A 57,199-nucleotide genomic window follows, 5' to 3' on the forward strand; every position below is an offset into this window, starting at 1 on the left:
ATCAATCGAATTATCGACAATTTCCCATACCAAGTGATGCAATCCTTCTTTCGACGTTGAACCAATATACATCCCCGGACGCATCCGAACTGCTTCCAGTCCCTCTAGAACTTGGATTTGACTGGCATCATACTCCTGCGCCTTATCCTGTAAATTTTTAATTTCTTCTGTCATAGCATTCCCTTTAATATCGTAGTTTAATCCTATAAATAGTACCCTTCATTATACCACAATTTTCCCTAATAAACTAGAAAAAGGGAGTCTTTCATCCCCATTTCTAATCATTAACCATAAACCATCATTGCTGATAATTCTTTTCCGTCTCCACCTAGTAAATCTACCAATGTATATGCAAAGTCTAAGCTAGTTCCTGCCCCTCGACTCGTCACAATGTGACCATCTACCACAACTTTGCTTTCTACATGATGTCCAGAAATGATATCCTTTTCCTTACCCGGAAAACAAGTGAATTTCCGACCTTCCAATACCCCTGCCGCATCCAAAACAATAGGTGCGGCGCAGATAGCACCTATATACGCTCCTTCTTGCGATTGACTTTGAAGCGCCTGAATTAATCTTTTATCATCTCGAAGATTGACCGATCCAGGCATACCTCCAGGCAGAACAATCATATCATATGTGGATAAATCCCCAGTAAAGACTTTATCTGTAATAACAGTAATTCCGTGAGAACCTACTACTTGATTATTTGTCAATCCTACAATATCTACTTCAAACTGTGCACGCCGTAGAACATCTACCGGTGTTAGTGCTTCTATTTCTTCAAAACCATTCGCCAATATTACTGCAATTTTTTTCATAGTTAATCCTCAATTCGTTTAATGGTTATTTTTTTATAGGCCCGTGAACGGTTGCGGCGATTTTCATCTGTCAATGTATATTGATAGCTCATCGATAAAACAAGGCCTACACCAAGTAGATTCGAAATCATTGACGAGCCTCCTTGTGAAATAAATGGGAGCGGAATCCCTGTCAATGGAAGAACACCAATTGCTGCTCCAATATTTTCAAATACATGAAAGAGAAGCATCATAATAAAACCAGTTGAAATATAGGTATAATAGCGATTGTTAGACTGAATAGTGATACGGAGCATTCGATAAATTAGCATTGTATATAGTCCAATCACAACAAGTCCACCCACAAAACCAAAATCTTCACCAATAACTGTAAAGATCATATCACTCTCTCTTACTGGGATTAAGAGATTAGTCCTATTAAAGCCAATTCCCGTCAAACCTCCACTACCAATGGCAATTAATCCCTGTGCTTGCTGATAAGTAGTTGTCTTAGCATTTTCAAAGGGATCTAACCAGGCAGAGATTCGATTAAGCTGATAAGTACTTATGCCGATATTTTTTAACAAAACTTTCCCTCCAGGAGCTAAAAAGATCAACATAAATCCTGCAATAAAAATCGTTGCCCCCAATACAATTGGTAACAAGATTTTCCAAGAAATACCTGATAAAAGAATCATCCCGGAAAAAATGGCTAAGAAAACTAATGATGTGCCTAAATCACTTTGAAAATAGAGCAGGATAAGAACTGGGAGGGTACAAAGACTTAGATAAGCAATCAATTGAAAATCTTCTTTTATGTTCCTAATAGGATGGTTTTTATGGAAACTTACAATGATTCTAGCCATCATAATAATGTAAGAAATTTTCATGAATTCAGAAGGTTGAAAGAGAGTGGTGCCACCAATTGTTACCCAGTTTTTAGCACCTGTAGAAGCTACCAAACTTGGACTATAAAAGAACAAGGGAAGTACCATCAGACCTAACCCAAATAGATAAAGAATAGGGGTCATTTTCCAAAGAAATTTAGTGCTAAAAAACATGACCATGAAAGCTAAACTAATACCAACCGCAATCCAAGCAATCTGTTGCCCTACTATGGCTCCCACATTGCTAGGATAGTCCTGATTGACTGCAATATAAACTGAGATAATTCCTATTATGAGCAAAAAGAACACCGGTAAAATCAAGGCATAATCAATTCGACTCTCAACAGAGCCTCGTTTTATTTCCATCAAAAATCCTCGTACTTTCTAAACTCCTTCAATTATAGCAAAATTCGACAAGTATTAAAACTAGAAATACACGATGAAAAAGCTTTCACAGACTGAAATATGAAACCCTCTCTAATTAACAAGAATATCTACAGTATCTGAACCAATGCAATCATTTTGGCAATCACGCGCAAAAAAAAAGCCCTCCCAATTCTTGAAAAAGGCTTTGTATCAACATTTCTGTAATGTAAAGACTTTTTGCCTCTCTTATCGCTAGAGACAAAGAAAAAACGGTCCACTGGACCATAACTCGCTCTTTTGTTTTCAAGCTCGTGAAAAAACAGTCCGTTAAGGACTGTTTTTTTATTTGAGACCGTACTTTTTGTTGAACTTGTCCACACGTCCATCTGCTTGAGTGAACTTTTGACGTCCAGTGTAGAATGGGTGTGAGTCTGATGAAATTTCCACACGAATCAATGGGTAAGTTTCACCTTCAAATTCAACAGTTTCTTTAGAGCTCTTTGTAGAACCGCTAAGGAACTTGTAACCAGTAGTTGTGTCCATGAAGACAACAGTGCGATATTCTGGATGGATATCTTTTTTCATTATAAAAATTCCTTTCTGCCATGGACTCTTTCCGAGCCATAGATTAATAACTCAGTTAGTTTATCAAATATTTCCTTCACTGTCAAGTGTTTTCTTTGATTTTTATTGCACAGATGGACCTGAGTTGGCATCCGTCCAAACACGCGCACCAAAGCCTCCTTCAGAAGCTCCCGAATCAGTATCTGTCTTGAACTGCTCTGCCTTTTCCAAAGGAATGGCTACAAATTCAAATTCTTCTTGTTGTACTAGTTCTTTCATCGCTCAATCCTATCTCGCAAGCCTGGCGTGACCACCATCTGATCATCTTGAGTCATGATGATAGCTTCCAGTCCCTCCTGCTGACAGACCTGATGAAAAATCTCCTGAATGGAAGCACCGAACAGACGGGTCGTCCAAATCTCCCCATCAACCGACTGCTTGGACACAATGGTCAAACTGGCAATTTCCGCCTGCAAGGGATAGCCTGTCTGACTGTCAAAGATATGGTGATAGGTCTTACCTTCAAACTGAAAGATTCTTTCGTAAATACCAGAGGTGACCACCGACTCTTCCCCTACTTTGAGGACTAGGGCATTATTGCCACGTGGGAGCCTCGGATGCTGGATGCCAATCCGCCACAGACCATCTGCCTGATGAGGTGGTTTGCCAAAGGTCAAAACATTTCCACCTAGGTTAATCAGACCAGCCTGAGCCCCCATCCCCTTCAAAAAGGCGACAATCTTATCCGCAATATAGCCTTTTGCCAGGGCTCCCAAGTCAATCGCCATGCCTTCTTTTTTGAGAAAGACTTGCTGATATTCTGAGTCTAGCTCAATGTCAGCAGGGTTGATCATCGCCAGCCGCTCATCAATACTGGCTTGGTCTGGTAACTTGGCATCATGAAATCCAATTCGCCAAAGCTGGGTTAAGGGACCAATTGTGATATTAAGAAAGCTATTCTCTGCCAGACTGTGCTTCTTACCAAGATCAATCAACTCATAGAGATCTGGTGCGACAGGTACCGCCTGCACTCCTGCATTTAGATTGACCTCCATCAATTCGGAAGTCAAATCATTTGCTGAAAAACGATCCTTGTAAAGATAGAGGAGCTGTTCTACCTGATCCAAGATAGGCTCTGGATTCTCATGCCAAATGGTCGTATCAATCACGGTCCCCATGAGGCGAATTTGTCTGCTACTTGCTTGCATCTTTGACTACCTGCTGAATTTCTTTGTAAATGGCTTCGTTTTCTTCTAAAGAATAGGAATTTGCCCCACTAGCTAGCGGATGACCGCCACCGCCATGTCTTTTGGCGATTTCGTTGATTACAGCAAACTTACTCCGCAAACGGACACGGTAGGAGCCATCTAGCTGCTCAACAAAAATTCCCCAAGACTGTACAACATCAATTCGACCAGGTGCTGAAACGATTGCCGCTGTTTCAGCATCCGTTACATTATAGGATTTTAAAGTGGCTTGAGTCAAAACAACTCGTGCCGCTCCATTTTCATCTACTTCTAGGTTATCGTAGACATAGCCCATAAGCTTAGCAACTTTGTAATCCATAGAATCCATTTGACGAGAGAGACCTGAAAAATCAAAATCAAACTGGTGTAAGTAGGCAGCCACTTCAAAGGTACGAGCAGTCGTGGATGGATAGAGAAAACGTCCTGTATCCCCCACTATTCCTGCGTAGAGAAGACGAGCGATTTCGCCATCGACTGCCATGCCCAATTCCTTTGCAAAGAGAGAAATCATCTCACTGGTCGAACTACTGCTGGTATCTACCCAAAGCAAATCTCCATAGGCATCATCGTTTGGATGGTGGTCAATTTTTATAAGAAAATCTCCATTAGCATAACGGTTATCATCAATTCGTTCGGTGTTAGCTGTGTCAGTTACAATGACCAAACTAGTTGGATAGTCACTGTCAGCTACAGCATCCATCTGTCCAAGCCAAGATAGCGTAGGCTCTTCAATCCCAGTTGCTAAAATTCGTTTTTCAGGAAAATTTAACTGTAAGAGTTTTTTTAGCCCCAACTGGCTACCAATCGCATCCGGATCTGGTCGCTGATGGCGGTGAATAATCACGCAATCTGCCTCTTTAATCTTAGCTACAATTTCTTGAATAATACTCATAATACACTCCTTTTCAGTATTTTATCACAAACTTAGTCCTTTTCGCACCTCTTTAGTCTTTAACAAAGAAAGGAAATGTGCTATACTAGTCCTATCATAATTTTTGGAGGAAGCTATGGCACTAGCAAAAATTGTTTACGCTAGTATGACTGGTAATACTGAGGAAATTGCCGATATTGTGGCAAATAAGTTGGAGGAACTTGGTTTAGAGGTACAGAACAATGAATGTACCACCATTGAAACTGAGGAAATTCTAGACGCAGATATCATCGTGGTAGCAAGTTACACCTACTCTTATGGTGGTGATGGAGAATTGCCAGATGAGATTATCGATTTCTATGCTGATTTGGCAGATTTAGATTTGACAGGTAAAATCTACGGAGTTTGTGGCTCTGGCGATACCTTCTACGATGATTTTTGTAGTGCAGTAGATGATTTCGATGTTATGTTGGCTTCACGCGGTGCAATTAAAGGTGCTGAAAATGTTAAAGTCGATTTAGCAGCAGAGGATGATGATATTATCAACTTAGAACAATTTGCAACAGACTTGGTGGCAAAACTATCAGAAAGTTAAAAACAGCAACCTAGGTTGCTGTTTTGCCATAAATAAGAGGTGTAAGCTATTGAAATTAAATCGTATAGAATATCGTCAAGTCCATACTTTCCTGACTGGACTTGGAATTGTTTCCTTATTATTGGCAATCATCTATCTCATGAACCGATATGGCACGTCTATTCTCGCTTTTGGGCAGAAACACCTGTCATTAGCAGAGTTAGAAACGATATTCTCAAAACCTAGCCTACTAGATTTTTGTTATTTTACTCTTGCTGACCTCTCTGACTGCTGCTATTCCCTTTCTGTCTTCTTCTCTTTTGGCAATTTGTAACGGAGTCGTATTTGGTCCTTGGTTAGGTTTTATTATGAATTTAGCTGCCAATTGCCTCGGAAACTTCTTGATGATTCAAGTGATCCAAAGTTTGGATAGCCATCGTAAACCCCGCACAAATTCTTATCTAGAGCGCCTCAAACAATTAAAAAATCAAAATGTTGCTCTTATTTTGGCTTACATGATTCCACTTTTTCCGACTCTAGTAGTCAATTACTGGGTTGCTAGCCAAAAACTTTCTTGGAAAAAGTGGGTGGTGATTGTTCTCGGTGGAACAGCTCCAACCAGCCTATTATATACCTTTGGTGGACAAGCAATCTTAGATGAGAACCCTACTTTCCTATTGGGGTTAGCTGTCCTTATTCTTATCGCTCTCTTTGCCTACTTGATTTGGCACCATACTCATAAGGAGAAAAACTAATGAATTTACAAGATATTCGACAAGATATTAATCACATTGACACCCAGCTCGTAGAGCTATTAGAGCGTCGCATGACCTTGGTAGACAAAGTCACAAGCTTCAAACGTAAAACTGGAAAAGCTGTCCTAGATAGCAAGCGTGAGGAAGAAGTCCTCAATCGTGTGGAGAGTTTAGTGGTAAATCCTGCCTATCGAATGACGATCCGATCTACTTTTGCAGATATTATGAGTCAGTCACGCGCTTACCAGTCCGAACATTTACAAACCGATGAGCAGTAAATTTAAAACGATTATCACCTACATAGGTATAGCACTCCTCTTAGGATTTCTAGCAGGAATAGTTACTAGTCTTTTTGGTCGTATTCTTCTCTGGATTGGAGAAATTCGTTCCATTGTCTTTTATTTTGTTCTGCCAGCACTAGCACTAGCAGGATTAAGCATTGTCTTTTCTTATCAGAAATGGGGCGCGGAAGTTCGTTCTGGAATGGGATTGGTGTTTGAAGTAGCACAGGGACAAGATAAACGAATTCCATTCGTTCTACTTCCACTCATTGCAATGACAACTTGGGTCAGCCATCTTTTTGGTGCGTCAGTAGGACGTGAAGGCGTTGCTGTTCAATTAGGGGCAGTCATTGCTCAAACTTTGGAAAAATGGGCTGGTACAACTATCCTACGTTCCCTACTGATTAAAATGGGAATGGCAGCAGGATTTGCTGGACTCTTTCAGACACCGCTCGCTGCTAGTCTATTTGCTATTGAAGTTTTGTATGTTGGTCATTATGCATGGAGAGAATTGCCCCCTATCCTTTTAGCAGCTCTTACTGCTAGTCTGACATCGCATTGGTTAGGATTGGAAAAATTCCAGTATAGCCTGTCTGTAACAGATCATTTGGGATTTCTTCCCTTAATTGTACTTGGTTTATCATTTGGCTGCATTGGTAACCTATTCGCTCTTGGTTTATCAATCGCTAAAAAACAGGCTGAAAAATGGCTAAAAAATCCCTATCTGCGCATGACCATCATGGGAATTAGCTTATCTGTCCTACTATTTTTCCACCAAGGCCGCTATTCTGGACTGGGAACCAATCTAATCGAAGCCAGCTTGACAGGGGAGGTGATTTATCCTTATGATTGGTTACTGAAATTGCTACTAACCATCCTTTGTCTAACTGCCGGTTTTCAAGGCGGAGAGGTTACGCCACTATTTGCGATTGGGGCAAGCAGTGGAGCCATTTTAGCGGGGGCTATCGGACTACCTACTGAACTTGTTGTTGCCCTTGGATACTGTGCCGTATTTGGAGCTGCAACTAATACCTTACTCACTCCTTGCCTCATAGGATATGAGGTATTTGGAACAGCTATCCTGCCCTATGCTGTCCCTGTACTTGTCATATCCTATTTCATCAATCGCAAACAGACTATCTATGGACAACAACTGAGATGAGATTGTAAATAGTGAGCAATTATTCCAAATTATTTGGACAAATTTTGGACAAGAAATCATGACCACCCGTCAAAACGGGTGGTTTGTACACCGGCTATAAGCCGTTTCCCTCCAGCGACGTCTAAAGATAAAGACGTTCGCTGAACTTCGTTCAGGTTAGTGCTATGTTTACTTGACTAATGCCCGTAACAACGGGCTTTTATCTTGTTCTAAAGCTACCATCTGAAAATGGATCTTCGTACTCTTTCACACTCAACTTATCAAGTGCAATGTCATTTTTCTCCTGCTCGCGAATATATTTCGCAACTGTCTTTTCGTTCAGTCCAACGGTACTAACGTAGTAGCCTCTTGCCCAAAACTTTCGATTTCCATACTTATATTTCAAATTTGCGTGTTTATCAAATATCATGAGAGCACTTTTACTTTTCAGATATCCCATGAAATCGGAAATCGAAAGTTTTGGGGGTATCAAGACAAGCATATGAACATGATCTGGCATCATGTGTCCCTCAATAATTTCCACACCTTTGTATCGGTATAGGTGACGGAAAATATCAATTAAATCCTGTCTAATTTTGTAGTAAATGGACTTTCTGCGGTACTTTGGTGTGAAAACTATATGATAGAGCACCTCCATTTGGTATGTGATAAACTGTAACTGGTTTTAGCCACTTCTTTTTCCTCCTTTATCTAACCTGAACAATTAGATTATATCAGGAAAAAGAAATGGAAGCTCACAGCCTTGTCAGCCACCAGCATAGCGGGTGGTTTATTTGTCACGCACCTTACGGAGCGTGACGGACTGAAAGTCACATAACGAAAAAGCCTGTTAAATCAGGCTTTTTAGAGTAGTTTCTATCTCCCCTGCTGGAAGACTTCCATGATTTGACAAAAATACTTGATAAACGAAAAAGCTTGTTAAATCAACGCTTGATTGCCATAATAGCCTCTTTGGTCAGAGTCGATGTAGTCGCTCCCTTTTTCATGACAGGAGCTTTCAGACGCGCCGTGATACCATCTTCCACCGCTTGCTTGTAAGACGTTGCGAAAGCCTCGACATTTGATTTGGTAGCATCTGCATCCTCAGTGACCAGAGTTTTTAATAAAACATCGTCCACTGCGATGTCAGCCTCTTTCAGCATGTTCCGTGCAGTGGTTGCCATCTCTGACAATGTCTTCTCACGCTTCAATTCAGCGATTTCAGCCTTGAGCTTGTCCTGCTCGTGCTTCGCTTTCTCCTCAGCGTTCATCTTAGCAAGGCGCTTCGCTTCATCAGCTTCCCTCTCTTGCTTTTCCTTCCACTGGGCAAACTTGCGACCGATGATCGCATCCAGTTCTGCGTCTGTATATTTTTTTTCGTCTTTCGGGTCTTCTGTGACTTGTTCGGGTTCAGCTGCTACCTTCTTGTCATCTTCGACCGCTTCGACTGTTTGTGTTTCTTCGTTCATTGCGAACCTCCTATTTTTAAAGTCGTCCCCGACTGTCTATCCCATAGCTTTTAACGTCATCAATGCTTGGACCTAAAAAAACCGCATGGGATTCCATACGGTTAGATTATACGATTAGTTGCAGTCTTTCCTGCTGTCAAGATGTCGGACCACCTCCTGCTTTTTCTGCAACAAAAAAGCACTTAGATTTCTCTAGGTGCTATTATCTATCCTGGTCTTTGATAAGTCAACAATGCATACTCTTCAAACAAATCCAACTCTTCCAGAGTTAGCACAGAAAGTGGATTCTCTTCGTTGTCATCTTCTGTAACAACTACGGTTTGATTTTCTCGCCATTTTTTTATATAAGCAACCAAATCCATACCTAATTTTTTTGATACGCTATTGTATAAATTCATTAGATGATCTCCAAATCTACTCCGATAAGAGACAATTTTCTTGAAAACTCTTCCAAGCTATCTTTATTATACCCTTTCGTATCTAATTTTGCAAGAAATGTTCTGTATAATCCCTCGTCTACCGAATTATTAACAGAATATTTAAAAATCGTTCCATCATGACATGCTACAAGCCCATACTTGTATTCTCGTTTAAAGGCAATCTCTAAATCTGAATAACTAGGTACAGAACTCCCTGGATGGTTATGGATTGCAATCACAGTTCCGGGTTCAGTATTTTTTAACATATTCAACATTGCTCTGGTCGGAGAAACCTCTCTAATTTTGTTTTCATGATTTGAAACCATAGCTTTCCCGGTTATACTGTCAATAAACACTAAGTCTTCGAACTCAGTACCGTTTCTATGTTCCAATATCGACCGCATCTCCTGCCACATTGCTTTTGTGATTTTTTTATCTTCACCAAGGGTATCAATTTTTCTTCTGTACATATTAGAATCAATAACAGCTCTATTGATCTGCTTGTTTCTATCGATTCCTTTATGGCTACTTTCTTGTTCGTTTACCATTGTGTCTTGACCATCCCTCTCCTCCGCGTCATCCGGCATCACAATCAAAAAAGTAGACCGACAACGTGGATGCATAGGTGGAAAGTTGACGCCCGGCACTTTGTTTGCTCTCACATATTTTCAGCAACAAAAAAGCACTCGATTACTCGAATGCTTATTTTACATAGTCAAAAATTTTTTAGCTTCCTTTTCAGTCAACGGCCGTCCAAGTCGCTCCGCTTCTATCATAACAGCTCTGATATTATATTTAGGCATATTTTCTGAAGGAGTTGTATAACGACCATCCGCAATTCTATCAACAGCTTCATCTAACCTTGCAAAAGATTTCATTTCTTCTCTAGTCATTTTTATCCTCCTCAATAAGTTCATATGTACTTAATAAATTATATGCAGCTTGTTCATCAATAGCCATAACCCGACCTGCTACGACTTTAGCCCCCAATTCTTTTTGATAATGCTTAACCAAATCTGTTTTAGCAGTGAAATAGGTAAAACCTTCAAAACCCTCTGTATAGCTAACTTTTGTAGCAATAGCAAATAAGTGACCACCTACCCCATAATATTCTTTATCACCGCCTCTATTTTTAGGAGAATTTTCAACAATATCAATATGGACAGCGCTGTTGCTATGGTCAACTTTTAAAGCAATCATCCCTTCAATTCTCTTAGAATTTTGACGATATAACTTATAAACGTCATAACCATTCGTTTGGGGAATCGACCAATCAAACAACCAACCTTGTTTTTGTAATTTCATCGATTCTGACTTGGTAATCAATTGACTCTTTAAATAATTTGTCTTAATAATTTTACCAGTCTTAACTTCTTCTAAACAAGGGGTAAATTTATCAATCTCAATATGATTTTCCATACCTTGATTATACAACTTTTGTATATCATTTTCAACAAATTTAGAGTTTTTCTCTTCCTCCACATCCTCCGGTATCACAATCAAAAAAGTAGACCGACAACGTGGATGCATGGGCGGAAAATTGACGCCTGGCACTTTGTTTGCTCTCACATATTTTCAGCAACAAAAAAGCACTTAGATTTCTCTAGGTGCTATTCTTCTACAATTTCAAATTCCTCTGCAGGGTATAAATAATCTTCTCCAGATTTATCTACTACACGGTACCACCCACGCTCAACCGAAAGAATTTCATAAATTTTCCCGTTATCCAAAGTATGAGATTCGGATTCGCCAATATACTTAGCTTTCATTACAACCACCTCTTGACCTTAAATTCCACCTTACCTACGTTTTTTGCTTGATACCAATGAGCTTCTATTTTACTGCCGTCTGATAACGTAGCAATGCCTTTTACTTTTTGCCAGTCTTTAGCATTCCCACCGTGTTCCCTTACTAATCGACGGATATCATCAATCTGTCTTCTAACATCCTTTCCAGCAATCACTTCAACATTTGTGATTTTACTACCACGTTTGATTAGATAGTCTCCTCTAACTGGATAATCTGCCTTAACGTAGATATCTCTAGCCATCGCGCTCAATGACTGCGGAATCAAGATATCAGCTTCACGTTTTGTATCTAGCTTTATTTTACCACTTTTCATAGCGTTTTCAAGTGTTTTAGTGCTATTTTGGTTACTTGGACTTAACGATTCTGTATTTATTTTAATCTGTTTACGGCCAACATCCTCCGGCATCACAATCAAAAAAGTAGACCGACAACGTGGATGCATGGGCGGAAAATTGACGCCTGGCACTTTGTTTGCTCTCACATATTTTCAGCAACAAAAAAGCACTTAGATTTCTCTAGGTGCTTATGCATAAATTCCTTTTTTTCTTAATTCCATTTCTTTCTGGTAAATTTCAAACGACGCCCTTGCTTCTTTAGGAGCTAACTCCGTTAATTCAATAGTGTAATCGTCATGAATTATATACCAACTTTTATCTTTTTGCCAAAAGAACATGGGATGATTAGGTCCGCGCATAACTTATACACCTCCACTGTAACTTGTCACCTATATTTTAGATTTCTCTAGGTGCCTCGATTTCATTCTTAGCTTTTTCTAGCCAAGATTCAATCATTTCTTCAGGCGACATGACTGGTTCACCATCCAACGGAATGATAACATCAGACATTTTTTATACCGCTCCAAGTTCTAATAATAACAATTCATAAAAACGAGTTTGTTCCTCTGTTGTAAATTCATCATCCCCATCAAGACGTAAATTTCGTTCCTTAAACTTTTGTAACTCTTGTCTCTCCAGTTCTGTCACAAAGACCACCTCATTTCAACTTATATCTTACACCATGATTATACATTTTTTTGAAAACTCTTTCAATATCGCTGTCTATTATTTTATCAATTTCTTTCAATGTTTTCACTGCTCCTACAAAATCAAAAGAATCTGTTTTAGTTACATACATTACCCGACCAGTGTTAGAAACAATCGTGAGAGTCCTTACCGATGGTGTACCCATAAAAAAGTTGAAATCGTTCAACGAAAAAGTCGACCCTCCCGGATGGTTATGCAGAACTGTCAGAGTTCTTTGCTTAGAGCTGTTAAGTACAAATCTAGCATCAGCGTGACTATTTATTTCAACGCCAAACTGGTCGCCAAAAACTTTTATTGGCTTTTCACCTAACAAGATGTACATTAGCTCATCAGAGTTATTTTTATCTCTCGTCTCTACCAACAGTTGTTTGTGTGCTAATTGGATATTTGAATTTTCTACATCTGAATATCCCGGTATGTTTATTAGAGGCACTTTCTGGATTGATTGATCAGTTATAAATACTTTATCGCCCGATTTTCTTGCTTGAGATAGCACTTTATCTTTCAACTCTTTTTCCCTCTCCTCCACATCCTCCGGCATCACAATCAAAAAAGTAGACCGACAACGCGGATGCATGGGTGGAAAATTGACGCCTGGCATCTTGTCTGCAATCTTATATTTCTGACCGTCCAAACCACGGCAAACATCGCTGGTTGAACCATCAATAACTGCTACATATTCGTACTCATCATATAGCCCACTCTCTTCAAACGGTGCCATCATTGCCATATTGGCTACATAAGTCCCTTCCGTATAGACCAGCCTACGAATGTCTGCTTTTGAGACCTTGGAAAAACGCTCTTCCATCGCTTTCGCTATCTTAGCATAGTTATCGCCACGGATGAACGCATTACGGACATCATTAGCCAAATACTTAGCCAATTTATCACGATTAGACCAGATATTGCTTGAGTAGTTCCCTGCACCTGTCCAGTCCGCATTGATGAACAACTGAGCCGTTTGTTTGTCCACCACGCCTAAGCCTAACTCCTTGGCAAAGCGACCGTAAGTGCCTGTGTAGGTATCGAGTAAGTGTTTTTGCAAAGCCGTCTGCTCGCTAGCACCAACCTCTAATTGGGCCAAACGGATATTGTACTGCAGACCCTCAAGTCTATCCAAACGATAGATAGACTCACGAATCGGTAGCAGATAAGCATATTGAGGATACTTAGTAGCAAACGCATCGAACCGCTCAAACAACAGCTTTTTGTCTGCCGCATCCAACGATTGCAGCAGATCACGATAAGCAAAGGCAAGGCTATGCAGAATCAACTAATCAAAGCAGCAATTTGTGGTTTCAACGGCGAAGCATATGCCCTCTTGGTCAAAGTAACCGTCTCAAACGTCGATAAGAAGGTCCAGGTTCTCCGCAAAGCTTTTGAGCAAATCAATAAAATGTATCAACGCAATATGATTCGGTTAACTTTGTCTTACTTAGATTCTAAAATCGAGGAACTACGTCTTGCTGCAGAATACGAAATGCAGAAACAAGAAGAAAAAGAACTCTTGAGAGAGCAGCGGGCAAAGGAAAAAGAAGATAAAAAGCTACAAGCTGAAATTGCGAACAGACGTAAACAGTTAGAAAAAGACCGCAAACACTTTACGTCAAACATTTAATGTCCATGGCTTACGTCATACCTACGTTAGTTGGCTAATCTATCATGATGTGGACGTTGTGACCATTGCCAAGTTAGTAGGTCACAAGGATGCAACCGAAACATTAAAAACATATTCTCCCTTATTCAAAGCAAAACAAGAGCAATCATTCGACAAAGTCAGAAATTTAATGGAAAAATTTGGGGCAAGAAAGTTAAAAACCCTTGTGTATCAAGGGTTTTTGTTGTATTTCTATCTCCCCTGCTGGAATCGAACCAGCAACTAATTCTTAGGAGGAATTTGTTATATCCATTTAACTAAGGGAAGTCCCTTTTTCTATTTTACCCCATAAAATAGAAGATTGCAAGAACTGGTTACTCCTTAGCATATTTTCTATTGTAGCGTTACAATTGATGTGAGACTTCTAGAAGTCAAAAAGAAGATTCCTTGATATGATAAGAGTACCACCACTCACCAAAAAAGGAATCTTCTCATGACTAGTATACCACAAAATCTTCGTTATTTGCCACACACCTTGGAAACACGCTACCACGCTGTTAAAACTTACCGAAATGGAGCCTCTGTCGCCTTCATCTGTCGACGTTACAAAGTTTCAAAAGCTTCTCTCATGCGCTGGAACAAGCGTTTTGATGGCACAAAAGAGTCGCTGAAAGACCGTTCTCATCGCCCTCTAACACCGCATCCAAAGGCGCATACCGAGCAAGAGCTGACCTGGATTAAAAACTGCATCAAAAGAAATCCAAACGCAACCCTCATAGAAATTTTTTACAAACTCAAAACGAATAAGGGATATCATAGACATCCTTGCTCACTCTTTCGAATCTTGAGAAAGCTGAACTTCTTCAAATCCCCTAAAACAAAGAAAAAACCTTATGTACCAAAACCATATGACACTCCGACTAAACTCGGTATCAAGTGGCAGATGGATGTCAAATATGTCCCGACTCACTGCTACACAGGAAAACTACCTGACAAGTTCTACCAGTATACCGTCATTGATGAGGCCAGTCGAGAACGTTTTATATTCCCTTTCAAAGAACAGTCGTCCTACTCAACGGTTCAATTTCTCAAAATGGCTATCAAACACTTTGGATACAAACCAAAAATCATTCAAACGGATAATGGCTTCGAGTTCACTCATTTCAAAGAAACCAAACAAGTTCACCCACTAGACTTATTGTGTCAGGAACTTGGCATTGAGCACAAGCTGATTCGTCCTCGAACACCCAGACATAATGGCAAGGTTGAACGCAGTCATCGAAATGACAATCGACGTTTCTACCAGCACTTGACCTTCTACTCCTATGACGATCTGATCAAGCAGATGAAAACCTATCTTTATCGTTCTAATCGACTCCCTATGCAAACTTTAGGATGGAAATCTCCTATCGATATCAGAAAAGCTTTACTAGGAGCTAGCTCCTAGTAAAGCTTAACAAATAGTTATCTTCAAAATAACATTTTGGGTCTCACATCATTGACAAAGGTACATGGTTACTCCTTAGCATATTTTCTATACTTTTCCATTTTTTCTTTGAATAATTCAGCATTACTTGGAGCAGTGTAAGAAACTGCATTAGCACCGACTTCAATGACCTGACGAATGGACTCATCCGTCGAACCACCCGTTGCAATGATTGGAAAATCCGGCAGTTGTTTCCTAATCTCTCTGACAACATTCGCCGTTTTAACTCCACAAGACACATTGAGTATGTCGACTCCAGCCTCAATTCGTGACACAAGGTCTGTCTGTTCTGAGACAACTGTATAGATGATTGGAATATCTGCAACCTGATTGATTTCTTTTATGGTCGCAACATCTGTTGGACCGTTAACTACAACGGCGTAAGCTCCCTCAGATTCTGACAATAAACTCATATTAGCTGATCGCATTCCAGTCGTTAGCCCACCTCCAACACCTGCAAAAACAGGAACCGAAGCCACCATCATGATGCTCTTAATAATAGCTGGGCTAGGGGTGAAGGGATAAACAGCCAAAATAGCATCTGCATTATGATTTGCAATAATGGAGACGTCTGTTGTAAATAAAACTGAACGAATCCGTCGACCATAGATACGAATACCGCTACACTCCTTGATAATTTCAGGGACTTGAACGATATCTTGCCGTAAATCGGACATAATAATTGGAATAGTTGTCTGGCTCATAGCAACCTCCTATATAAATCTTATAGACTTATTTTAAAATATTTATATGAGTATAGTATAACACAAATAAGCAACTTCACTCTCTTTTTTCCAAACTATTAATTACTTAACTTAAAAAGCAATTCGTTTCTTATGAATGATAAAGCATACCCATAATTCCCAAATTCGATAATTCAACTATTCTCTATAACATAAATAAAATCTAGAACCTTAAAACAGACAAATATTGCTAATAATTCTATTAGTCTAGTACTCTTACTCTACCCGTTCTAGGCTAGATTATTTTATTCCTACATAGAAAATACCATATACTTTAAAAGGAAAAGCAACTATATGACTTATTATACACTAAAAAATATAGGATGAATTTGCCTTCAAAAAGGAACGAAGAAGTTCCGTATATGTAGTTTTGACTCACAAAATATTATTATGAACAGTTGAAAAAAGAACGATTGGACAATCGTTCTTTTATAAGCTACGGAAGACATGGGATTCGAACCCACGCACGCTGTTACACGCCTACCGCGTTTCCAACACGGCCTCTTAAGCCTCTTGAGTAATCTTCCATATATGGAGCTGGTGGGAGTCGAACCCACGTCCAAACATCTGCTAACTTATTCGTCTACAACCATAGGTTATGTCTTACTTTAACTTGGACTCGATACATAACTCAAACCTAGTACAAGCGAGTCAGTTCATCTCTTTTGGGACAGCCTGACTCAATCCCAACGTAGCTTGTTATTTTAAGACCAATCAACAAACACAAGCAATTCGCGACTGGTCACGCAGGCAGGTTATTAAGCTGCTAATGCGTAAGTGTTTGTATTTTTTGCAGTTATATTTAACTGGCATTTTTACATCTGCCGATGAGTTGCAGAACAAGCCTCATAATGCCTGTCGAATCCGTAACAACCCCTTAGGTTTGATACGAGAATTATTATAGCAGATTTTTTCATAAATAGCAAAGCTATTTTTACAATTTAAAAATAATTTGAAATATGGTACAATGTGATTATGTATAAATTTTGGCAACAAACAATTCGAGTATTAAGTGTATTAACGTTAATTGCAACTGGATTTTTTCTTATTTGGCTATATCGAATCGGAATTTTGAACGATCAAAATGTTCTTACTGATTTAATCAAAAGTCATGGTGCTTTTGGAAGCCTTACCTTTCTCCTTATTCAAATTGTCCAGGTGGTTTTTCCAATCATTCCTGGAGGAGTTACAACGGTCGTCGGCTTTCTTGTATTTAACTTTTGGTGGGGATTTTTCTTAAACTATATCGGAATTTCCATTGGAAGCATCATCCTTTTCTGGCTATCCCGTCGTTATGGAAAAAAATTCTGCCTACTCTTCATGAATGAAGAAACTTTTTATAAATATGAAAGTAAAATTGATAATAAACGAGGCTATGAAATTTTCTTTATCCTATGTATGCTTTCACCTATTTCCCCTGCAGATATAGTTGTCATGATTACTGGTTTAACCAGTATGAGCTATCGTAAATTTATCATCATTATCCTTCTCTGTCGTCCAATTTCTATAGTTGCCTACAGTTTCTTTTGGATATATGGAAGTCAGTGGTTACAACAATTCTTTCAGTAAAAACTTCATAAATAATTCAAAAATTTCTCCTTAATGGCTAAAATTATTAGCTCAGAAACTTCAAATCCCCCGTTAAGATAATTATCTTAACGGGGGATTTCTGCTTGTTTTTAGCACGATGCATATGAGATGGGCTTTCTACTTCTAAATTTCTACAACTTAACAGACAAATTCGCCAAATAATCTGAACCAAATTGGGACAAGCGATTGCGGCTGTCTTTGGATTCATAAAAATCAATCATGGCAAAACCAGCTCGTAATTGCCCAGCAATCTGTTCTTCTAAGGTGTGGCTAAATTCATAGCCATATTCTGGGTCAATCGTAATTTGTCCTGCTTCTTCTAATTGTCGTGCGTTGAAAGGTAGGCTGTACATTGGAACCAATGCTCTGTCTGGATGCTCCCAAACATCATCAGCATCAAAGACATAAATCCAAGGGTTCATGTAGCCAACCATGAGCAAGCCACCTTTTTTCAAGACCCGATAGGATTCCCGCCACATAGTTTCTAAATCTTCGATATAAACATTTGAAACAGGACAAAAGATGATGTCAAAAGTTCCATCCTCAAAAGGAAAGGCTTGTGTCATATCTGCCTGCACCGTTTGCAAATCCAGATTTTCTCGCTCAGCAACTAGCCTATCCTTGTCCAACTGTTCCTTGGAGAAGTCCATAATGGTCGTTTGGTAACCGTGAGCCGCAAATATCGGTCCCTGTTGACCACCACCACAGGCCAAACCCAGCAATTTCTTACCTTGAGCTTTTTCAAACCAGTCAAGCGGTACTGTCTTTCCAACCGTCAGGGAAACGGATAAGGCCTTTGCTTTTGCCTCTTCAAATTCCTCATGACTGAGCGGAACTGTATAGGCATTTCCCTGTCTAGCTGAAACCCGATTCCAACGTTCTTGGTTGTAGTTTACATAATCTGTCATTCTTATTTCCTCTGGAGAGGCCTAGCCAATATGACCTCGTTCTATTCTTTTCATATTTTTACCTCCTTTACTATGCTCATTCTATTATAGTATAAGCACAAAGAAAAAGCTACCTTTCGGCAGCTTATTTCTTATGTCAACTCATTAAAATCCCAGATGTCATCCACCCAACCTTCGTAGAAATCAGGCTCGTGGCAGACCATGAGAATGGAGCCTTTATAGGCTTGGAGGGCGCGTTTGAGTTCATCTTTAGCATCCACATCTAAGTGGTTGGTCGGCTCGTCAAGGACCAGAACATTGTTTTCACGGTTCATGAGCAGACAGAATCGAACTTTTGCCTGTTCACCACCTGAAAGAACTTGAATCTGACTTTCGATATGTTTAGATGTCAGACCACAACGTGCTAAAGCAGCGCGCACTTCTGCTTGGTTAAGAGCTGGAAAGGCATCCCAGACCGCTTCAAGTGGAGTCTGACGATTTCCACCAGCAACTTCCTGTTCAAAGTAACCTAGTTCCAGATACTCCCCACGCTCCACAGAGCCACCAAGTGGGGGAATAATCCCAAGCAAACTCTTGAGAAGGGTTGATTTACCGATACCGTTGGCACCGACAATGGCAATCTTCTGGTTGCGTTCAAAGGTCAGATTGAGAGGCTTGCGAGTCAAGACACGGTCATAGCCGATTTCCAAATCAGTTGTCTGGAAGATAAAACGACTTGGTGTGCGAGCCATTTTGAAATCAAATGATGGCTTTGGTTTCTCTGCTTGAAGCTCAATAATCTCCATCTTATCCAGCTTCTTCTGGCGGGACATGGCCATGTTTCGAGTTGCAACGCGGGCCTTGTTCCGGTTAACGAAGTCCTGCAAGTCTGCGATTTCCTTCTGCTGGCGTTCGTAAGCCGCCTCCAACTGAGCCCGCTTCATAGCATGGACTTCTTGGAACTGGTAGTAATCCCCTGTGTAACGGGTCAAGAGTTGATTTTCTACATGGTAGACAATGTTAATCACGTCATTCAAGAATGGAATATCGTGGGAAATCAAGACAAAGGCATTTTCATAGTTCTGCAAGTAACGTTTGAGCCAGTCGATGTGTTCAGCATCCAGGTAGTTGGTCGGCTCATCCAGAAGCAAGATGTCTGGTTTTTCCAAGAGTAATTTTGCCAAAAGAACCTTAGTCCGTTGACCACCAGACAACTCCGTCACATCCTTGTCCATGCCATAGTCCATGACACCAAGCGCACGCGCCACTTCGTCAATCTTGGCATCCAGCGTATAGAAATCACGGCTTTCCAGACGATCCTGCAGTTCGCCAACCTCTTCCATGAGGGCATCCATATCGGCTCCCTCTTCTGCCATGGACATGTAAATGTCATTGATTCGAGCTTCAGTTTTGAACAGTTCATCAAAGGCTGTTCGCAAGACATCACGGACTGATTGACCCTTTTCTAATTTAGCATGCTGGTCTAAATAACCTGCCGTTACATAGCGGGACCATTCTACCTTGCCCTCATCTGGTTGCAATTGTCCTGTTACGATAGACATGAAGGTTGATTTTCCCTCACCATTAGCACCAACAAGACCGATATGTTCCCCTTTCAAGAGACGGAAGGAGACATTCTCAAAAATTGCGCGGTCACCAAACCCATGACTTAAATTCTTTACTTCTAAAATACTCATATTTTCCTCATAACATCAAAGAACTGGAGCAAGCAACTCCAGTTTTTTTACTTTTATTCTCGCAGTCTTGAGTGGAACTTCTTCGCTTATCAGCTGTGAAATTCCTACTCAATCTTGTGGATCCAGACAATGAAATCAGCTTAACGAATGATTGATTTCTACTTAAATTCCGATCTCTGCACGGACCACATCAGCAATGGTGTCCACATAGTAATCGACTTCAGCATCCGTTGGTGCTTCTGCCATGACACGCAAGAGTGGCTCGGTACCACTTGGACGTACCAAGATACGACCGTTTCCAGCCATCTCTGTTTCCATCTTTTCAATGATAGCTGCGATGGCAGGCACTTCCATAGCCTTGTCCTTCATGCTATTTTCCACACGGATATTGACCAATTTTTGTGGATAAATAGTTACTTCTGCTGCCAATTCTGACAAGGTTTTACCAGTTTCTTTCATGATTTTGGTCAATTGTACAGCGGTCAACTGGCCATCACCTGTGGTGTTATAATCCATCAAGATAACGTGTCCTGACTGCTCACCTCCGACACTGTAGCCACCTTTGCGCATCTCTTCAACGACATAGCGGTCACCAACTGCGGTTACAGCTTTTTCAATGCCCTCACGGTCCAAAGCTTTATGGAAACCGAGATTGGACATAACGGTTGTCACAATGGTATTCTTGGCAAGAAGCCCCTTGTCTGCGAGGTATTTACCAACAATATACATGATACGGTCGCCGTCCACCAGGTCACCATTTTCATCAACAGCAATCAAGCGGTCGCTGTCACCGTCAAAGGCGAGACCGATTTGACTACCAGTTTCTTTGACTAATTCTTGCAATTTCTCAGGATGGGTTGAACCAACTCCTTCATTAATATTTAAACCATCTGGTTGCTCAGCCATAACTGTCAATTTAGCACCAAGATCAGCAAATACTTGACGAGCACTTGTTGCTGCGGCTCCGTTTGCTGTGTCAAGAGCAACCTTTAGGCCATCTAATTCCACTCCGGTAGAAACAAGAAATTGCTGATATTTACGCAAGCCTTCTGGATAATCTACCACGTCGCCCAAACCTTGAGCGGATGGACGAGGGAGCGTATCTTCTTCAGCATCAAGAAGCGCCTCAATTTCTGCTTCTAGTGCATCATCTAATTTGAAACCATCACCTGCAAAGAATTTGATACCATTATCTTGAGCTGGGTTGTGGCTAGCAGAAATCATAACTCCAGCACTTGCTTTTTCTGTCTTAACCAAGTGAGCCACACCTGGTGTTGCAAGTACGCCAAGCTTATAGACATGAATACCAGCTGACAAAAGTCCTGCAACCAGGGCAGCTTCCAACATTTGACCTGAAATACGTGTGTCACGTGCCACAAAGACACGAGGAACATCTGTTTCATGTTGACTTAGAACGTAGCCTCCAAAACGACCTAATTTAAATGCCAATTCCGGCGTTAATTCTACGTTTGCTTCTCCACGGACACCATCCGTACCAAAATATTTACCCATTATTAAACCTCATATCTTTTATTTTGTTTTTGTAATCGTAGCCTGTAAACTAGTGTCGACTTGTGAAAGAACTGCTGGCAAGACATTCCCCTCGGCATCTACAGCTTGTAAAGCTCCTGTCCCACTATAATTCTCTGATAAATTACTCACATCCAATAACACAGCTTCAACTCTGGCAATCTTAGACATAGTATCTTCGTCCGTTGTTACTTTAACATTCTCTAAACCAACTGTTATTTTGGAGACTGTGTAACCAGATGCTAACTGATTATCATAGATAATTCCTTGTACAGGAAACGTCTTGCTGACTTTTTTTCCAATCTTGACTGTTATTTCTGCTGGATTAAGGCTAGCTGTAATACCAGTCGGTAAGTCCATAATTTGTAGTGGCACTGTATGAGTGCCACTTCCCAGCTCTGTCAAATCGACTGAGATATGAAATGTGCGAGTCGCTTCATCTGTTTCTTTTTGTAAAATCAGTCGATTCGCTCCTGTTAATTCTACATTTGCTGTAGAAGAAAAACCAGAGATAAAGTATGTATTGCTATCATAGTTCATTGTGATAGGCACATTCGTGATTGTATGTGTGTATGTCTCTGATTCCATACTCTGGTTACCAGAAGCGGAATTTTTATAATTAGTCGTGGTAGCATAGAAGAAAAGGACTAAGGCTAACAAAATGGAAACGAATAGATGTCCAACTAATTTCATTTTATCCTGCATATTTTTTTCCTCCAAAATTCTTCCACCATGGTTTCTTTTTATCACGAGGAACAAAGAGGCGTCGGAGTTCAATCTCAAACTCTTCAATTGTTAAATCATGCTTAAAAATACCATTTTTAGCAATAGAAATTGCGCCTGTCTCTTCTGATACAATAAATACAAAAGCATCAGAAACTTCTGATAAACCTATCGCAGCACGATGGCGTGTTCCAAATTCTTTTGAAATTCCGGCACTTTCTGAAAGAGGAAAATAGGCACATGCTACAGCTAGTTTATCTTCCTTGATAATTACTGCCCCATCATGCAGAGGTGTATTGGGAATAAAAATATTGATCAACAGCTCACTCGAAATATCAGCATCCAAGGAAATACCTGTTGTACAGTATTGTTGCAAAGTCTGTGCTTGTTCTACTGCCACCAACGCACCTATTTTCCGAGGCGACATGTAAGAAACCGACTTTATAAAGGATTGAATTAATACTTCTTCTGAACTAACATTTGAACCTGCAAATAGCTGAGTGGTGCGACCTAATTTTTCTAAAACTGCCCGAAGCTCTGGAGCAAAAATGATTACTCCAGCAATGACACCATAGGTAATCACTTGGTTCATCAACCAGGATATTGTTTGTAATCCCAAAAGGCTGGCCAGCAATTGAGCAAACAAAAAGAGAAAAACTCCTCTTACTAAAGTCATAATTTTAGTACCAGCCAGGGATTTACTGATTGCATATATAAAATAAATCACTAAAGAAATATCCAACAAATGCATCATAGCTGTCCAAGGACTGCTAATCAAACTCTGCCAGTAGTTGCTATCTACTAGTTGACTAATATTCATTACTTCTCCTCATACTTTCTCTCTACTATCAGAACCCTACTATTATACCACATTTTTCAGTTATTTCCCTTAAAAAATCCTCTCTTCTCTCACATCGTCTGGCAACTCCATTCTAGAAAATCATCAGCCTTTGTGATAAAATAGTCCCATGAAAATAAATACATTATTAGGGATTGCCGCTGGTAAGACCAGCCAGTTTGTCCTCAACAAACTAGGACGTGGTACTACCCTGCCTGGCAAAATCGCCCTCAAATTTGATAAACATATTCTAGATAGTTTAGCTAAGGACTATGAAGTCGTAGTCATTACCGGTACTAATGGTAAAACGCTAACAACTGCTCTAACCGTCGGCATTCTTCAAGAAGCCTTTGGAGAAATTACGACCAACACCAGCGGCGCCAATATGATAACAGGGATTACGGCAACATTTTTATCTGCCAAGAAGAATAAAAACGGCAAGAAGATTGCCGTTTTGGAGATTGATGAAGCCAGCCTTGCTCGTGTAACAGACTTTATCAAGCCTAGTCTGATTGTCTTTACCAATATCTTCCGTGACCAGATGGATCGCTACGGTGAGATTTACACCACCTATCAGATGATCTTGGATGGGGCAGCCAAAGCTCCACAGGCCACGATTTTGGCTAATGGAGATAGTCCGCTTTTCAACTCAACAACCATCATTAATCCAGTCAAATACTATGGTTTTGCGACAGAGGAACATGAGCCTCGCTTGGCCCATTACAATACCGAAGGTGTCCTCTGCCCACATTGCCACCAGATTATCCAGTACAAACTCAATACCTATGCCAATTTAGGTAGCTACATCTGTACCAACTGTGGCTTTAGCCGACCTGACTTAGACTACAAATTGACAGAGTTAAGGGAAATCACCAATACTTCTTCCACCTTTGTCATTGACGGGCAAGACTATAAGATTAACATCGGTGGGCTCTACAATATCTACAATGCTCTTGCAGCAGTTAGTGTAGCAGAATTTTTCGGTGTGTCTCCTGAGAAAATCAAGGCAGGTTTTGACAAGTCTAAGGCTGTCTTCGGCCGCCAAGAAACTTTCAAACTGGGTGACAAGGACTGTACCCTGGTCTTGATTAAAAATCCAGTCGGTGCAACACAGGCCATTGAAATGATGAAACTCGCTCCTTATGATTTCAGCCTATCTGTCCTTCTCAATGCTAACTACGCTGACGGAATTGATACCAGCTGGATTTGGGACGCAGACTTTGAGCAAATCACTCAAATGGAGATTCCTCAAGTCTTTGCAGGTGGTGTTCGTTCATCTGAAATCGCTCGTCGCCTTCGTGTGACTGGCTATCCTGAAGACCAAATCACTGAAACACCTAAACTAGAAGATATCATGACCCTGATTGAGCAGTCCAGCAGTCAACAGGCCTATATTCTAGCAACCTATACGGCAATGTTAGAATTCCGCGATCTTTTGGCTCAACGTCAAGCAGTTGGAAAGGAGATGAAATAATGGTCTATACTTCATTAAAAAGTCCTGAAAAAGACTATACCTACGATCTCCACATTGCCCACCTCTATGGTGACTTGATGAATACCTACGGTGACAACGGCAATATCCTCATGCTCAAGTACGTGGCTGAAAAATTGGGTGCCCGTGTTCAAGTTGACATTGTTTCTCTGACAGATGATTTTGACAAGGATTTCTACGACATCACCTTTTTCGGTGGTGGACAAGACTATGAACAGTCCATCTTAGCCAAAGACCTCCCAAGCAAAAAAGAAAATCTAGCAGACTTCATCGAAAATGACGGTGTCATGTTAGCTATCTGCGGTGGCTTCCAGTTACTCGGTCAGTACTACATCGAAGCTGGCGGTCGCAAGATTGACGGTCTTGGTATCATGGGACACTACACTCTCAACCAAACCAAGAACCGCTACATCGGTGACATCAAGATCCACAATGATGAGTTCAATGAAACCTACTATGGATTTGAAAACCACCAAGGTCGCACCTTCCTAGCCGACAACCAAAAACCACTTGGCAAGGTCGTTTACGGCAATGGCAATAACAAGGAAGATGGTGGCGAAGGTATGCACTATAAAAATACCTTTGGAAGCTACTTCCACGGACCAATCCTGTCCCGTAATGCCAACCTAGCCTACCGCTTGGTGACAACCGCCCTCCGTAAAAAATATGGACAAGACATTTCCCTTGCCAGCTACGCTGACATCCTCAGCAAAGAAGTTGCCGAAGAATACGGCGACGTGAAAAGCAAGGCAGAATTTGAGAAATAAAGCAAAACCGCTTCTGGCATTCAGAGGCGGTTTCATTTTTTATATCGTTCCAACCAAAAGCACACCCTCCACCGTAATCTCGGTCAACTGGCTCAAATCCAGCTTGGACTGGTCCACTTGGAAAAAGAGAGGTGTCATGTCTGCCAAGACTTGAGCATGGGCGACAGTTATGGGCATGGTTCGACTGACCAGCACTTGCTCCACCTGTCCCAGGTAAGACTTGAAATGGTCCACGATATCCTGGTTATCATAGGATTCCTTGCGGAGTTGGTCTTTGGCTAAATGGCGGAGCTCCTTGAGATGATTTGGACCTGGGACTAATTTTAGAATTGCCCCACCAGTTTTTAACACTCTGGCAAACTCCTGATAATTGGCTGGGGAAAAGATGTCCAAGATCCCGTCGATGGTCTTGTCTTGAATGGGCAACTTGGTTAAGTCACCGACAAACCATTTGACCGACTTGGTCCTGTCAGATTTGGCTGCCAAGAGAATGGAATCCTTGGAAATATCAAAAGCAAGAATGTCCAAGTCCATTTTCTCGGCTAACTTGCGAGAATAAAAGCCCTCCCCGCAACCGATATCCAAGACAGACCGCAAGCCCAGCTCTGCTATTTTCCCCTCCAAAGCCTCATAGAGATGATCGTAATAGCCCGCCTCTAAAAAGGCCTGGCGGTTTTCAAAGCTAGACTTGTGGTAGTTGGCGGACTGCTTGACCTGGGGTGCCAGATTAACATAGCCCTGCTTGGCGATATCAAAAGTATGGCGGTTGGGACAGCGAAGACTGTTGAGGTTAAGACCAAGAGCCTGCCAACAATGTGGACAGGCGAAAAATTGGTCGCTATTAAGGAAACGTGGGTGTTTGGTCATGTTAGGTATTTTCTTTTCTAAAGCGGTGCAGGGCTAGTCCTGATAGGAGGGTGGCAATGGCTCCTGTAAAAACTAGCAAGTAGCCGACTGAGAGCAGGTAGAAGTTTTCATGTAGGATACCGTTGGCATCGACATATTCGACGGAATTGGCCTTGATGAGAAAGCAGACAAGGCCTAAAACCATGAGAAAGCTTCCGATAATGGTAATGGTCAGGTGCATCTGGGTACGACGGCCTTCGCGACCGTCCTTGACTAGTTTTTTCTGTCATGTTGTTCATGTCAGTTCCTCCTAAGATAAGTTGATCTACGGAGATTGAAAAGACAGAGGACATGAGAATCAAGAGTTCCAAGTCGGGTAGGTTTTTGTCATTTTCCCAGTTGGAAACGGCTTGCCTTGTCACATTAAGCTTGAGGGCAAACTGCTCTTGAGTCAAACCTTCCTTCTTTCGTAAATCTTTGATTTGTTGTCCAAAGTTCATTTCTTCTCCTCTCGGGATCCTGTCTGACAGGTCCTACACTCATCTTAGCTTGTCACAAGCATTTTGCCAAGAAAGGCTGACTTGCTCTGGTCGTTTTTCTAGCAAGACCTCTTTGCAACAGATTTTTTCTGTCGCAAGACCTGCTTGCAGGCTTGATAATATAGTCTTTTAGTTTACTTTTAGTACTAGGCAACGAGCTGCAGACAGTACTGGAGTACGGCAAAGCGAGTTAACGAAGTAATAAAAGAAAAACTAAATGACTATACGGTTTCGGGCAGGTTGTCAACCTAACCCATCTGTTCCGACAATTCTTCCCATTCTTCCATAAGGTTTTCTTGTTGGAAGGTCAGTTGGTCGATTTCTTTCTGGCAATCGGTCAGCTGACCGATGTCGTTTGTTTCTAGCATGGCTTGGTTAAGCTCGCTCAGGCGGTTTTCTATACTGTCGATTTCTGCCTCAATTTGCTCGATGCGGCGGACCAGTTTGCGTTGTTCTTTTTGGTTTTCCTTTTGGGCTTGATAGTCCATAGCTCCGGCTGATTGGCTGGTGCTTTCTAGCTGGTCAGGCTGGACTACTGCTTCCTGCTCTGCCTTTTTCTCCAAATAATAATCATAGTCACCCAAATAGAGCGTGGAGCCAGTTTCCGAGATTTCCAGCACCTTGGTGGCGACGCGGTTGATGAAATAGCGGTCGTGGCTGACAAAGAGCAGGGTGCCGTCAAAGTCGATCAGGGCATTTTCCAGAACCTCCTTGCTGTCGATGTCCAGGTGGTTGGTCGGCTCGTCGAGGATGAGAAAGTTGTTGTTTTCCATGGACAGCTTGGCGAGGAGCAGGCGGGCTTTTTCCCCACCAGACAGCATGGACACGGACTTTTTGACGTCGTCTCCTGAAAAGAGAAAGGCTCCCAGACGGTTGCGAATCTCCACTTCAGGTGTAGTCGGAAAGGCTGACCAGAGCTCCTCCAAGACCGTGTTGGAAGGTGTCAGGGCCGACTGAGTCTGATCGTAGTAGCCCACTTCCACATTGGCACCTAGCTTAGCTTCCCCTTTGATAAATGGCAGAGCTCCGATGATAGATTTAAGTAGGGTTGTTTTTCCGATTCCATTCGGACCGACAATGGCAATGGCATCCAGCTTTCGTTGGTCAATGGAAATGGGCTGGGAGAGAATGTCTCCATCGTAGCCCACCGCAGCATTTTCCACTGTCAAGACGATATTGCCAGAAGTCTTGTCCGACTGGAAAGTCATGTTGGCAGACTTCTGACCAGTTGTTGGCTTGTCCAGTCGCTCCATCTTTTCCAACTGCTTGCGTCTAGCCTGAGCACGCTTGGTGGTCGAAGCACGGACAATATTTTTCTGGACAAAGTCTTCTAGTTTGGCAATTTCCTTCTGCTGCTTCTCATAGTTTTGCAGTTCCGTCTGCAACTTCTGCTCTTTCAGCTCGACAAACTGAGAATAATTTCCTACATAACGGTCTAAAGAATGCTTGGTCAAATCAAGCGTAATCGTTGCCACCTTATCCAAGAAATAGCGGTCATGGCTGACAATAATCAAGGCTCCTTTGTAATGTACTAGGTAGTTTTCCAGCCAAGCAATCGTGTCAATGTCCAGGTGGTTGGTCGGCTCATCTAGCACCAATAACTCTGGGCTTTCAAGCAACATTTTAGCAAGAGCAAGACGGGTATTCTGCCCACCAGAGAGTTCAGAGATTTTCATGTCCCACATGGTCTGGTCAAACTTGAAACCGTTCAAAATAGCACGAATATCAGCTTCATAGCTAAAACCACCTGCCAGACGAAATTCCTCTGACAGACTATCATAGGTCTTCATAAGCTGGTCGAGTTCATTGCCAGACAGACTGCCCATTTGTTCTTCCATGGCCCGCAAACGTTTCTCCGTCGTCCGCAGGTCGTCAAAGACATGGAGCATCTCATCGTAGATAGTATTTTCCGACTGGAATCGACTATCCTGTGCCAGATAAGAGAGAGACAAATCACGCTTGGTTGAAATCTCACCACTGGTTGCCGCTTCTTCTCCAACTAAAATTTTGAGCAAGGTTGACTTGCCCGCCCCATTTTTTCCGACAAGGGCAATCCTATCCCGTTCATCTACTTGAATGTTGATATTATTAAATAAAACTTCGCCCGCAAAAGAGCGTTCAATCTTGTTTCCACTTAGAATAATCATAAAAATATTGTACCATAATTTAGCATTGCCGTGGGACTTGCTTTTTCTGATTTCAGCAAGAAACAGCGACTTTGCTAGTCACTGTCCTTTTCAAAAATTTAGACCAAACCGTTGAGCAGTTCCTTATTCTGCCAGATGAGCCAGGCTCCACCTACTAAAATCAGTAGCATCAAGATAAATTTAATGACTCCCTTCACAAATCGAATAACCACCATTAACATCATAGACACAATCAGCCAGCCCCAAGCAGAGGATTGTAAGATTCCTTGCAGTCCAGCTACGCTAGCCCCTGTAAGTTCTCGAACTGGCTCTGGAATTTTTTCCAACCAGTTACTATCCAGACCAACCTGCTCCAAAATAGCCTTGCCAGATGTCTGTAACCATGCAAAGACACCCGCATTGTATAGAAAGAGCAAGGCTTGCTCTGGGTAGCGTTTAATCGTATTAATAAGACTTGTAAACATATTCCTACTTTCTATTAGTTGACATAAAGAGCAATCACATCGGCAATATCTGATTCCTGAATACCATGATAAGAACCTGAAGATTCCATGACAGAAGTCTCGCTGTCCTCATGGGCTAAGCCTATTGCATGCCCCAGTTCATGTTCTGCCGTATGAACAATTCTTTCAAAAGTATAGCCGTAATCTGGGTTGAGAAGATAAAAACTATTAAGCTTGACCGATACCGAGACAAAGTAATTATTCAGTACATTAGTGGTGGATTGAGCTTCACCTGCTGCACTGGTATTGGCATCATTCATTTCAGTAGCAATAATATCTGCTTGACTAGCATCATCAACCAGGACAAAGGTAAAGGCTCCCGTTGCATTCCAATTAGCAATGGCTGTCTGATAGGCTTCAACAAAGGTTGGATTTTGTGTTTCGATATAGAGGGTTGCAGTGTTTGTCTCCCAACGACTGCCTGAATTATTGACATGAGCATCTGTCGTCAACTGATTAACCGATTCTGTATTGACTGCCGTATCCAGACTAGTTTGTCCGGTTACTACAGCCTGTACTTGTCTTACAAGAGACTGTAAGACTTGAGGGGTATTATCTCCTTGGTAGTAAAATACGAGTCCAACTAGGCAGATGATCATCACCATCGCTAACCAAATCAGTCGCCAAAATGCTTGCCAGATAAATCCGATAATTTTACCTATCCACTTCATAGTCTGTCCCCTTTCGAGAAAATAAGGAACAGTTTACTACTGTTTTCTGAAATTTATCTTAAATTAGGATAACCTTTCTTCTAATTCAAAGTCAATCGGCAACCACTCCAAAACCTTTTCAATCTGCTGATTCCAGTAGTACCACTCATGCTTTCCTGGACCGTGACTGGCTTCCAGGTCAAAACCCGCCTTGGTCAAATCTGCGACTGCTAATTGGTGACCTGTATAAAGAAAATCCTCTTCACCACACCAAGCATATAGTTTCGTTTTCTTGTCAGATAGTTTGGCAATATTTTTAAGACTATTAGGATTGCTAGCCTCATCAGACAAATCTCCAAAAACACCCTGCCAGTATGCAAGACTACCTAACTCAGCAGAAGCAGGATTATCAAAATCAAAATACAAGGCACCAGACAAGGAAGCTGCATGTGAAAAACGATTGGTTGATAGGGCTAATTTGAAGGCGCCATATCCACCCATTGATAAACCCGCTATGAAGTTCTTTTCTCGCTTATCTGACATGTTCGGGAAAAAACGTTTAAGAATCTGAGGTAACTCAATAGCAATAGCATCGTAGTAATTCATACCATAGGTGGTGTTAGTATACCAGCCCTTATCGGTATCGACCATGACTACAATCAAGTTAGTATACCGAACCAATCGTTCAATCGTCGAACGATTAAGCCAAGAATCTTGATTGCCTCCCATTCCATGTAGGAGATAGAGGACAGGAATATCTGTATCATCAGGATTCTCTACACGGTTGCGGTCTGGATAGAGAACATTGACCTGCCGACTCATATCTAAGACTTCTGAATGGTATTCAATACGCATAATTGCCATAAACATACTCCTTTTCTTTTTAAGAAAGGCCAGGAAAACCCGGCCTGCTCACTATCTGTAAACATCTACATTAACGAACTTCCATAATGACTGGAAGGATAGCTGGACGACGTTTGGTTTGGTCGAAGAGATACTTGGTTAAATCATCACGGACAGCCGCCTTCAATTCCGCCCAATCAAAGTTATCCTTAGTGAAATAATTTTCCACGGTAGCATTGACCAAGTCAGCTGATTCACGCAAGATATCCTTACTTTTCTTCACATAAACAAACCCTCTGGTATTGACCTTAGCCTTGGAAATAATCTTCTTCTCACGGCGATTGACCGTCAAAGCAACAATGAAAATACCATCCTCTGACAAAATTTTACGGTCACGCAGAACAATATTTCCTACATCTCCAATAGCATTTCCATCAATCATGACATCACCAGCAGGAACCGCTCCGCTATGGACAAAATCACCATCTTCAAAAGCCATGACATCACCACGCTTAACGATGATAATATTTTCTGGGAACATACCAATTTCAAGTGCAACCTTAGCATGAGCATCAAGCTGGCGGTACTCCCCTTGAACTGGGAAGAGATACTTAGGACGGAGAATGTTGAGCATGAGCTGCAAATCACGCGCATTGCCGTGACCAGATACACGAAGGTTCTTCGTAATTGATGTAACTTTACCACCTGCCTTGTAAATCAAGTTTTCTACACGGGCAACAACAGCTTCTTTAGATACACTTGGTGTCGTAACAATATAAACCAAGTCCCCTTCCTTGATTTCAACGTAGCGGTGGCGTCCGATTGCCATCTTACGAAGACCATTTAATGGTTCTCCCATCCGTCCTGTTTCCAAAATAATCAATTCATGGTCTTCATACTTGCCCATATCCTTTGGTTTCACCAAAAGTCGCTCACTAACCAGACGAAGCTTCTTCAATTGGATAGCCGTACGGACAATATTTTCCACATCATAACCAGTCAAGACAACTCGACGACCCGTCTCTTCAGCTGCATCAAAAATCTGCTGGATGCGGACGATGTTACTTGCTACGGCAGCCACGATGACACGCCCTTCACAGTCAGCAATGGTATTGAGAATCTCTTCACCAGCCTCATGCATGCTAGCTACTTGGACATTGCTATCCGCATTAGCAGAGTCGGATAAGAGGGCCAAAACTCCTTCAGAGCCAATTTCTGCCAAACGACCAAAGTCCGTACGATAAAATTTATCTGCAGCCTGGTCAAATTTGAAATCACCTGTGTAGACGATATTTCCTTGATCCGTCTTGACAACAATCCCCAAACTTTCAGGAATTGAGTGGGTTGTTTTAAAGAAGGAAACAACTGAATCTCCAAAATCAATCTCTGTATCTGCATTGATGATGTGGAAATCATTAAACTTCTTGGTAGCATTATTTCCCTTAACAAGTAGTTTAGCCAATTCAATCGTTAAATGCGAACCAAACACTGGCACTTTTACTTTTTCCAACAAATAGGGAAGCGCACCAATAGCATCCGCATGCCCGTGTGTCAAAAAGACTCCAGCTACACGTTGCTTGTTTTCCTCCAAATAATCAAAGTTCGGAACTACAACATCCACACCTAATTGCTCATTTTCTGGATACTTAGCACCCGCATCCAATACAAAAATATGCTCATTTACTTCGGCAATGTAGAGATTTTTTCCATTTTCGCGTACCCCACCGAGAGCTATAATTTTTATGTTACTCATTTTTTCTCCTTTTGAACATCCCTCAGGTGTCCAGTTTATTTTTTCTTACCAACGGTCCTTGGGAAACCCAAGTCGAATTACAGTCTGCTACAATTTGTAGCTATCATTTCTATTATACATTTTTTCAGGAAAATTTACAAAAAACTCTGCTGATTTTCAGCAGAACATTACTTTTAAAAATAACTTTTTGTTAGATTTTAAAATAGAAACTAGACTAAGATAAAAAATAAGTTCAAACTCATTATGAGATGGATAGGAATTGAACTGTTTAAAACTTAGGAGCCGGATATTCTCCATAGAATATGAAATAAGTATTAATGTACATCTCTAGAGCCGACTGATTTCAGCCAATTGAGTAAAGCAGCTTCTGCCTCGTCATGAGAAAACTCCTGAGCAATTTCCAGTACTTTTTCTGAGATTTCCCTACGGTAATCCGTCGGCCATGTGGCAAATTTTCGCAACACCTCTACCAATTCCTCAACCGTATCAAAACCTGTCCCATAGTCGAGTTTTTCCAACACTTGATTATGCCCATAGTCAAGAGAGACGGATAAAGTTGACTGCTTATCAAGGAGAACTTTGTCTATCATTTCCTGCTTTAGTTCTGGAGAATAGTAGGTATTTTTCCCTTTCTTGGCAATGTCAATTCCATATCGGTCAATCAATCGAACCATATATTTGATGCCAGACTGAGCAATATTGAACTGTTTTGACAAGGACTTGAGAGACTTACCATTTTGTCGCAACTCATAGATTTTGACTTTGTCGTCATAACTCAATTTCATAAAAATAGTACCCCAAAAGTTAGATTTTTTCTGTCTAACTTTTGGGGTGCAGTTCAGTATTTACTTACTCTATCATAAAATAAATTATTATAGGAGTCAAGTTATTTGATTGGATAAATATGGCATTTACCCACTCTTATTATTATTTTTTAGATAAATAGCTCGTAGCGAAGACTACATTCTCTCCACACCAGAAAAATCATGGTTGTGTTTTTATTTTTTACAAGGGCAACAGGCGGAAAAACATGCTTTACAAATCAATGATATGGGTTGTAAAACCAATTTCCTCTACAAAACGCAAGACATCCTCTGTTTTAACAAAAATCGTCTTGGTATTAACATTTGGATGAAAGGTCAAAATTGGTTCAGCAAAGATTTCCTTATCAACATTGTTTAACAAACCAAAAACAGATACCACATCAGCAGGCAAGTGCATCTTTTCCATCAGACTATCACTCGATGCCATCCGAATGCGATTGGCTCCCACCATATAACGAAAGTGCTCCATATCCAATTGTTTCTGGTCATCCATAATCAGCAAATAAAAGGCAGTTTTCTTCTTGTTTGTCAGAAACATAGACTTGGTACGGACACCTTCTAGCCCTTCAATATAGCCATCTGCTTCCTCTGTGGTCAAGGCAGGCGGATGTTCCACAATATTGTAGTCAATCCCCAATTTTACTAAGGTTTCAAAAACTCATTTATCCATGACATTACCTCGCTATATATTTAATATATTGCACTCCTTTATTATAAAAAACTCAAAGAATTATGTAAAAAAGCCTGGATTTCTCCAGACTTTAATCAAACAATCGATAATAATCTTCCAGTTTCATCTTGGATTTTTCTTCAGCAGTTTGATCTTGGATAATCTGACCATTTTTCATGACAATCAGACGATTTCCATGTTTCAACGCATCTTCCATCTGGTGAGTGACCATGAGAGCCGTCATTCCCTTGGTTGCAATCAACTCGTCTGTTAATTCCATCAAGGATTGGCTAGTCTTGGGGTCAAGAGCAGCGGTATGTTCATCTAAGAGCAAGAGTTCAGGCTGTTTTAAACTCGCCATCAGCAAACTAAGTGCCTGTCGTTGACCACCAGACAAGAGCCCTGCTGGCGTATCCAAATGCTTTTCCAAACCATTTCCAACTCGAGGCAAAAGCTGAGAAAATTCTTCTGTATGTTGGTCCAATCTGCGTGGCACCAAGCCACGACCTTGACCACGATATTTAGCGATAAGCAGGTTTTCAGCCACCGTCATCCGTGGGGCTGTCCCCATTTTAGGATCTTGGAAGACACGCGCTAGATACTTGGCACGCTTTTCAGCAGGCCAATTGGTTACGTCCTCCCCCAAGATATGAACATAGCCACTCGTCAAAGGCAAGGTTCCTGCAATGACATTAAAGAGGGTTGATTTCCCAGCACCGTTACCACCTAAAATCGTGATAAAATCACCCTGATAGATGGTCAGATTGACATTGTCTAAAATCACACGCTCTTCATCAAAACCATTGGTTACCATCTTGGTGGCATTTTTTAATTCAACAATTGCTTTCATCGTGACAGGCTAGCTCCTTTCAAAATTTTATTTTTCAACTCAGGAACCATGAGACAGATTGCTAAAATCATGGCTGAGAAGATACGGAGGTAGCTAGTATTGATACCTAGTGAAATCACACCCAAAATCAAGAATTGATAGAAGATAGCTCCCACTGCAATGGCTAAAAATCGTTCTAGCATGGTAAGGTTACCATATAGCACCTCACCGATAATCAAGCTTGCCATACCGACGACAATGACACCGATACCACGTGACACATCCGCATAGCCTTCCTGTTGGGCAATCAAGGCACCTGCAAGAGCGATAATTCCATTAGAAAGAACCAGACCTAGCAACTCCATTCGACTGGTATTGATACCAAAACTACGCGCCATATCAGGATTGTCCCCTGTTGCGATAAAGGCCTGACCAAGTCGAGTATAAAGAAAGAACATCAAGGCACCAATCACTAGAACAATGCTTCCCAAACCAAGTAAGAGGCTATTAACCTCCTCTGAAAAAGGAAGTAAATCTTGCAAACGACTGGTATTCAGCAATCCTAGATTAGCCCGCCCCATGATAAAGAGAATGACGGAATGACAGGAAGACATAACCAAAATACCAGCCAAGAGAGTTGGAATTTTCCCCTTGGTGTATAATAAGCCTGTGACCAATCCTGCCAAGCAACCGGCCAAAACCGCTGCTAGAGTTGCCAAGACGGGATGGACTCCTTGCGTCAGTAAGGTAACAGCAACTGCTCCTCCTAGTGGGAAAGAACCCTCTGTCGTCATATCAGGAAAATTCAAAATCCGAAAGGTAACGAAAATTCCCATTCCTAGTACAGCCCATAAGAGAGCTTGTGAAACTGTTGATACAATCATATTTTTCCTTTTCTCTTATTCAATAACCTTGCTTGCTTTACTGATGACATCATCAGACAAGGTGATCCCCAATTCTTCTGCAACCTTCTGGTTGACAACGACAGTTCCTTCATTGAAGATTTGTACAGGGGTGTCACCAGGATTGGCACCATCAAGAATTTTTGCGACCATCTTACCTGTTGCCACACCCAAGTCATATTGGCTAAGGGTAACAGAGGCAATCCCGCCACCTTCTACCATGTCTTCTACACTTGTGAAAATTGGGGTTTTAGTTTTATTTGCTACAGACACCACAGTTGAAAATGCTGACGCAACTGTGTTATCCACTGGAGTAAAAAGGACATCTGCCTTGCTACTTGCAACTTCTACTGTCGCTGCGATTTCATTGCTAGAAGCTACTGCATATTCAAGAACAGTATAGCCAGCTTCTTCTGCAGCAGCCTTAAATTCCGCCACTTGAATTTTTGAATTATCTTCGTTTGATGAATAAAGAACACCGATAGTTTTTGCGTCTGGTGTAATTTCTTTGATGAGAGAAACGGCATCTGCAACTGGTGTTTGGTCAGATACCCCTGTGATGTTTCCACCAGGATTTTTCAAGTCTGTCACCAAGTTGGCACCAACAGGATCCGTCACAGCACCCATGATAATCGGCAAGTCAGTCGTTGCGTTTGCTAGACCTTGTGCAGCTGGTGTCGCAATACCAATCAAAAGTTCATTGCCGTTATCTACCAATTTTTTACTCATGGTCTGAACTTGGGACTGGTCGCCTTCCGCATTCATAAAATCAATAGTTAGATTGTCAGTCGTTGTGTAACCACCTTCTGCAAGACCATCCTTAATTCCTCTGTAAATCTCATCTAGTGAATCATGGGTCACAAACTGCAACACACCAATTTTAACTTTTTCAGTAGTGTTTGATGAATTGCTCTGTTCTTTTTGTGTCAAGAATAAGGCAGCAACTACCATTACAGTAAGGGCAACAATTGTAGCAAGTAAATTTTTATTTTTCAACATATCCATTCTCCTTTTTAAATACACATCCTATATCAACAACATACTATTCCACCATCGCCATCGTTTCATCATGATTACCTCGTTCTGACTGTCATTGTCAAAGTAGATTGCTTTTAGATAAGGAACGGAGGCGCAGACATAACTTGTGTTAGGCAAGCCGAACGTGACACAATATAAAAGTAATCTACAAAGACAAGGAAAAAGCCCCCGCAGGAAAAACAACCTGCGAGGGCGTCAATGACACGGTGCCACCTCACTTATGGGAATTGTCTAGAATCCTCCCATATCTCATCTCCTCTAACAAGGAGTTGCACTGTAAGGTGTGCGGACCGAACTATCATTGTTTTAAGTTCATTTGCGTGACTGTTTTGGTCGATTACTGAAAGTAAGTTATGCCAAACAATCGTTTGCGCACCTAAGTCTGAAGACAGACAATTCGCACATCAGCCCATTTCATAAAACTCCGCCACCTGTTCTCAGCACCACAGGCTCCCTGAAGACTTCTGCTTTACTACTTCTTCTGATTACAGATGATTATACGGTATAGTCAAAACTTTGTCAATACCTTTGTTTAAATTTTCTGAAAACTTTTTATTTTCCCCTCTTATCCAGTCTGACTGAAAATATGGAAAATGTGGTATACTAGACAGAGTTACAGCTATTAGAAAGAGGAAAAGGCATGTCTTTTGACGGATTTTTTTTACATCACATGACGACCGAGCTAAAAACTAACTTAGAAGGTGGACGGATTCAAAAAATCAACCAACCTTTTGAGCAGGAAATTGTTCTCAATATCCGTAGCAACCGTCAGAGCCATAGGTTGCTTTTGTCTGCCCATTCGGTTTTCGGTCGGGTTCAACTCACCCAAACAGAGTTTACAAACCCTAAAGTACCCAACACTTTTACCATGATTTTACGGAAGTACTTGCAGGGTGCTATTATCGAGGAAATTCGCCAATTAGAAAATGACCGTATTTTAGAATTTTCTGTTTCCAATAAAGATGAGATTGGCGACCATATCCAAGCATCCTTGATAGTGGAAATCATGGGCAAACATAGCAATATCATCTTGGTAGACAAGTCTGAACAGAAAATTATCGAAGCTATCAAGCATGTCGGTTTTTCACAGAATTCCTATCGAACGATTTTACCAGGTTCAACCTACATTCGCCCACCGGAGACCAATTCTCTCAATCCTTACACGGTTTCTGATGAGAAATTGTTTGAAAACTTATCAACTCAGGAACTAAGTCCGAAAAATCTACAACAGGTCTTTCAAGGGCTGGGACGAGATACGGCTACTGAACTGGCTAGTCGCTTGCAAACAGACCGTTTGAAGAACTTCCGTAACTTTTTCGCTCAACCAACACAGCCTAGCCTGACCGACAAATCCTATGCTGCTCTGCCATTTGCCAATAGCCTAGAAAATGAGCCAACCTTTGAAAGTCTGAGCAACCTACTGGACTTCTACTATCAAGATAAGGCGGAGCGGGACCGAGTAGCCCAGCAGGCCAATGAGCTAATTAAGCGTGTGGCTAGTGAGTTAGAGAAAAATCGTAAAAAACTGGTCAAGCAGGAACAGGAGCTTGTGGATACAGAAACTGCTGAGTTGGTACGCCAAAAGGGTGAACTTTTGACGACCTACTTGCATCAAGTGCCGAATGATCAACCAAGTGTGCGATTGGACAACTACTATACAGGCGACGAGTTGGAGATTGAGTTAGATGTGGCACTAACGCCAAGCCAGAATGCCCAACGTTATTTCAAGAAATACCAAAAACTAAAGGAGGCGGTCAAGCACTTGACCAATTTGATTGAGGAAACCAAATCAACGATTATCTATCTGGAATCTGTTGAGGCCATGCTGGGGCAGACTAGTCTGTCTGAGATTGATGAAATCCGAGAGGAACTGATTGAAACAGGCTACCTCAAACGTCGCCACCGTGATAAAATTCATAAGCGCCAGAAACCTGAACGATACTTAGCTACTGACGGAAAAACAATTATTCTGGTCGGAAAAAACAATCTACAAAACGATGAACTGACCTTCAAAATGGCTAAAAAAGGGGAACTTTGGTTCCATGCCAAAGACATTCCAGGCAGCCATGTCGTTATTACTGATAACTTAAACCCAAGCGACGAAGTCAAAACAGACGCTGCTGAGTTGGCTGCTTACTTCTCCAAAGCAAGACATTCAAACCTAGTCCAAGTCGATATGATTGAGGCTAAAAAACTTCACAAGCCAACTGGTGGTAAACCTGGTTTTGTAACCTACCGCGGTCAGAAAACCCTCCGAGTTACCCCAACAGAAGACAAAATAAAATCCATGAAACTGTAATTCATGGATTTTTATTATCATGCACAAACAAAAAAGCTCCACACATAAATGGTAGAGCCTCCTTGTTCAATTAGAATTTTTTACGCTTACGAGCTGCTTCTGATTTGCGTTTACGTTTTACAGATGGTTTTTCGTAGAATTCACGTTTACGTGTTTCTTGAAGAGTACCAGCTTTAGTAACCGCACGTTTGAAACGACGAAGAGCATCATCAAGTGATTCGTTCTTGCGTACTACTGTTTTTGACATTATTTTCACTCCCCTCAATTTCAAAGTCCATACTATTATAACTGTAATGAGAAGGATTGTCAAGAATTTTCTTTCTTACGTATACTCCTACTTACTTCTCTTTCTTCTCAGGAGCAATAACCAAGCGCCACAGAATAGTTCGTACAAGACAAGAAAAAGGATGAAACAGTGCAGGAAGAATTCCGCTGGCAAGATATAGATAACAGGGTCCGTATTGGGATTAAAGAGCCAAGTTGAGTCACCAGGAAATAGAACCGTATGAAAAAGGACAAAAAAGGTATCAAAACCGACCAATACTCCTAATAATCCTATCACAAGAGGCGAGATTGCCAGCCAGATGATAAGTTTTTTCGCAATCTTTCCATAACCTTTCAAGACAACATCACGAACAAAGAAATAAACCACTGGCAAAGTCACCACAAAGATTCCCTGAGCTATATGAAAAAGGGATTTCACATCTGAAAAATGCTTGAGCCCATTCACAGATGATGAGAAGTTAGGCATATCCAAGACAGTTACAAAGGGATTGGTCAGGTAAGTCATCAGCTTATTAAAATTATAGGAAATATCTGCCGTTTTCATGTAGACAACATTTTCCAATCCCAAGAAGGAAATCTCTAACGGATAGGTCAGCCAAACTAGATAAATTGTCGCTAAAATCGCTCCTGATAAAATCGAGAGACTCAGCCCAATTAATTGTAATTTAGTTCTCATCAAAACTCCATTCGTCTAAACTATTAAGGACATGAGTAGGAGCCTGTGGTAGGCTAGCTACTTCTTCTGGCTTAGTAAATCCGGTCAAGACAAGGAGCGTCGGAAAACCATTATCAAGCCCAGCTCGAATATCTGTCAAGTAGTTATCTCCAACCATGACTGTCTGGCTACGTTCCGTCCCCAACATTTCCAGAGCCTTGTCCATAATAATAGCTTCTGGCTTACCAATAAAGGTTGGTTCTACACGAGTGGCGGCCTGCAGTAAGGCAATTAAGGAACCAGCGCCCGGTAAATGTCCCCGCTCTGTTGGAATATTGAGGTCCGGGTTCGTTCCAATAAAAGTCGCTCCCTTTTGAATAGCCAAGGTAGCAACAGCAAGTTTTTCATAATCCACTTGCCAATCTAATCCCACAACAACATAGGCAGGATTTTCCGTATCTTCCACATAGCCTGCCTCAAAAATGGCTGACTTGAGTCCATCTTCTCCGATGACATAGACTGTCTTTTCCTTCCCCAAATCATCCATATAGTCTACTGTCGCCATACTGGCTGTATAGATAGTTTCAATCGGCGTTTCGATATTAAAATGTCCAGCCAACATAGCTTGCACCATCTCAGGACGACGAGTGGTATTGTTGGTCACGAATAAATAGGGAATTTTCCGCTCCTGTAAACGATGAATAAACCGCTCACCAGCTGGAATTCTTTTCTTCCCTTCATAAATCGTACCATCCAAATCAATCAAATAACCTTGATAAGTCATACTTTCTCCTTAATCAAATCGTGTTTCCCAATGCTCAGACCGACTAGCTTCCAAGCAAAGTGCTAACTGCTCAGCAGTATTTTTCCCAAGTGAGAGCGGTGGTAAGTCATCTAGACTGAAAAAGCCACTGGCAAGAGTTTCCGAATTGGGCTGGAATTCACCACCGAGTAAGCGACATAGAATGAAGACCTTGGTCACGCGGTGGGCTGACTTGGCAGGATTGTTCTTGTGCTTGTCCAAAATCGCAACGACTCGCAGAGCCTCCACATCCTGACCCGCTTCTTCCTTTACTTCCTTGACAACATTTTCCTTGACGGACTGGTCCACATCGCACCAACCCTCTTATGTCAAGTAAATGACACTATTTTTCTACACTGAAAACACCCTTATTATACCACAAAGCTACTTTTCAAGAAAGAGACTCGCTATTACACAAGTCTCTCATTAGATTATCTATAGACGACTGTAAAAGAACCTTGGCCATTGACGACAATCCTCTCGATATGAGTGTCAACCACTTCCCTGGTCATTTTTTTGTCAAATGCTATATTTTCCCTACCAACTACCTTTAATTGTTCTTCTATTTCCATTATAGAATTATCTAAGTTCTGACGTTTTTCCATGTAAGTTTCTCTTGTCATCAAGCCCTCTTTATAGTCTTGAAAATGAGAAAACTTTTGAGTTTTAAGCCGTTCAGCTTCTCTTATAAGATTCGTTTTTGATAGCTTTGGAGAGTTCTTCGGCAACCGAGACTTTAATTCTTTCTCGATAGCCTCTTCTATTCTATCTATCCGACAGGACTTCATGGTCTGGCCTTGACTTCTACAGTAACGACAATAAAAATAATCATAGTTGTTATAGTGGCTATATCGAAGGAGACGATGCCCGCAATGTTCACAAATAACTAAACCTCGTAATAAAACTTCTTCTGGCTGGTTGCAAGTCTGATTTTTCGGCCCACTAATGCGAGAGGCAAGTGATTGTTGAGCTTTGTCAAAGTCCTCACTTGTTACAATTGCCTCATGATTATTGTCAAGACGTTCCCACTCTGATTCAGGCCGCCGAATCTGCTTACCATTTACCGTTGTTCTAGTGTTAAACAGGTATGTCCCCTTATAGGCTTCATTTTTGAGTATTTGGAGAACACTACTTCTCGTCCATACATTCCTCTTTTGTTCGGCAGTAATGATAATTGATTTTGTATACCTTGCTTGACTAATCTGCATTTTCCTCTCAGCCGGAGTAATCGTCTGTTCACTATTAAGTAACATCGCTATTTTTTGAGTTCCCATTCCCTCAATACAAAATCTAAAAATTCGTCTCACAATTGGAGCGACTTCCTCATCAATGATAATCTTAAATCGGTCATTTGGGTCCTTGATATAACCAAACGGTGGTAACCAACTCATGTTCTTCCCAGAGCGTTTCATACTGTTCATTGCACTCTTGACTTTTTCAGAAACATCTTTGGCGTAGAAATCATTGAGTAAGTTTCTAAAGGGCACATCAATATCCAGTCCATTATGTTCAGACACCAGGCTATCATAATGGTCGTTGAGAGCAATAAATCGAACTCCGAGAAAAGGAAAGATATTCTCCAAATAGTTTCCCAATTCCAGATAGTCACGCATAAATCGAGACAAATCCTTGACGATGATATTACGGATAGTTCCAGCCTTAACATCAGCCATCATGCGTTTAAAGGCTGGACGGTTAAGACTGGTGCCCGAAAAACCATCGTCCACAAACTCCAAACGTTCCCAGTTCTTGAACTTAGGTTCTTGGTCAAGAAAATGGTTTAATAAGTACCGTTGATGAGTAATTGAGTTGCTTTCATCTGTATTAGCCTCATCAACTGACAAGCGGAGGTATAGAGCGATTTTAGTCATGCTCGTCCCCCCCGATCCGACAATTAAAAGTTACTGTGACTGTTTTGTCCACATCAACTTCAATCCGTTCTATTAAAGCATTTAAGAGTTCTGCCGTTAAAACTGCTTGATTGTTACTCTTGGCTAGATGTCTAACCCAATTCACCTGCTTACTGTGCTCCTCCTCAATCTGCTTTATTGAAGTTTCACATTGGGCTAATTCTTGTGAAATGGTTTTGATTTTTGAGTTTATTTCTTTCTTTTTGGAAAGATAGTCTTCTCGCTTAGACCGGTTAAGACTGAAAGTAGCGTAAAGATCGCTTAGTTCAGCATTCCATTGTACTATTGAACCTTGATGACCCCTCAACTGCTTTTGATATGTCTTTAGGCAATTCTCCTTTTTAGATTCAAGTCGAGGCAATAAAGTCTCAACTGTACCTAAACGCTTCATTTCTAATTGTATCAGCTCTACTACTATCTTATCCAGAGCATTTTCACTGATATAAACGGTTTTTCTCTCAGCTGTCTCTGAATCATATAGATAGTCCATAAAGTAATAGTAATCATAATCAGACTTATTATTTGAAAAATGGCGACGCTTTCGAGCCATTTGAGTTGATTTGGTTTTGGCATAAATCAAACCTTTATAGCGATTTGAAGTTATCACTCGGTCAGTCTTTTTAACAGACTTACGACTAGCTGAATACTGAAGAATTTTTTTGTAGTCATCTTTGCTGATATAGGCTTCCTGCGCATTTTCAAAATAGATATAGTCATCTTCAGATAAGGATTTGTTTCGTGTTCGCTGAACAAGGTCTCCCCTGTAAACAGGCATCTTAATCAGACGAAGTAAATTTCCTGCTTGCCATCTTTTCGTATCCTGCTCACTTCTATATAATTGACCTGTCTTACGGTAGGAATGAGGTACAGCAATTTCTCTACGATTCAATTCAGCAGTAATCTGAGGCATGGATTTACCTTCGATTGCCTCTTGAAAAACAAACTCTAAAATTGGCCTAACCTGATTATCTATGACTAACCTTGCACCAGCTTCATTGCGGTCAATGCGATACCCATACGGAGCAGAAGTTCCAATATAGTACCCTTGACTAGCCTGCTGAATATGATAAGCCATAACTTTCTTTGAAATATCCTTAGAATAAAGGTCATTGACCAAATTCTTAATTTCCACATCAAAAGATTTTTTATCTTCCAATCCATTGAGAGTATCTAGATTATCATTGATTGAGATAAAGCGAACCCCCATAAAGGGGAATACTTTATCAATCAGTCGTCCCATCTCAATGTAGTTACGACCCAAACGGGATAAGTCCCGAATCAAGATACAGTTGATAATCCCTTTTTTGAGGTCATCCATCATGTCCTGGTAGGCAGGTCGATTAAAGTTTGTCCCAGAATACTCATAGTCGATGTAACACTTGGTTACAGTTAACCCTTTCTCCTTGGCAAATGCTCTAGCAAGACTTTCTTGCGTCTCTAAGGACTGCGACTTGTTTCTCCAGGTTTCAGTACGTTCTTTGGATAGGCGAATGTAAATGCCCGTACGATAAGTTTGAAGTGGTGCCTCTTCTATCGTTTCCTTACGGTAGCGGTTCTTGGTACGTGCCATTAGTCCACCTCTGTCTCTCGATGAGAAAACTGCTGGAGGACTTCGAGTTCTGCCATATCATGAAACACCAAGGTCAGCTCCTGATTTTCGTGAATAACAATGCGGTCAAGCAAGGAAACTAGAGTGAGGCGATTGAGCTCTTGGTTATTTTGTATGGTACTCAACTGGTCTAACCACTTCTCCTTATCCTGAAGTTTATCATACAGGATTTGAGCTAACTCTTTCTTTTGAATGATTGTGTCTTCAATTTGATTTAGCTTTTGGCGATAGCATCGCTGAAACTCTTGGTATTCTGTATCATTGATCAAACCGTCGTCTAAATCCAAATACAAGGACTGGAGCAACTGTTCATACTTCTTGCGATTCTCAAGTAGAGAAGTAAAATCGACTTCCAAAAACTGTTCTTGATTAACATAATCAGGAACTGCTTTAATCAGATAAGACTTCCAGTCAAGATGTTGATGAATAAAGGTCGATACTAAGTCAAGTAATATCACTTGCTTGACTGCATGGCGACTACATCCTCTTCCGTTATTGTAGGTGCTACAAATATACTGAACAGTCTCTTTATCCTTGTGGCGGAGTTTTCGTTGTACAAGTTGAGCCTGACAGTCGCTGCAAAATAACAATCCTGCAAAGAGGTCAGGTAGCTTCTTCCCGTGCTTGACATCCCTGAGTAAGAGATTATTGGCTATCTCAAACGTACTTTTTGAGATAATGGCTTCATGCGTATCGTCAACCCGAACCCAATCTTCTGGATTCACAGCTACAGACTTTTGAGACTTGTAATTAAGTTTGGTTTGCTTCCCCTGTTCCAAACTACCAGTATAGACACGATTGGTCAAAATACGATTGACTATTTTCGTGTCCCACTTATATCTATGCCCATAAAATCCTTTAATCTTTTCCTGACAGGCTTTCTTACGTTGCAAGGGAGTTTCTATCCCAGCCTGGTTAAGAAAGCCTGCAATAGCATTTGACGAATAGCCCTCTAGTTTAAGAGCAAAGATTTTCTCAATCGTAGGGCGTACATTCTCATCAACCACCAGATGATTCCGTTGTTTTTCATCTTTGCGATAGCCATAAGGGGCAAAAGCTCCAATAAACTCGCCCTTTTGTCGTTTAGCATTTTGAGTGCTTCGAACTTTGGTTGAAATGTCTCGACAGTAGCTATCGTTAATTAGACTTTTAATGGGCATAACCAAGTGTGTTTCATTTGTATCAGCAGTCATACTATCATAGTGATCATTGACTGAAATAAACCTAACTCCCATTGTAGGGAAAATTCGTTGAAGGTATTTCCCAGTCTCAATATAATCTCGACCGAAGCGTGATAAGTCCTTGACAATTATGGTATCAATGATTTTATCATTCACCATCGCCATCATACGATTAAAGTCAGGACGGTTAAAGGTTAAGCCACTGATGCCATCATCCACAAATTCTTCTAAAATCATAAAATCGTGATTTCTGGCATAGTCTCGCAAAAGCGAGCGTTGGTTGATGATGGAATTGCTTTCCACATTGTCCCCATCATCTCGTGACAGGCGTAAATAAATACAGGCTTGTGTCATGTTTATCTCCTTAATCAGTGTTTAGGTGCTTACCGATTAAGGATTGAGGTTCTACTATTCTATTTTACATAATCTATCAAGACTTGTCCGCTAAAAACTCAAATTTTTTCAAGCTTTCGACCTAATAAATCATCTAAAACCTCAGTAATCTTTAATGGCTTATCGGTTACTCGAACCGTCACCTTATATCCCTCAATCACAATCTGCGGTAATTCCGCACCTGTTTGTATTTTTTCCATAAACGTTTTTCCTTTACTTAAAATTTTGACCTCTGTAGGTAGAACTGGTTAAGTTCTTCATGGGAGTTTCACCCGCTGTCCTTTCTCGAGGGCAGCCTGAACGTCCAGAAGTATCATTATCCTCATTTGTCTCATGGCAGATAGGTAACCAACCTATTTTATAGCCGATAATTCTCGCTCATCTCACGGCGTACCAACCTAAATTGCTCCACAAATGATTAAAGTCCCACTTCAGTCTATTCAGTTGTCAAAGGGCAAAAAAGAGACTAAAAATTCCCCTCACTATAAAGAGTGAATTTTTTAGTCCCCTGTTTCGTTATTTTTCAAAAAATTTTCGTAGGTTGTCCAAAATTGTATTTCTCACCCGAAATAGGCTAGTCGCAGACATCTTTTGCTCTATTGCTACTTCTCTAATGGTATGTTCTCTGAAATATAAAGCATCAATAATTTCAAATTCTTTATCAGATAAGGTTAATAAAGCCTCATTTAGTTGTTCTATAACGAGCTTGGTTTCTACCAAACGTTCAATATCAACAGTTGTATCTGGCAGTACATTTGCTAGTGGCAACCCATCTACTTCAAGTGATGAAAAAGGCAATACACCGAATTTTCTATCTTTTCTATTCAAGTACTTTTGATGATTAACAAGTTTCCAATAACCTTTATACACTTCCTCGCTAACAGATACCTTCTTACCTCTAACAAATATGCAATATTTCATTAATTCCTCCACTTATATTTATTTTTAAGTATCATAAATGGAGGGCTTCTTATCTCAACCATAGCTATTTCTCACTTATTTTTCAGCTCGAGAATTTCTCCTCACTAATAAGAGTGAAAATATAGTGATTTTGTTTCAAAATTTCAGACAATCAATTAACAATTATATATTGGTGTACTCACCGCTAATCATAGTTTCACCAATTAAAAAATACTTTTCTAATCAGTTATACCCATTGTCATTAAAGATAGGATATCTTAGCAAGGACATATGCTATAAATAAAAAAGCAAGTTCTTTCGAACTCGCTACAATTCTTTTATAAAAAATCTATTATATATCTAGGCCATTGTTTTATCTAAGAGTCAAAAACAAATACATAATTACTTAAGCTTCATAAGTAAAATATCTAAATGAAATAACAAAGCATACTACAATCATAAGAACTAGATAAAACGTATAGTTCCAAATATCAGATAACACAAAATCATTATAAATTAAACTACTTCTTAACATCGCAATCATATGTGTTAGAGGATTAACTTTAACTAATGGCTGTAAAAATTGTGGCCAGACATCCGTCGGAAAAAATGCTCCTCCTAAAAATGTTGAAAGTAGATTACCTAAATTTCCAAAAACCGAAGTATTTTTTACATTCTTAGATAGGATACTTATAATCAAACCTATCAATACTAGAGAAATCGCACTCAGTACAAGAACTATAGAAAGCCAGATTATATTGGGAAAACTATATTTTAGGCCTAATTTTAAAATATAATTACAAAAAACTAATACCAGTAACGTTTGCAAAAACATCAAAATTATTTGAGTTATGATTAAAGAAAAAATTATCTTTGAAATTTTGACGGGAGTTACTTTTATAAATTTCAAAAATCCATTTTCTCTATAACTCGATAACATAATCGGAAATGCTATCAAACCTGTTGAAGCATACGACATACCTAAGATACCAGGAAGGATATATGTCATGTAGGACATTCCCTCCCTGCTCTCCGAAGAACCAGCCGTTCCCATCAAAATAAGCATTAATATCGGCAAAAGAGTTCCTGTAATCACTGCTTGTCTATTTCGGATTTCCATTAAAAAAAATGATTTAATAAATTTCATGATACTACGCATGTATATTACCTCCGGTTATAATTAAAAACATATCCTCCAAATCCATTTCCGAAATAGAAACACCCCTCAACTCTATCTTTTCCTTATCACATAATCGCGATAACGTCGTAAGAGTTTTTTCGTAATCATTAAAAAAAATCAGTAACTCTTCATCCATAAAACGAAATTCGTTTTCACTAAAATATTTAGATATATTAGATTGAAGAAAATCTTTATCTATTCCAGCCAAACTGTAATCAAATACTATCTTATGTGAATACGGCAAACTATTAAATGCGTTCTCGACTGAATCATCATAAGCAATTTTCCCTTGATAAATTATTATTAATCTATCACACACATCAATAATTTCATTTATATAATGTGTCGTTAATAAAATTGTTTTCCCATTCTTTTTATATCCTTTTATAATGTTCCAAAGTTCCTTTCGAGTTTGAATATCTAATCCTAAGGTAGGCTCATCAAAAAAGATAATTTCAGGGTCATTTATCATACTTAACGCTAAAGCAATCCTCTGTTGCTGTCCACCTGATAAATCAGAAATGTAACTATCATAAGCCTCCTTCAAGCTTACTTTTTCTAAAAGCTCACAAATCTCTTTTTTTGACAACGAAATATTATATAAAGCACCTATAAATTCAAAGAGCTCACAAATTTTTATCTTGTTAAAAAATTTATTTGTTTGAAATTGAACCCCTATTTTCTTCAATAAGTCTGATGCTCTATCTTTAGAATTACTGTTGAGAACAATACTTTCTCCACTGTAATCTGTGTATATTCCTTGTAGACAATTAAAAAGTGTAGTTTTACCAGAACCATTTTTTCCTACAATTGCAACAACTTCCCCTCTATCAATACCGAATGTTATATTGGATAAGATACTTTTACCATTATAAGAATAGCCTAAATTATTGACCTTAATAAACATAAAACCTCCCTATTTTATTTAAGAATAACTATTGAAAATTTTCTACTTGATATTTTATCCAAAAAGTGTGAAATATCTTCTGATGTTATACTATCCAGCAAATTCAACGTAGATTCTAATACTATCTGCCTCCGACCAATTTGATGCTCTTTAGCCAAATAAATAAAAAACATTTTCATACTTCCAGAATTAACTTGGCAATTAATTATATTAGTAAGCTCCGTTTTACAGGTTTCTAAATGCAATTTTATATATCCGATAAATTCAGATGATCTAAAAACATCCAATATAAACTCATTTATTTCCGAAATATTCTCTAGGTTTTCCTTTGAATCTATATACTGTACTTCAAAAATAGGTGTATCAAAATAATAGTAAGATCGAGCAACTATAAAATATAAATCTGCCAATTTTTTCCTTAAGTTATCAAATAGGAAACCACTCGTCCCATTGACCATTAGTAAACACAAAAGAGATAAAATCAATGATTCTTTTTCACACAAAACTTCATCAAAAAGATAAGACAACGAGACCATAACTCCTGGGTTACTATCAAGAACCTTATCAGAGTATCCTATATTAAAATAATCAACTAAGTTATTCTGAACAACAATAGGATTTTCATCGATGCCCTCTCGATTTAATAATAAGTCATCCAACGTATCCTTAATAGACTTATCAGATATTTCACCCGAAAAATAAAGCTTCATGCTGCTTGAAAAAAATAAGTTGCTCTTAATTTTTAGTACATCTTCTAATTTTATATTGTTTAAATCTTTTCCTAAAATATCAACATTTAGCTCTTTTGACCAGATTAAACTATTCAATTCATCTTGATACAATTTTAATCTATCAAATTTTCTTGAAATCCTCTCTTTATGAATGATACGCTTCTCTTTGAAAAAATCAACTTCAGAAATTGAACCATGTATCAGATATTCAAAAATTTCACGAAAATTATCAGAAATCTTCCCTAATGGCGAAACTAGATAGATGTACATACTATCCAAGCCAGTTCTCATTTCTAGTTTGATATTTTTGGAGGCTAAAAAATCAGAAAAAGACATCCCTTTATAAGTTATATTAGAAAGTAAATGTTCCGTTAGATGCACAATTCCATGAAAATCTTTTTTTTCATTCATAGTCCCAATATTGAACCAGATTAATAATTCGTCTAGATCAAATCCTCTGACTTTAAAAACCTCTACATTACTATATGTTGATTGACAGAAAGTTTTTGACATTAAATCACCTAACCTTCATCTTTATGTCCGATTAGGAACTCGTAAACGATTCCTTCTGTAACACCATCAATATCAAGTAAGTTATTAATTTCATCATCAAAAAATCCTCCTATAGCTAGCGTACCAATATCAATGCTCTCAGCAGATAAATAAATGTTTTGTCCTAGATGCCCTGCATCTAAATGTACAAACCTATATGAACGCTCTCCATATTTATAGGATAATCTTGGAAAAACTGCAGTAATAAATATTACGCACGCTGCTTTTTTCGCAATACTTGAATAAGAGGTATACTTAGATAAATCAAGTTCTCCATTTTGCAAAACAGATAGATTGTGCTCTGAAGGGTTATAATGATAAACCCCCACCTCCAATCCCTCAATATTATTAGCATAAAAATATATTTCTAAGGGATACAATCCTCCCGCAGAAGGAGAAGTTCTCAGCTCTTGATAATATCCTTTTTCTACATTTTCAAGTGCTCCACTAACTCCATAACTAGAATTCAAAATATAACTTAACTCGCTTAGAGTTAAGCTTTCTGATGAAAATTCACGGGTACTTCTTCTAGAAAATAAAATTTCTCTAAATTCCTTAGTTTCTCTCTCATAATCGGTAAAATCGGAGGGTAGATTTATCTTAGGAAAGGTTACAAAAGAATGCGATGAGTTGACCGATCCTTCAATAAAAACAGGATTAGAAATAATTTGAGAAATATTTTTCCCTAATATTTTTTCTCTCAAAATATTTAATTTAGTAATTTCATGAAACGTTTGAAAATTATATTTATTTATAATATTACTTTCAAATGCATTTTTTGAAAGTATCTCAATCGAAGATATTTTACTCATAATATCAGTGCTCCTTATGATTACGGAAATGGATGAGGAATTTTATTAAATTCATCCACTGTTTTTGGCTTATTTAATAGTCCTAATGTTACTGGAACATCATGTATACGAGTTCCTCCAATTCTAGGATATAAATGGTCATTTGTAATCTCTATAAAACCAGGTATTATTACCTTATATACTCTATAATCCAGATTATAAACATCACTTGTTGTCAAGTTCTTATAAAAAATATCATATCCTAAATTTGAAATTTTTTCATATAAAATTTTAAGTTGCTCATCATATGGCAAAATTTTTTCATCTTGAATTTCTACTGTACAATTTTGATGAAGTAGAAAATTAAAATGTGACTTCATAGATTTTTTAGTAAATAGCATCACTCGGCTATGAAAGTCTCGAATATCAGAAAAATCATCACAGTACTTCTCTTTACTTCCCTGAACAAAATCTTCTTTCCAACTAATACGACCTTGTGATAACTCTATAAAAGTTTTTATCACTGCTTCTTTTAGTGTCAACCTAGTCGCTGCTGCAATTAAAATTCCACCTCGCTCATCCTCTAAGATTCCTAAAACACTAGGAATTTTTGTATCAAGTGTCATATCAATTAAAGTGTATTTACATCCAGGTATTTCAAATCTTTCTTTATACAATTGATAAACTTCTTCATTGGAGGTTATATCAATCTTAGGCAAAGAAAGCTCGTTATACCATAAAATACTAAAAGCATCACGCTCAATCACTTCGAAAATTCCTTTAACAATAGCTTCCTCATCATCAGAAGCACATGACAATCCAGTTGAAATAGGATACCAAATTAATTTCTCATCATTACTCGGATAGTATGGTAAATAGGTAACTGCTGCTGGAATCAAGTAATCTTCCTTTTTTCCTAATTTTTTACAAAAGGTCCAGTTAACTGTTGTTGATTCATTAAAAATACAAAAAGGAAAATCTGATTCTAGATACTGAAATTTGTTATAGAAAGCAAATTTTTTGGGGGAGACACAGCAATATTTATTTGACAATTCTTTATACGATCCAAGCACTAAATCTGAAGACTGTATAAACGCCGAGCAGTATCTCTCTATAGTCTCCCCTATTGCAGCATTAGCTGCAGATTCAAATGTGAGTCCAGCACCGCTATTAAAAGATGTTGAAACCTCAATTCCCATTCTTGAAAAGTTTTGAGCAATAGCTGCTACAAGAAATACCCTAGCATCATCACGCTCAGGCAACCAATAAAATAAATCTTTAACAATACCTAGTTTATTGTTAACAAGCCTATCAGACACAAAAGGATAGATGCTTGTCAAATTAGTAGATAAAAATTTCATAATCTTGCCTTTCTCTGTATGTTGTTGATTTCAAAAGAATATCCATTATTCTTGATATTCGTATGTTTTTGTCCAAAACTTGTTCGTGACTTTTAACTTTGAAGATTGACCACAAACCTCACATATCGGTGATTTGAGAAGTGAATCATAATTAAAATTAACATTATATCCGTCTACTTCAATAATACCTTCAATAGTTTTCGGAAAATTCCAAGTATCTTCTTTCAAGAAAAATTGTAGTATTTGACCCACCAAAATATTAAACCCAATTCGAAATGTTGTGGAATCAACTGAATAAGCTCTTTGAATCTGCCCTTTCAAATTAGTATCTTAAAACTTCTCTACTTTTATATGCTCAGAATAATGTGTGAGGTTATTATACTTTCTAGTTCTATAACATTCTAAACAAGCTGTATATGGTGGGATACACATCGGGCCAACTTCCGCTATAAAACCTGATGTTTTAAAAAGTATAAAAGGTTTTTGCAAACTATAGCACAAAGAATTAATTCTTTTCTCAAAAAAGTCATTTGTTTCAGTTTCAATCAATACTATAAAATCATTATTATCTATAAATTCAAAAATACCTGAAAAATCCGTGTCACTCTGAATCTGTTCTACTTCTATTTTATTTGCTATTATGAGAGGCACATCATAAGTTATAACTGGTAATCTTCCATCTAAATTAATAATACCCACTTTTTTATCTTTAAAAACTTCCAAAACTCTTTCCACATTTAAACCAGTTGAAGAATAATTTTTAAGATCAGTAAATGTATCACTTACTGCACTCTTACTTTCAATCCAGCCCTTACTTGTTAATTGCTCTAATATACTAGATAATTTACTTCTAAATTCTAAATCTACGCTTTGGACTAACTCCGAATGACTTGCACCTATATTAAGTAACGGCAATATAGGAAGTAAGACTTTTTCAACATCCTCACCATTTAAATTAAAGTATCTATCATTGAATCTTACAATTATAGACTGACCATCTGGAACCATAACTACGCCAGGACTAAGCTTGAATTTCATATTATCGTTCATTATTAAATACCTTTCTTCTGTTTTAACCCCAAAATAAGTAAGCGGTAAGAATAATAATTCTCACCGCCCTCAAATTAGATTATATTTATTTACCTGTTGAAGTACAGAAATAGCAGCAACAACAGTACACAACCTCTGCTGAAGTTTGAGAATCAAACACTCTATTTTGCTCTACCAATTCTAAAATAAACATATCCCCTCCTATTTACCTGTCGAAGTACAGAAATAGCAACAGCAACACCATGTGACATCTGCTGTCGCAGGAACATCTAGAAAACGAGAGTTTTCAACTAATTCAAAAATAATCATTTCTACTCCTCCAAAATAGTTACAAACATAATTTCCTATGCAAATCATACTCAACTAGTTGAACGACAGATTCCTGTATAAAAAGACACATAGAATCGTTGTAATCAACTATTAATTCAAATATCATCGAGAGTTTAACATATCTCCGTTCTTATACCTAAAATTATTGCAATAATTCATTAACAGACCTCCTTTACTTATATATTGTATATACCAATTTTTGATTAAATACTAATCAGCCTTCCCAACATCAAGACCATTAGACTTTTTTTGTACTTGAATCTCCAACAATTTATTCTTTTGAATAAACTGTTGGTAGGGGATTGTATTACTAAATGTAAGAATACCTAGTAATGCAAATGTAACCAATTTATTAATTCCACGTTTTCTTCTCATAGAATGAAACCCCTTTCTTTTTTCTTGCCTTTATTCTAACAGATATATTTATTTAGTCAAGTTCTTTTATAGTTTTTTGAACTTTTTTTTTTTTTTATTACATTAAGTAATTTTTTGTTCTTGTAACTTGCTATTTTGAACTAAAAGAAATATAATTAAGTTGAATAAATAGAAAGGACTATTATCTTTTATGAATACACTCTCCGAGAAATTCAGATTAAAAAGAAAAGAGTTGGGTCTCTCACAAAAAACTCTTGCTGAAGGAATTTGTGAACAAAGCCAGATTAGTAAAATTGAGAGGGGGCATTTCATGCCTTCCGCAGATCTTTTGTTCAAGCTTTCTCAACGACTTGAAGTTCCATTAGATTACTTTTTCAATGAACAAATTGAAGTTAAATCTAACCTCTCTAATTTCAAGCATTTATCTGCTCGTCTATTGGATGATAGAAATTATGACGATTTAGAATATCTTTATAAGATAGAGTTGGAGCGAAGCACCTTTCTTACATTAGAAGACAGGATGTACCTTGAGTGGATTAAAGCTATTATTGACTTTTACCAATATGACCGTAAGCATGAGGCCATTTCTTACTTAGAAAATATATTATCAAAAATATCCTCAAATACTCTGATTTACTTAAAGGTATTAAACACACTGTCTAACTTCTATTCCCTTGTTGGTCGTGAAGAAGATTATGAAGCAAACTACTCTCATTTAATAGAGTTGTATCAGACAAAAAATTTGGACCATCAAGAGTTTTTGTTTGGTTATATCAGAGTTCGTTACAACTATGCTCACTATTTAGTCTCAAAAGAAAAATACAACGAAGCCATGCAAGAAGCCCTTGAGACTATCGAACTCTGTAAAGAGAGGCAAACAAGTTACCAACTAGCTCCCCTGCTCGTTCTCGTTGGAAATTGTGGAACACAATTCCTTGGTAAAGAACAAGTCAAAAATTATTATATAGAAGCAAGAGAGCTATGCAAGATTTATAACAATCCTTTAATGCTGATGAAGATAGAAAATTATTTGAAGGAACTAGATGCTGTTTAGTTTATCTTGATATTGGAGTGCTACTTAAACATTAAATAGCCTGTAAGGCTGATAGTTAGATTAATACTGTCAGCCTTACAATTTTCCTATGAAATCTCAAACAACTAGATTAATTTTATTTCCTGTTTTAATTTAGTGATATTTTGATTTCTTGTATTATCAAGTATGCTTACAAAATTCTCTAATCTCCTAACCTTATAGTCGTAATCATCTATCCATTTTGTTAGGGAATTTTGATTTTCTTCAATTTCTTTCTCCACCTGCTTCAGTTTAATGGCTGGTGTCAGATTCATCTTGCCATAGTCATATCTGGCAAGCCGTCTGTTTTCTGGATCGGAGTTGTTGAGATTGAGCAAGACTTCTGCGACCTTGTTGAGATGAGCGACCTTATCCTGCAACTCCGTGATGGTCAAATCCAACTGGGCGATGTCCTTGATTAACTCATCTTTGACTTCCTGGTAAGATTTGTTGTTGATGTCTAATTCAATAAGAAGATTAAGCTCTGCTATTTTCTCTTTGAGACTGGCCATGGTTGGCCGTCTGCATTTCGGGATATGCTTGCTGTCATGAGTGAGTTGACGAATTAGTTCACGTCCTCGCATATAGCGGTTGAAATCAGAGTTCTCTTTATTGTAGATGAAAAACTGAGCGGTCTCTCGGATAAAGACATGGTAGAACTTGCCTTTTTCATTATCATGAATATCCAATTTGCGGTTTGGTATAAAGACCAAGCCGTCTTTTTTGATACCATAATTGATTCTGACAAAGAGACCGTCTTTAACTAACTTGTCAATCTGGTGCTCCGCTAATGCAACTTCAAACTCCTGGACCTGGTCTCGTTTTTCTTTGAAATCCTTATAGGCCGCCAAGAGTTCCTCAATTGGGAGCTTGTCCTTGTCCCGCTCTTCTTGGTAGGCTTCAAAGTCTGAGACCAGGTTAGCCAAGTCATGTTCTGGTGTGATGTCTCTTTTATCAAAATAGTCCTCAAAAAACTGGACATCGTAGAGGTGTTTTGTGCTGACCTTTTTGTTCTCAATGGAAATTGTTCGGTCGTCCTCTTTCAAGGTAAAGGTAACATGCTTTTTCTTCGGGGAGATTTTCAGGTTTAACTGCTCTGCTATTTCCAAAAGATGAGAGAGGTTTCGTACTCTGGGCAAGAGAAAATCCAGTCGCTGCTCAATAGCTCGTGTCGCAAAATGCTCTCTGAAATAATCCTCGGTGTAGGGCTGGCGCTTATACAGCTGATGGCCGCGAATGACCTGCTTCATGTCTCGGTCGGTCATGAAAAATCTGGCGTACTTGCGAGAGAAATCCATCTCCACGTTGAAAGCGGAAGCCTTGACCACAAAGTCCTCAAAGTTCTTGCTGTTCTCCATGAGAAAATAGAGACGCTGCTTGAGTTCAAACTTGTGATTGGTCTTGCGATAAGTTTCAAACTTCTCATGCGAATAGCGATTGGGCGGAATAATCTTTGCCCCTGACTCCTTCGCCAAGCGGTCAGAAATCATGCGAAGATTTCTCTCCTGGGCATAGTCCCATCTGAGCTTCTTGTCAGAGTTTAGGTCAACAGAGTTTATCAGGATATGATTATGGATATGATTCTTGTCTGTGTGAGTCGTGACGATGAAACGAAAGTTGCCCCCTGTCAACTCCTTGATAGTCTCGTAACCAATGCGATTGATTTCCTCTGGTGTCAGCTTGTCTTCAGGAGAAA

The 57,199-nt window shown here is 39.4% G+C and carries 60 protein-coding genes, 1 tRNA gene, 1 other RNA gene and 5 pseudogenes (2 of these 67 only partly in view); 13 read left to right on the plus strand and 54 right to left on the minus strand.

Annotated features, from left to right (window positions below; translation table 11 throughout):
• The 7 genes from gyrB to AC4CS8_RS05490 all read right to left on the minus strand — a co-directional run.
• Positions 1 to 174, minus strand: partial view of a DNA topoisomerase (ATP-hydrolyzing) subunit B gene (gene gyrB, locus AC4CS8_RS05460; RefSeq protein ID WP_493892321.1) — the 5' portion only. It extends 1,779 nt beyond the left edge of the window; the window shows 174 of its 1,953 coding nt (coding positions 1-174); its start codon is at positions 172 to 174; its stop codon lies off the left edge, out of view.
• 110 nt (positions 175 to 284) lie between these two features.
• The gene (locus tag AC4CS8_RS05465; RefSeq protein ID WP_493892322.1) at positions 285 to 821 is read right to left on the minus strand and encodes a DJ-1 family glyoxalase III; all 537 of its coding nucleotides are present in this window, start codon (positions 819 to 821) and stop codon (positions 285 to 287) included.
• Between the two features lie 2 nt (positions 822 to 823).
• Positions 824 to 2,053: an FtsW/RodA/SpoVE family cell cycle protein gene (locus AC4CS8_RS05470; RefSeq protein ID WP_493892323.1), complete on the minus strand. Its 1,230-nt coding sequence runs from the start codon at positions 2,051 to 2,053 to the stop codon at positions 824 to 826.
• Positions 2,054 to 2,395: 342 nt separating this feature from the next.
• Entirely contained in the window at positions 2,396 to 2,638 is a 243-nt protein-coding gene (locus AC4CS8_RS05475) for a type B 50S ribosomal protein L31 (RefSeq protein WP_493892324.1), read from the minus strand.
• A 102-nt stretch (positions 2,639 to 2,740) separates the two neighbouring features.
• Positions 2,741 to 2,896 (minus strand): hypothetical protein, encoded by a 156-nt coding sequence (locus tag AC4CS8_RS05480; protein WP_493892325.1) that lies wholly within the window; start codon positions 2,894 to 2,896, stop codon positions 2,741 to 2,743.
• On the minus strand, positions 2,893 to 3,825 hold the full coding sequence (locus AC4CS8_RS05485; protein ID WP_493892326.1) for an FAD:protein FMN transferase: 933 nt from the start codon (positions 3,823 to 3,825) through the stop codon (positions 2,893 to 2,895). The genes AC4CS8_RS05480 and AC4CS8_RS05485 overlap by 4 nt, the downstream gene beginning before the upstream one ends.
• Positions 3,812 to 4,756, minus strand: coding sequence for a DHH family phosphoesterase (locus AC4CS8_RS05490; RefSeq protein WP_493892327.1), 945 nt, complete (start codon positions 4,754 to 4,756; stop codon positions 3,812 to 3,814). Before AC4CS8_RS05490 ends, AC4CS8_RS05485 begins: the two co-directional genes overlap by 14 nt.
• 115 nt (positions 4,757 to 4,871) lie before the next feature.
• On the opposite strand from AC4CS8_RS05490, the gene AC4CS8_RS05495 reads away from it, so the two are divergent.
• Genes AC4CS8_RS05495 through AC4CS8_RS05515 form a run of 5 tightly spaced genes read left to right on the plus strand, consistent with a single transcriptional unit; the run spans position 4,872 to position 7,507 of the window.
• Entirely contained in the window at positions 4,872 to 5,330 is a 459-nt protein-coding gene (locus AC4CS8_RS05495; RefSeq protein WP_493892328.1) for a flavodoxin, read from the plus strand.
• A gap of 49 nt (positions 5,331 to 5,379) precedes the next feature.
• Positions 5,380 to 5,643 (plus strand): hypothetical protein, encoded by a 264-nt coding sequence (locus AC4CS8_RS05500; RefSeq protein ID WP_493892329.1) that lies wholly within the window; start codon positions 5,380 to 5,382, stop codon positions 5,641 to 5,643.
• A gap of 34 nt (positions 5,644 to 5,677) precedes the next feature.
• Entirely contained in the window at positions 5,678 to 6,064 is a 387-nt protein-coding gene (locus tag AC4CS8_RS05505) for a VTT domain-containing protein (RefSeq protein WP_493892330.1), read from the plus strand.
• Positions 6,064 to 6,342, plus strand: coding sequence for a chorismate mutase (locus tag AC4CS8_RS05510; protein WP_493892331.1), 279 nt, complete (start codon positions 6,064 to 6,066; stop codon positions 6,340 to 6,342). The genes AC4CS8_RS05505 and AC4CS8_RS05510 overlap by 1 nt, the downstream gene beginning before the upstream one ends.
• Positions 6,332 to 7,507: a chloride channel protein gene (locus AC4CS8_RS05515; protein ID WP_493892332.1), complete on the plus strand. Its 1,176-nt coding sequence runs from the start codon at positions 6,332 to 6,334 to the stop codon at positions 7,505 to 7,507. Before AC4CS8_RS05510 ends, AC4CS8_RS05515 begins: the two co-directional genes overlap by 11 nt.
• A 199-nt stretch (positions 7,508 to 7,706) precedes the next feature.
• On the opposite strand, the pseudogene tnpA reads toward AC4CS8_RS05515, so the two are convergent.
• From tnpA to AC4CS8_RS05565, 10 genes and pseudogenes are all read right to left on the minus strand, one after another.
• A pseudogene (gene tnpA / locus AC4CS8_RS05520) lies at positions 7,707 to 8,179 on the minus strand (IS200/IS605 family transposase).
• Between the two features lie 251 nt (positions 8,180 to 8,430).
• On the minus strand, positions 8,431 to 8,955 hold the full coding sequence (locus AC4CS8_RS05525; RefSeq protein WP_493892333.1) for a DUF4355 domain-containing protein: 525 nt from the start codon (positions 8,953 to 8,955) through the stop codon (positions 8,431 to 8,433).
• Between the two features lie 206 nt (positions 8,956 to 9,161).
• Entirely contained in the window at positions 9,162 to 9,353 is a 192-nt protein-coding gene (locus tag AC4CS8_RS05530) for a hypothetical protein (RefSeq protein WP_493892334.1), read from the minus strand.
• Complete coding sequence (locus AC4CS8_RS05535) at positions 9,353 to 9,961, minus strand: hypothetical protein (protein ID WP_493892335.1); 609 nt, start codon at positions 9,959 to 9,961, stop codon at positions 9,353 to 9,355. The genes AC4CS8_RS05530 and AC4CS8_RS05535 overlap by 1 nt, the downstream gene beginning before the upstream one ends.
• Before the next feature lie 120 nt (positions 9,962 to 10,081).
• On the minus strand, positions 10,082 to 10,267 hold the full coding sequence (locus tag AC4CS8_RS05540) for a hypothetical protein (protein WP_105117734.1): 186 nt from the start codon (positions 10,265 to 10,267) through the stop codon (positions 10,082 to 10,084).
• Complete coding sequence (locus tag AC4CS8_RS05545; RefSeq protein WP_493892336.1) at positions 10,260 to 10,856, minus strand: hypothetical protein; 597 nt, start codon at positions 10,854 to 10,856, stop codon at positions 10,260 to 10,262. Before AC4CS8_RS05545 ends, AC4CS8_RS05540 begins: the two co-directional genes overlap by 8 nt.
• A 128-nt stretch (positions 10,857 to 10,984) precedes the next feature.
• Positions 10,985 to 11,143, minus strand: a complete 159-nt coding sequence (locus tag AC4CS8_RS05550; protein WP_493892337.1) for a hypothetical protein — start codon at positions 11,141 to 11,143, stop codon at positions 10,985 to 10,987.
• Entirely contained in the window at positions 11,143 to 11,589 is a 447-nt protein-coding gene (locus tag AC4CS8_RS05555) for a hypothetical protein (RefSeq protein ID WP_493892338.1), read from the minus strand. Before AC4CS8_RS05555 ends, AC4CS8_RS05550 begins: the two co-directional genes overlap by 1 nt.
• Before the next feature lie 442 nt (positions 11,590 to 12,031).
• Positions 12,032 to 12,166 (minus strand): hypothetical protein, encoded by a 135-nt coding sequence (locus AC4CS8_RS05560; protein WP_493892339.1) that lies wholly within the window; start codon positions 12,164 to 12,166, stop codon positions 12,032 to 12,034.
• A gap of 10 nt (positions 12,167 to 12,176) precedes the next feature.
• Entirely contained in the window at positions 12,177 to 13,202 is a 1,026-nt protein-coding gene (locus AC4CS8_RS05565) for a minor capsid protein (RefSeq protein ID WP_493893871.1), read from the minus strand.
• A gap of 270 nt (positions 13,203 to 13,472) precedes the next feature.
• On the opposite strand from AC4CS8_RS05565, the pseudogene AC4CS8_RS05570 reads away from it, so the two are divergent.
• The 3 genes and pseudogenes from AC4CS8_RS05570 to AC4CS8_RS05580 all read left to right on the plus strand — a co-directional run.
• A pseudogene (locus AC4CS8_RS05570) lies at positions 13,473 to 13,841 on the plus strand (SNIPE associated domain-containing protein); the annotation flags it as partial.
• Between the two features lie 40 nt (positions 13,842 to 13,881).
• A complete protein-coding gene (locus tag AC4CS8_RS05575) occupies positions 13,882 to 14,109 on the plus strand; it encodes a hypothetical protein (protein ID WP_493893872.1) in 228 nt (75 codons plus the stop codon).
• Positions 14,110 to 14,316: 207 nt separating this feature from the next.
• Positions 14,317 to 15,270, plus strand: coding sequence for a DDE-type integrase/transposase/recombinase (locus tag AC4CS8_RS05580; protein WP_493892340.1), 954 nt, complete (start codon positions 14,317 to 14,319; stop codon positions 15,268 to 15,270).
• Between the two features lie 68 nt (positions 15,271 to 15,338).
• Here AC4CS8_RS05580 and AC4CS8_RS05585 read toward each other — a convergent pair whose 3' ends face one another.
• The 3 genes from AC4CS8_RS05585 to ssrA form a co-directional block, all read right to left on the minus strand.
• On the minus strand, positions 15,339 to 16,013 hold the full coding sequence (locus AC4CS8_RS05585) for a hydrolase (RefSeq protein ID WP_493892341.1): 675 nt from the start codon (positions 16,011 to 16,013) through the stop codon (positions 15,339 to 15,341).
• A gap of 478 nt (positions 16,014 to 16,491) precedes the next feature.
• Positions 16,492 to 16,579, minus strand: a tRNA-Ser gene (locus AC4CS8_RS05590).
• A gap of 2 nt (positions 16,580 to 16,581) precedes the next feature.
• Positions 16,582 to 16,929, minus strand: a transfer-messenger RNA (tmRNA) gene (gene ssrA / locus AC4CS8_RS05595).
• Between the two features lie 98 nt (positions 16,930 to 17,027).
• Between ssrA and AC4CS8_RS05600 the strand changes: the two genes are divergently transcribed.
• Positions 17,028 to 17,621: a TVP38/TMEM64 family protein gene (locus tag AC4CS8_RS05600; protein ID WP_493892342.1), complete on the plus strand. Its 594-nt coding sequence runs from the start codon at positions 17,028 to 17,030 to the stop codon at positions 17,619 to 17,621.
• A gap of 152 nt (positions 17,622 to 17,773) precedes the next feature.
• On the opposite strand, the gene AC4CS8_RS05605 is transcribed toward AC4CS8_RS05600, so the two are convergent.
• From AC4CS8_RS05605 to cdaA, 5 genes are all read right to left on the minus strand, one after another.
• Positions 17,774 to 18,550, minus strand: coding sequence for a class I SAM-dependent methyltransferase (locus tag AC4CS8_RS05605; protein ID WP_493892343.1), 777 nt, complete (start codon positions 18,548 to 18,550; stop codon positions 17,774 to 17,776).
• Positions 18,551 to 18,681: 131 nt separating this feature from the next.
• Positions 18,682 to 20,226 (minus strand): ABC-F family ATP-binding cassette domain-containing protein, encoded by a 1,545-nt coding sequence (locus AC4CS8_RS05610; protein ID WP_172028812.1) that lies wholly within the window; start codon positions 20,224 to 20,226, stop codon positions 18,682 to 18,684.
• Between the two features lie 162 nt (positions 20,227 to 20,388).
• Positions 20,389 to 21,738, minus strand: a complete 1,350-nt coding sequence (gene glmM, locus AC4CS8_RS05615) for a phosphoglucosamine mutase (RefSeq protein WP_493892344.1) — start codon at positions 21,736 to 21,738, stop codon at positions 20,389 to 20,391.
• An 18-nt stretch (positions 21,739 to 21,756) separates the two neighbouring features.
• Positions 21,757 to 22,461 (minus strand): CdaR family protein, encoded by a 705-nt coding sequence (locus AC4CS8_RS05620; RefSeq protein ID WP_493892345.1) that lies wholly within the window; start codon positions 22,459 to 22,461, stop codon positions 21,757 to 21,759.
• Positions 22,451 to 23,299 (minus strand): diadenylate cyclase CdaA, encoded by an 849-nt coding sequence (gene cdaA / locus AC4CS8_RS05625; protein WP_493892346.1) that lies wholly within the window; start codon positions 23,297 to 23,299, stop codon positions 22,451 to 22,453. The genes AC4CS8_RS05620 and cdaA overlap by 11 nt, the downstream gene beginning before the upstream one ends.
• A 148-nt stretch (positions 23,300 to 23,447) precedes the next feature.
• Between cdaA and murT the strand changes: the two genes are divergently transcribed.
• The gene (murT, locus tag AC4CS8_RS05630) at positions 23,448 to 24,791 is read left to right on the plus strand and encodes a lipid II isoglutaminyl synthase subunit MurT (RefSeq protein WP_493892347.1); all 1,344 of its coding nucleotides are present in this window, start codon (positions 23,448 to 23,450) and stop codon (positions 24,789 to 24,791) included.
• Positions 24,791 to 25,576 carry a lipid II isoglutaminyl synthase subunit GatD gene (gatD, locus tag AC4CS8_RS05635; RefSeq protein ID WP_493892348.1) on the plus strand — a complete coding sequence of 262 codons (786 nt, stop codon included), beginning with the start codon at positions 24,791 to 24,793 and terminating at the stop codon, positions 25,574 to 25,576. Before murT ends, gatD begins: the two co-directional genes overlap by 1 nt.
• A gap of 39 nt (positions 25,577 to 25,615) precedes the next feature.
• Here the strand turns inward: gatD and AC4CS8_RS05640 are convergent, their stop codons facing one another.
• The 12 genes and pseudogenes from AC4CS8_RS05640 to trpX all read right to left on the minus strand — a co-directional run bounded on the left by AC4CS8_RS05640 (position 25,616) and on the right by trpX (position 37,081).
• A complete protein-coding gene (locus tag AC4CS8_RS05640; RefSeq protein ID WP_493892349.1) occupies positions 25,616 to 26,443 on the minus strand; it encodes a methyltransferase domain-containing protein in 828 nt (275 codons plus the stop codon).
• A gap of 1 nt (position 26,444) precedes the next feature.
• A pseudogene (locus AC4CS8_RS05645) lies at positions 26,445 to 26,922 on the minus strand (helix-turn-helix domain-containing protein).
• Positions 26,923 to 27,209: 287 nt separating this feature from the next.
• Positions 27,210 to 29,108 (minus strand): ABC-F family ATP-binding cassette domain-containing protein, encoded by a 1,899-nt coding sequence (locus AC4CS8_RS05650; RefSeq protein WP_493892350.1) that lies wholly within the window; start codon positions 29,106 to 29,108, stop codon positions 27,210 to 27,212.
• Between the two features lie 98 nt (positions 29,109 to 29,206).
• Positions 29,207 to 29,572: a hypothetical protein gene (locus AC4CS8_RS05655; protein WP_493892351.1), complete on the minus strand. Its 366-nt coding sequence runs from the start codon at positions 29,570 to 29,572 to the stop codon at positions 29,207 to 29,209.
• Positions 29,573 to 29,586: 14 nt separating this feature from the next.
• Complete coding sequence (locus AC4CS8_RS05660; RefSeq protein WP_493892352.1) at positions 29,587 to 30,282, minus strand: M57 family metalloprotease; 696 nt, start codon at positions 30,280 to 30,282, stop codon at positions 29,587 to 29,589.
• Between the two features lie 63 nt (positions 30,283 to 30,345).
• A complete protein-coding gene (locus tag AC4CS8_RS05665) occupies positions 30,346 to 31,125 on the minus strand; it encodes an alpha/beta hydrolase (RefSeq protein WP_493892353.1) in 780 nt (259 codons plus the stop codon).
• Positions 31,126 to 31,195: 70 nt separating this feature from the next.
• Positions 31,196 to 32,857 (minus strand): ribonuclease J, encoded by a 1,662-nt coding sequence (locus AC4CS8_RS05670; RefSeq protein ID WP_493892354.1) that lies wholly within the window; start codon positions 32,855 to 32,857, stop codon positions 31,196 to 31,198.
• 533 nt (positions 32,858 to 33,390) lie between these two features.
• Positions 33,391 to 33,642 (minus strand): annotated as a pseudogene (locus AC4CS8_RS05675) (hypothetical protein); the annotation flags it as partial.
• 250 nt (positions 33,643 to 33,892) lie between these two features.
• A complete protein-coding gene (locus AC4CS8_RS05680) occupies positions 33,893 to 34,318 on the minus strand; it encodes a prolyl-tRNA synthetase associated domain-containing protein (RefSeq protein WP_493892355.1) in 426 nt (141 codons plus the stop codon).
• Between the two features lie 124 nt (positions 34,319 to 34,442).
• Positions 34,443 to 35,201, minus strand: a complete 759-nt coding sequence (locus AC4CS8_RS05685) for an ABC transporter ATP-binding protein (RefSeq protein WP_493892356.1) — start codon at positions 35,199 to 35,201, stop codon at positions 34,443 to 34,445.
• The gene (locus AC4CS8_RS05690; protein ID WP_493892357.1) at positions 35,198 to 36,064 is read right to left on the minus strand and encodes an ABC transporter permease; all 867 of its coding nucleotides are present in this window, start codon (positions 36,062 to 36,064) and stop codon (positions 35,198 to 35,200) included. Before AC4CS8_RS05690 ends, AC4CS8_RS05685 begins: the two co-directional genes overlap by 4 nt.
• A 15-nt stretch (positions 36,065 to 36,079) precedes the next feature.
• Entirely contained in the window at positions 36,080 to 37,081 is a 1,002-nt protein-coding gene (gene trpX, locus AC4CS8_RS05695; RefSeq protein ID WP_493892358.1) for a tryptophan ABC transporter substrate-binding protein, read from the minus strand.
• A 679-nt stretch (positions 37,082 to 37,760) separates the two neighbouring features.
• Between trpX and AC4CS8_RS05700 the strand changes: the two genes are divergently transcribed.
• A complete protein-coding gene (locus AC4CS8_RS05700; RefSeq protein ID WP_493892359.1) occupies positions 37,761 to 39,419 on the plus strand; it encodes an Rqc2 family fibronectin-binding protein in 1,659 nt (552 codons plus the stop codon).
• A 70-nt stretch (positions 39,420 to 39,489) separates the two neighbouring features.
• Here AC4CS8_RS05700 and rpsU read toward each other — a convergent pair whose 3' ends face one another.
• The 16 genes and pseudogenes from rpsU to AC4CS8_RS05780 all read right to left on the minus strand — a co-directional run bounded on the left by rpsU (position 39,490) and on the right by AC4CS8_RS05780 (position 54,431).
• Positions 39,490 to 39,666, minus strand: a complete 177-nt coding sequence (rpsU, locus tag AC4CS8_RS05705; RefSeq protein ID WP_000048054.1) for a 30S ribosomal protein S21 — start codon at positions 39,664 to 39,666, stop codon at positions 39,490 to 39,492.
• Between the two features lie 87 nt (positions 39,667 to 39,753).
• Positions 39,754 to 40,380 (minus strand): TIGR01906 family membrane protein, encoded by a 627-nt coding sequence (locus AC4CS8_RS05710; protein ID WP_493892360.1) that lies wholly within the window; start codon positions 40,378 to 40,380, stop codon positions 39,754 to 39,756.
• On the minus strand, positions 40,370 to 41,143 hold the full coding sequence (locus AC4CS8_RS05715) for a TIGR01457 family HAD-type hydrolase (protein WP_493892361.1): 774 nt from the start codon (positions 41,141 to 41,143) through the stop codon (positions 40,370 to 40,372). The genes AC4CS8_RS05710 and AC4CS8_RS05715 overlap by 11 nt, the downstream gene beginning before the upstream one ends.
• Positions 41,144 to 41,152: 9 nt before the next feature.
• Positions 41,153 to 41,482: pseudogene (locus tag AC4CS8_RS05720) on the minus strand (NUDIX domain-containing protein); the annotation flags it as partial.
• A 110-nt stretch (positions 41,483 to 41,592) separates the two neighbouring features.
• Positions 41,593 to 43,032, minus strand: coding sequence for a recombinase family protein (locus tag AC4CS8_RS05725; RefSeq protein WP_493892362.1), 1,440 nt, complete (start codon positions 43,030 to 43,032; stop codon positions 41,593 to 41,595).
• Positions 43,025 to 44,641, minus strand: coding sequence for a recombinase family protein (locus AC4CS8_RS05730; protein WP_493892363.1), 1,617 nt, complete (start codon positions 44,639 to 44,641; stop codon positions 43,025 to 43,027). The genes AC4CS8_RS05725 and AC4CS8_RS05730 overlap by 8 nt, the downstream gene beginning before the upstream one ends.
• Positions 44,641 to 46,215 (minus strand): recombinase family protein, encoded by a 1,575-nt coding sequence (locus tag AC4CS8_RS05735; RefSeq protein ID WP_493892364.1) that lies wholly within the window; start codon positions 46,213 to 46,215, stop codon positions 44,641 to 44,643. The genes AC4CS8_RS05730 and AC4CS8_RS05735 overlap by 1 nt, the downstream gene beginning before the upstream one ends.
• 98 nt (positions 46,216 to 46,313) lie before the next feature.
• Positions 46,314 to 46,454, minus strand: a complete 141-nt coding sequence (locus AC4CS8_RS05740) for a hypothetical protein (protein WP_248050934.1) — start codon at positions 46,452 to 46,454, stop codon at positions 46,314 to 46,316.
• A 316-nt stretch (positions 46,455 to 46,770) separates the two neighbouring features.
• Entirely contained in the window at positions 46,771 to 47,175 is a 405-nt protein-coding gene (locus AC4CS8_RS05745) for a sigma-70 RNA polymerase sigma factor region 4 domain-containing protein (protein ID WP_248050936.1), read from the minus strand.
• Positions 47,176 to 47,560: 385 nt separating this feature from the next.
• On the minus strand, positions 47,561 to 48,313 hold the full coding sequence (locus tag AC4CS8_RS05750) for an ABC transporter permease (RefSeq protein ID WP_043029130.1): 753 nt from the start codon (positions 48,311 to 48,313) through the stop codon (positions 47,561 to 47,563).
• A complete protein-coding gene (locus tag AC4CS8_RS05755) occupies positions 48,306 to 49,241 on the minus strand; it encodes an ABC transporter ATP-binding protein (RefSeq protein WP_043029129.1) in 936 nt (311 codons plus the stop codon). The genes AC4CS8_RS05750 and AC4CS8_RS05755 overlap by 8 nt, the downstream gene beginning before the upstream one ends.
• A gap of 14 nt (positions 49,242 to 49,255) precedes the next feature.
• Positions 49,256 to 50,485, minus strand: coding sequence for an insulinase family protein (locus tag AC4CS8_RS05760; protein ID WP_074390465.1), 1,230 nt, complete (start codon positions 50,483 to 50,485; stop codon positions 49,256 to 49,258).
• 8 nt (positions 50,486 to 50,493) lie between these two features.
• Positions 50,494 to 51,336 carry a SagB/ThcOx family dehydrogenase gene (locus AC4CS8_RS05765; protein ID WP_238718732.1) on the minus strand — a complete coding sequence of 281 codons (843 nt, stop codon included), beginning with the start codon at positions 51,334 to 51,336 and terminating at the stop codon, positions 50,494 to 50,496.
• A gap of 20 nt (positions 51,337 to 51,356) precedes the next feature.
• Entirely contained in the window at positions 51,357 to 52,676 is a 1,320-nt protein-coding gene (locus AC4CS8_RS05770; RefSeq protein WP_238718733.1) for a YcaO-like family protein, read from the minus strand.
• Between the two features lie 330 nt (positions 52,677 to 53,006).
• A complete protein-coding gene (locus AC4CS8_RS05775) occupies positions 53,007 to 53,726 on the minus strand; it encodes a hypothetical protein (protein ID WP_493892365.1) in 720 nt (239 codons plus the stop codon).
• Positions 53,727 to 54,266: 540 nt separating this feature from the next.
• Entirely contained in the window at positions 54,267 to 54,431 is a 165-nt protein-coding gene (locus tag AC4CS8_RS05780) for a PhrA family quorum-sensing system peptide (protein WP_141666435.1), read from the minus strand.
• Positions 54,432 to 54,621: 190 nt separating this feature from the next.
• Between AC4CS8_RS05780 and AC4CS8_RS05785 the strand changes: the two genes are divergently transcribed.
• Complete coding sequence (locus tag AC4CS8_RS05785; protein WP_043029181.1) at positions 54,622 to 55,485, plus strand: helix-turn-helix domain-containing protein; 864 nt, start codon at positions 54,622 to 54,624, stop codon at positions 55,483 to 55,485.
• Positions 55,486 to 55,589: 104 nt separating this feature from the next.
• Here the strand turns inward: AC4CS8_RS05785 and AC4CS8_RS05790 are convergent, their stop codons facing one another.
• A protein-coding gene (locus AC4CS8_RS05790) for an SAG1250 family conjugative relaxase (protein ID WP_248050938.1) crosses the window boundary here: on the minus strand, positions 55,590 to 57,199 show its 3' portion. The gene runs 265 nt beyond the window's last position; 1,610 of the gene's 1,875 nt are visible here — the last part of the coding sequence; its start codon lies beyond the right edge, outside the window; it ends in the stop codon at positions 55,590 to 55,592.

It is taken from the genome of Streptococcus sp. NSSLK0004 (assembly GCF_059039125.1).

Coding starts and splice junctions, on each gene's coding strand:
- AC4CS8_RS05470 (WP_493892323.1), bottom strand. CDS start 2,053: ATGGAAATAAAACGAGGCTCTGTTGAGAGTCGAATTGATTATGCCTTG.
- AC4CS8_RS05495 (WP_493892328.1), top strand. CDS start 4,872: ATGGCACTAGCAAAAATTGTTTACGCTAGTATGACTGGTAATACTGAG.
- AC4CS8_RS05640 (WP_493892349.1), bottom strand. CDS start 26,443: ATGACCAAACACCCACGTTTCCTTAATAGCGACCAATTTTTCGCCTGT.
- AC4CS8_RS05745 (WP_248050936.1), bottom strand. CDS start 47,175: ATGAAATATTGCATATTTGTTAGAGGTAAGAAGGTATCTGTTAGCGAG.
- AC4CS8_RS05515 (WP_493892332.1), top strand. CDS start 6,332: ATGAGCAGTAAATTTAAAACGATTATCACCTACATAGGTATAGCACTC.
- AC4CS8_RS05725 (WP_493892362.1), bottom strand. CDS start 43,032: ATGACTAAAATCGCTCTATACCTCCGCTTGTCAGTTGATGAGGCTAAT.
- AC4CS8_RS05775 (WP_493892365.1), bottom strand. CDS start 53,726: ATGAACGATAATATGAAATTCAAGCTTAGTCCTGGCGTAGTTATGGTT.
- AC4CS8_RS05555 (WP_493892338.1), bottom strand. CDS start 11,589: ATGCCGGAGGATGTTGGCCGTAAACAGATTAAAATAAATACAGAATCG.
- AC4CS8_RS05605 (WP_493892343.1), bottom strand. CDS start 18,550: ATGACAGATTATGTAAACTACAACCAAGAACGTTGGAATCGGGTTTCA.
- AC4CS8_RS05665 (WP_493892353.1), bottom strand. CDS start 31,125: ATGGCAATTATGCGTATTGAATACCATTCAGAAGTCTTAGATATGAGT.
- AC4CS8_RS05650 (WP_493892350.1), bottom strand. CDS start 29,108: ATGATTATTCTAAGTGGAAACAAGATTGAACGCTCTTTTGCGGGCGAA.
- AC4CS8_RS05660 (WP_493892352.1), bottom strand. CDS start 30,282: ATGAAGTGGATAGGTAAAATTATCGGATTTATCTGGCAAGCATTTTGG.
- rpsU (WP_000048054.1), bottom strand. CDS start 39,666: ATGTCAAAAACAGTAGTACGCAAGAACGAATCACTTGATGATGCTCTT.
- AC4CS8_RS05740 (WP_248050934.1), bottom strand. CDS start 46,454: ATGGAAAAAATACAAACAGGTGCGGAATTACCGCAGATTGTGATTGAG.
- AC4CS8_RS05465 (WP_493892322.1), bottom strand. CDS start 821: ATGAAAAAAATTGCAGTAATATTGGCGAATGGTTTTGAAGAAATAGAA.
- AC4CS8_RS05540 (WP_105117734.1), bottom strand. CDS start 10,267: ATGACTAGAGAAGAAATGAAATCTTTTGCAAGGTTAGATGAAGCTGTT.
- AC4CS8_RS05710 (WP_493892360.1), bottom strand. CDS start 40,380: ATGAGAACTAAATTACAATTAATTGGGCTGAGTCTCTCGATTTTATCA.
- AC4CS8_RS05785 (WP_043029181.1), top strand. CDS start 54,622: ATGAATACACTCTCCGAGAAATTCAGATTAAAAAGAAAAGAGTTGGGT.
- trpX (WP_493892358.1), bottom strand. CDS start 37,081: ATGTTGAAAAATAAAAATTTACTTGCTACAATTGTTGCCCTTACTGTA.
- AC4CS8_RS05690 (WP_493892357.1), bottom strand. CDS start 36,064: ATGATTGTATCAACAGTTTCACAAGCTCTCTTATGGGCTGTACTAGGA.
- AC4CS8_RS05490 (WP_493892327.1), bottom strand. CDS start 4,756: ATGAGTATTATTCAAGAAATTGTAGCTAAGATTAAAGAGGCAGATTGC.
- AC4CS8_RS05610 (WP_172028812.1), bottom strand. CDS start 20,226: ATGAGTATTTTAGAAGTAAAGAATTTAAGTCATGGGTTTGGTGACCGC.
- AC4CS8_RS05735 (WP_493892364.1), bottom strand. CDS start 46,215: ATGACACAAGCCTGTATTTATTTACGCCTGTCACGAGATGATGGGGAC.
- AC4CS8_RS05480 (WP_493892325.1), bottom strand. CDS start 2,896: ATGAAAGAACTAGTACAACAAGAAGAATTTGAATTTGTAGCCATTCCT.
- AC4CS8_RS05535 (WP_493892335.1), bottom strand. CDS start 9,961: ATGCCGGATGACGCGGAGGAGAGGGATGGTCAAGACACAATGGTAAAC.
- AC4CS8_RS05715 (WP_493892361.1), bottom strand. CDS start 41,143: ATGACTTATCAAGGTTATTTGATTGATTTGGATGGTACGATTTATGAA.
- AC4CS8_RS05760 (WP_074390465.1), bottom strand. CDS start 50,485: ATGTCAAAAACTTTCTGTCAATCAACATATAGTAATGTAGAGGTTTTT.
- AC4CS8_RS05505 (WP_493892330.1), top strand. CDS start 5,678: ATGAATTTAGCTGCCAATTGCCTCGGAAACTTCTTGATGATTCAAGTG.
- AC4CS8_RS05685 (WP_493892356.1), bottom strand. CDS start 35,201: ATGAAAGCAATTGTTGAATTAAAAAATGCCACCAAGATGGTAACCAAT.
- AC4CS8_RS05585 (WP_493892341.1), bottom strand. CDS start 16,013: ATGAGCCAGACAACTATTCCAATTATTATGTCCGATTTACGGCAAGAT.
- AC4CS8_RS05700 (WP_493892359.1), top strand. CDS start 37,761: ATGTCTTTTGACGGATTTTTTTTACATCACATGACGACCGAGCTAAAA.
- glmM (WP_493892344.1), bottom strand. CDS start 21,738: ATGGGTAAATATTTTGGTACGGATGGTGTCCGTGGAGAAGCAAACGTA.
- murT (WP_493892347.1), top strand. CDS start 23,448: ATGAAAATAAATACATTATTAGGGATTGCCGCTGGTAAGACCAGCCAG.
- AC4CS8_RS05525 (WP_493892333.1), bottom strand. CDS start 8,955: ATGAACGAAGAAACACAAACAGTCGAAGCGGTCGAAGATGACAAGAAG.
- AC4CS8_RS05770 (WP_238718733.1), bottom strand. CDS start 52,676: ATGAAATTTTTATCTACTAATTTGACAAGCATCTATCCTTTTGTGTCT.
- AC4CS8_RS05620 (WP_493892345.1), bottom strand. CDS start 22,461: ATGCAGGATAAAATGAAATTAGTTGGACATCTATTCGTTTCCATTTTG.
- AC4CS8_RS05655 (WP_493892351.1), bottom strand. CDS start 29,572: ATGTTTACAAGTCTTATTAATACGATTAAACGCTACCCAGAGCAAGCC.
- AC4CS8_RS05780 (WP_141666435.1), bottom strand. CDS start 54,431: ATGAGAAGAAAACGTGGAATTAATAAATTGGTTACATTTGCATTACTA.
- AC4CS8_RS05670 (WP_493892354.1), bottom strand. CDS start 32,857: ATGAGTAACATAAAAATTATAGCTCTCGGTGGGGTACGCGAAAATGGA.
- AC4CS8_RS05510 (WP_493892331.1), top strand. CDS start 6,064: ATGAATTTACAAGATATTCGACAAGATATTAATCACATTGACACCCAG.
- AC4CS8_RS05530 (WP_493892334.1), bottom strand. CDS start 9,353: ATGAATTTATACAATAGCGTATCAAAAAAATTAGGTATGGATTTGGTT.
- AC4CS8_RS05600 (WP_493892342.1), top strand. CDS start 17,028: ATGTATAAATTTTGGCAACAAACAATTCGAGTATTAAGTGTATTAACG.
- AC4CS8_RS05755 (WP_043029129.1), bottom strand. CDS start 49,241: ATGTTTATTAAGGTCAATAATTTAGGCTATTCTTATAATGGTAAAAGT.
- AC4CS8_RS05550 (WP_493892337.1), bottom strand. CDS start 11,143: ATGAAAGCTAAGTATATTGGCGAATCCGAATCTCATACTTTGGATAAC.
- AC4CS8_RS05750 (WP_043029130.1), bottom strand. CDS start 48,313: ATGCGTAGTATCATGAAATTTATTAAATCATTTTTTTTAATGGAAATC.
- gatD (WP_493892348.1), top strand. CDS start 24,791: ATGGTCTATACTTCATTAAAAAGTCCTGAAAAAGACTATACCTACGAT.
- AC4CS8_RS05730 (WP_493892363.1), bottom strand. CDS start 44,641: ATGGCACGTACCAAGAACCGCTACCGTAAGGAAACGATAGAAGAGGCA.
- AC4CS8_RS05765 (WP_238718732.1), bottom strand. CDS start 51,336: ATGAGTAAAATATCTTCGATTGAGATACTTTCAAAAAATGCATTTGAA.
- AC4CS8_RS05485 (WP_493892326.1), bottom strand. CDS start 3,825: ATGCAAGCAAGTAGCAGACAAATTCGCCTCATGGGGACCGTGATTGAT.
- AC4CS8_RS05475 (WP_493892324.1), bottom strand. CDS start 2,638: ATGAAAAAAGATATCCATCCAGAATATCGCACTGTTGTCTTCATGGAC.
- AC4CS8_RS05580 (WP_493892340.1), top strand. CDS start 14,317: ATGACTAGTATACCACAAAATCTTCGTTATTTGCCACACACCTTGGAA.
- cdaA (WP_493892346.1), bottom strand. CDS start 23,299: ATGAATATTAGTCAACTAGTAGATAGCAACTACTGGCAGAGTTTGATT.